Here is a 57471-nt window from a genome sequence, read left to right as displayed (position 1 = left end):
CCGAGTTGCCGCTCCAACTCGCGGATGCGCTCTTCCATCTGTCGGACAGCGCGGTTGCTGGTGACGTCGTCATCTCCGGACACGGCCACGGCTCCCCCATCCAACATCAGGCGCCGCCAACGATACAGCAGGTTTGCCGCTACGCCATTGCGGCGGGCGACCACCGAGATGCTGGCGCCATCTTCCAGCGTCTCCTCGACGATCCGAAGCTTCTCGGCCGAAGACCAGCGGCGTCTGCGGCCGCCATCGGTAATGATCTCGTAGTCAGACATAAGCATGTGCTTAGGCATATGCCTAAGCCTCCATCGTTATGCCTAAGTGTCCGGTCGAAACGGGGGCCAGTTCAGCCGCCTCACGGCTCATACGGTTCGACATGATCTGCGAGGCCAGTGGGATCAAGCACCGGCTGACCCAACCGCACTACCCCTAGACCAACGGACAAGTCGAGCGGATGAACCGGACGATCAAAGACGCCACGGTGAAGCGCTACCACTACGACGATCACGCGCAACTCGAACGCCACCTCGCCCTGTTTATCGACGCCTATATTACAGTCCGACGTCTGAAAACGCTCTAGGGGCTAACCCCGGCGCAATTCATCGGGCAAGAATGGCAGACTAACCCCGACCTATTCTACCAAGAGCCGTGCCACTTGATCTCGGGACCATACACTAGGCATTTCAGCAGCCCATCATCATGCAAGCCGAAGTTAGTGTCGACCGGTTCCTCTGACCCAGTTGGGAGCAGCCTGCCCTACCTCGTTTCGATAGCAGGACGCTTCAAACCGATCATCACCAGGTGTGTCGACCTGAAAATAAGTGAGTTTCTTTAAAAATCCACTCAGGTTCACGCCAAACGCGCACCAGGCCACTCGTGAGACGTGTCAGAACAGCAACAGCTTCGAATTTTCTTCAAGAAAAATTCGCCACTGAAATAAAGCCGAGGGACCAAGGATGCCGACAGCGCAAGGATCTCTGGCCCTCGAGGAGTAATGTGGGGTTTCAGAAACCGGTTTTTATGATTGCTTATGCTTCTGCACTCATGCAGTGATGTTGCCAACGCGGCAGAACTAGCGAGGCAATATGCAGTAATCGATGCCCTAGACGAGACGAGAGCCCAGACGGCGGCAACCATCTGAGCTCTCTCGTGTCCCAGGCTCTATGAAGAGAACCCTACATTCACCCTTTTCATAGCAGCGCCCCCAAACCCTCGGCAAGTCATTTTGACTGACCGAGCCTAAAAAAGTGCGCTCAAATGCAACTCGAACTCGACGCCTCACGCGGATATGCCGCGATCCCTGACGCTATTCACCACATCAAGATGAGTGATGGAGCATATCGGCTCCTGATCATCCTGTGTGCCCACGCTTCCCACGCTACAGGCCTCTGCGACCCTTCACACGCCTACCTTGCGCACCTCATGGGCAAAAGCAAAGCGAGCATCACCAACCACATGAAGGAATTGCGCGGGCTGGGTCTGATCGAGACGACCAGCAAGCCAGGGCGTGGTGGTGGAAATGGGAAGCTCGATATCCTCGTGACCTTCTGGGCGGCGTGGCGGAAGGCGGTTCGGGTCGCCGGCGAGGCCCGGCAGAAGGCAAAAGCGGGAAGCGCCCGCATTCAACAGAGTAAACGCGTAGGCGTTCAGCAGAATGAACGCGTATGTAAGAACCAAACAAATTATAACCATATACCCCCTGCCCCCATGACACATCACATCAAGGCGACACCTGCCGCGCAAGCTTCGCCGCAGGCGGAGTGTGTAATTAAAAAACTTGTTGAGGAGTGGATGGCGGCAAAGGGCAAGGAGCAATTTCCTCGCTTCGAGCGCGCTCCATCGCCTGATCTCGTCGCTGCTACGGAAGATCTGCTGAGACGCTATGAGGCACCGAGCACTGATACTGCAATGATACCGGCCGGTATCAAGGCTGAGATCAGCAGTCTCTGGACATCCCTCGGTGTCGCGGTCGATGCAAAGATGCTGGCTGTGCAGGAGAAGGCGATACAGTCGGCCCCTGCCCCAGCGAACTACCTTCGCCAATTCATCATCGTGGTGAAGTCTACGTGGAAAGATTACTGGCGGCAGCCCCCTACTGCACGGCACCTGTCTCAGATGCTGAATGACGCCGGACGCGCGATCCAGGCCACCCCCGATACCCTCGTGCGGCTCCTGCGGTCAGATATGAGTCGATACCGGAAATGCGCGGTCAAAGGGTTACTCCCGGCTTGAGCGATTACTGATACCGGCTGGTATCAAGTCGAGGCGCTGAACCGTGACCCACACACAACAACAATCACTCTGATACCGACCGGTATCACGCACCGAGATCGGCCAGAGTGGAAGAAACAGGATAAATGATGATGCAGGACATGCAGGACAACGCCGCCCTGATCGGTGCTGAGAAAGTAACAGGAGAGCGCCACGTGACACTCAAAGAATTCATCAACCGGCTGGCCAGCGGCATGGAAGTGGCAGAGAGCCGCCTCCAGCGCGAACTGACGCAGCGCAAACGGGTGGATCGGCGCTTCTCGCTTCGGGAAGTTGGTGAGCTATTCGGCGTCAGCGAGAAGTATATGGGCGCGGTCGCACAGATGCCTGAAACCGAGCGGACCTTCCCTGCCCCGGAGATCGTGAGCGGTTCTGGAGGTCGGACCTACGCCCTCCAAGATCTGCTGCTCATGCGCGCCCACCTGCAGACGCAGCAGTATCGGAAACGACCCTATCTCTACTGGCGGCAGCCCGGTGATCCGCTCCGGATCGTGACGTTCGGTGCGCAGAAAGGCGGTACGGGAAAGTCGCTCAGCGCCTCTCACTTCGCACAATACCTGACGCTGAACTATGGGCTGAGAGTGGGTGTGATCGACTGCGATCCGCAGGCCACCGCCACGCTCTATTTCGCTGATGCTGACAGTGAGATCCATACCGACGAAGCTTATACCGTCGCTCACTTCATGGGGGTGGATGACCCATCGAGCCTCGAGGATATCGAGCGCCCTGTCGAAGAAATGGACGCAATGTGGCAGAAGAGCCAGTGGCCGGGCCTCCGCTTCATTCCCGGTGGCGGCGACATTCCCTACGGGGATGTGAGCCTTTTCCTGTTGTCGAAGAAAGGCGTCGTAGTCCCCACGATCTTAAGAGATGCAATCCGTAGGTGGGACGAGGCATATGGGCCCCACACTACCTACGCTGACCTTCGGCGGGAGGATGGCAGCTTTGATACCGATCGGTATCAAGTGGCCCTTACCGAAACTGTCGACGTGATAATCATCGACCAGCAGCCTTCACTGTCTTTCATGCAGCTCAACGGTCTGGTGGCCGCGACATCGTTGATCGTGCCGCAAACGATGAAGTCCTTTGACTTAAGCACGCTCTCATCATACGCCGACAACATTCGCGAGTATCTCGATCTGATGCCCTTCGATGAGGAGAAGCCACTCGGCCGGCACGCGGTTCTCCCGACGATCGTTCAGGAAGCCAACGATCGTGACGTTCGCCAGATCGCGGATCTCTGGTCGCGGGAGCCGGACCTCTTCACCCAGGTCTGGTATAGCCGCTCGGACGCCGTGGCCAATGCAGCTGATGAGTTCAAATCGATCTATGAGTATGACGCACCCAGGGAGCGCCGAGCGTCTGCCCGCAGCTTCATGAAGACGGCCAACGCTGTGAACGATGCGCTCGTTGACTTGGCTTGGAATGGGGCGCTGCCGACCAAAGGACACGCGCAGAAATTCATCGAGGAGAAGTGGTAATGGGAAAGAGGTTCAACATGCCGGCGGCTCCCATGAGTGAGGAAGCTAAACTGGCAGAACTCGCTGAGATCGAGCGGCTGGGTATTAAGAAGAAAACGACCAAGGTCGGAGCTACCGCTCAGGAGATCCTCAAAGCCGAACTCGAAAGATCTAAAGCTGAAGTCGCCAAGCTTAGGGCTGAGCTCGACGCAGGGCAGGGGGATAGTGAGCAGAGCAGTCGTCTCAAAGATGCGGAGAAGCGCCTTAGCGATGCGACTTCAAGAGTCGAAGTCCATACACAAACGACAGCCAAGCGTATCATCTCTGGCATGATGTCGGTCGGTATCAATCCGGACCAAATCATCGATGAGGTCAACTCTGATCGACTGGATGGCTGGCTCGAAGACCCAGAGTTCGTAGCTCTTCGGGAGAACATCCGCCTGCGCGGCCAAACTCAACCCATTCGAGTACGCCCTGTCGACGCCCGCTGGCAACCCAGCCCGTCGTCTCCCGAAGCTATCGGCACAGACGACAAGTTCGTCGTCCAGTCAGGGCGACGACGCCTCGCTGTTTGCAAGGAGCTGGGTATTCCGGTGCTTGCTGTCATCGTGACTGATGCGGCGTCAGCGCTCGGTGGCGAAGGGATTGCCCTCAGCACCCGGGCTGCTGACCTTGAAGAGCGGTTCGCCGAGAATACGATGAGGCAGGATCTCTCTATGCTCGAGGAGCTTTTCTCGATCGGGGAGATCGCCAACCAGCTCCGTGAGGAGGGGATCGAACTCAGCCAGCGGGCGCTGGCCGAGCGACTCGGTGTCACCCAGCCGAAAGTCTCCCATGCGCACCGGTGCCTTGCGAACCGAGAGAGGATCCTCGCAGAACTCGGGCGGGATGCCACTTGGGATCAGGTGAGAGAATGGTGCGCCAATCAGCAGAAGGAGGCTGGTGTCGCGAAGGGTAGGGTACCCGAGAACGCGCAGGTGGCGGCTAAGCGCACCCCGATCAGATTCAACCTCCCGGGCGCTGGTCTTGTTGTGGTAGCCCACAAGGGGAAGAAGATGACTGTGGCCGCGAAGGGTGTCCACGTCCCGCCACACCGGGAGGCGGAATTCCAAGAGCGGCTTCAAGGCCTCCTCGTGGACTATATCGGCAACCCCGAAGTGGAGTGATATCGGCCGGTATCACCAAGGTGATATTTGACCGTCCAAGCTCAAGGTTGGCTTTCCAATGCTATCCTTGAGCTTCTTTTATCCAGCAATATTAGATGCTTGATTGTTAACTGCCGCCCACTCTGAACTTAAACTTACGATCCCGAGGACTCTATACTTAGGAACAAGGGAGAGCCAGCATGAGCAAGTTGATCGCAATCTACTAGAGAACGGGTTAGCAGACGCACGAACTGGTAGTCTTCGATCCTGCTGCCTACAAGCAAGCTAAGCGCATCGCCGATGAGAGCACAGCCGAGGCTCAGGCCGCCTAGGTCGTGACCGAGGGTGGCGCGCAGGTCGTTCGGGCCAGCTGGAGCGGGCGATTTTGGCGGCGATTTCGGACGTGTCCGGCATGCCACTGGGCGTAGCACGCTCATGTCCGATAAGATGGGTTATCGGATACGACCGGGAGCAGCTGCAAAAAGGGTGCGGAGCAGAACGGTGCAACTCCCCCGACTGATCTTGTCGCTGCGGAAGTCTCGGATTGCACCGGTTGCTGACGTTCAGAACGAAGAGCGGCCCGCGGCAGACATTCTGAGCAAATCGGCTAATTGTCTGTCTTGGCGCATTGCGTTGTGCAGGCCGCTGGCGTCTGTGCCGCTGCAGACAGATCATGTGGGGTGATTTGGATCGACCCAAAGCACTTCCTCGACGACTTCGGCCGGCTCGATGTCGAGGTTGACCACGACCGGTTCTTGGTCCGACCGCACGACAACGCACGCCAACGGCTCATCAGTCGAGGCATTGATCTCTTGGTGGGGGACGAAAGGTGGCACGTAGATGAAATCGCCCGGGTCTGCCTCAGCGACGAACTCCAACCGCTCTCCCCAGCGCATCCGAGCTTTTCCACGCACAACATAGATTACGCTTTCAAGATGCCCGTGATGATGTGCGCCAGTCTTCGCATTGGGCTCCACGTCGACTGTCCCGGCCCAAATCCTCTGCGCCCCGACGCGCGCGAAATTGACTGCGGCAGCACGATCCATCCCCGGAGTCTGTGGTGTATTGTGGTCCAAGCTATCTGCTTTGATCACGCGGACTCCAGATTGCTTCCAACCATCTTGCGGGGTGGCACCTGGCATCATCTGTCCTCCCAGGTCACAGCTGTTCTATGAGGCTATCACAGTTGACCAGAGCTATGCCCGAATTTGGGTGACGCGCTTTGATCAGGCGGCGCGGTTCTTGGCGTCGAGGACGCCGTCGGTGAATTTGACGCCCTCGATCACCATTGGCAACTGGTTGGCGCCCTTCAGGCGACGCCACCCCTTCGCGGCGGCTTGCACGAGCTTGTAGACCATCAGCCGAGCCGTCTTCTGGGATAGCGCACCTTTCGTGCGGACGGTGCGGTGCCTGACGGTGGCGAACACGCTTTCAATGGGGTTCGAGGTCCGCAGATGATCCCAGTGCGCGGCGGGAAAATCATAGAACGCCAACAGCGCCTCGCGGTCCTTGGTCAGGCAGGTTGCGGCCTTGTGGTATTTCGCGCCGTATTTCTCGACGAAGACGTCCAGCGCAGCCTCGGCGGCGACACGGGTCTCGGCCTGCCAGATCTCGCGCAGGTCGGCTTTGACGGCGGGCTGGAGGGACTTGGGGACCTTGTTCAGCACGTTCGACGTCTTGTGAACCCAGCAGCGTTGGTGCCTGGTGCTGGGGAATACCTCGTCGAGCGCCTTCCAGAACCCGAGCGCGCCGTCGCCGACAGCGATCTCGGGCGCGCAGGTCAGGCCACGCGCCTTGAGGTCGACTAGCAGCTCGCGCCAGCTCTGCGCGCTCTCGCGCATGCCGACCTGAAAGCCCACGAGCTCTTTCTTTCCTTCCGGCGTCGCGCCGATGAGAACCAGCATGCATTCGGCCTGCGGCTCCATTCGGGCCTGGAGATAGACGCCGTCGGCCCAGACATAGGCGTAACGACGCGCGGCGAGGTCGCGGCGCTGCCAGCGCCCATACTCCGTTTCCCATTCACCGGTCAGGCGCGCCAGCACGCCAGGCGACAGGTTCGGGGCGTTCTCGCCGAGCAGGGCCGCGAGCGCCTCCTGGAAGTCCCCGGTCGAGATGCCGCGGAGGTAGAGAACCGGCAACAGCGCGTCCAAGCTGCGCGAGCGCCGCGCCCACCTCGGCAGGATCGCGGATGTGAACCGGATCTTATCCGCTTCGTTCTCCGCTGACCGATCCCGGACCTTCGGCCGCCTGATTGCGAGCCCGCCGATCCCGGTCTGGATCTCACGCTCGGGGCCGTAGCCATGCCGAACCACGCGCTGGCGCCCATCTGGCAGGCGGGTTTCGGCAAGCTCTGCGACGAAGGCATCCGCCTCCGCCCGCAGGGCCGCAGCCAACATCCGGCGCGCCCCCTCACGGGCGATCTCGGTCAGGGGATCGTCCAGCGAATGGGGCTGACGAAGCGGGATGATGTCAGTATCGTTCTTCATGGCGTATCGCTCCTTCGGGAGGTTCTGGCAGGCTTCAGCACCCGCCACGATACGCCGCCTTCTCAGGCCGCATCACCCATTTTCAGCCATAGCTCCGTCTTCTGGCGCAGGTCGTTTAATAGGCAAGAATGCCATTCGAGAACATAAGGGGTATAAAATACCATGTGTAGTGTTGTTATGCGGGTGTTCTGTCTATATATTGATTGCAGGGCAAGTTGATTGGGGGAGGCAGTTGCACGAGCTCGTAGAGAAGGAGACCGATATGCCCCTTGATGACACTGCACCTGGCCTTGACGCTTTGCTACTCGGAACGGCACTTGAGCTCGAACTCAGCGATCGAGATCATCGAGTTGCCGAGAGACGCTATCGATTGATCCCTGAGCATCTGCAACGGCCCGCCAGCCCGCTGCGTCCCCACATGGACAATGCGCTGGTATACGCACAAGGCTCGCGAGCGATCGGCGCGACCATCATCGACGGGGCAACGGACGACCGTTTCGATCTCGATGCCATCTTGGAGTTCAGGCGGCCCGCAGGGTGGTCGATTTCGGATGTGCTGGACGAGTTGTTCACGGCGTTTCAGGGGTTCCCCGACGTTCAAGATATCGAGCGCTGCACGCGGTGCATTCAGCTCAAGTTCGCATTCATGCATCTGGATGTGACCCCGATGGACCCTCACAGAGAGCCTCGTCCGCTTCGCTCTGGCGTGATTTACCACAGCCCGGACGACGGCGACGATCTGCTCTTCCCGGCCAACCCCTATGGCTTTGCCGATTGGTTCCAGAAGCAGGTAGCCCTCCCGAGCCGCGCCTTCAGTGACCACGTGAAGGCAATGCGGGCGAATATGGGGATCAGAGATCGCTTAATCACCAGATCGATCATGGCTGATGCGGATATCGATGCCCTGCCGGCGCCTCGAAATCCTCTTCGAGACGCCCCCCAGGTGATCGCGCTCAAACTAATGAAGCGCTACCTGAACCTGCGCTACGCAAAGCGTAGACTGAAGCGCCCCATCTCGATCTACCTGTCCAAAATCGCGGCATTGGTTTCGCCGAACGAGAACGGCCTGTGCGCTCAGCTGGAGAGCTATGCGCTCGACCTCGAGCGCCGGGTCCACACGTCCTTGGTCACCGGCGTTCCGCTTGACGAGAAGAACCCGGCCCCGCCATACGAGGACTTCAACGATCGCTGGCCGGCCAGCAACGAAGATCTGCGTGTCTTTCGTGATGACCTCCAGCACCTCATCGCCGAGCTCGCGCGGGCCCGATCGTCGAGCTTCACCGAGGTCCGCAGAATTTTCGATGAACTCTTCGGGGAACGGGTCAGTGAGAAGGCTGTCCGCTCCTACCTCGATAGCCATCGCGGATTGTCCATCCCGAGCGCCTTCGAGCCCGCGAAGGGCTTCGTGGCCGCCCCCGCCCTGCTGACACCAGCCAGCCCGAAGGCGGCGCCGACGTCCAAAGCACCTGCGCATCACTTCCACTCCGGTTGCCTGCCGAAATGAAAACGACCAAGCGATCGAAATCGCGGGAGGCACAAGTCGAGCGTATGCGGAAGGTCTGGCCGGTGCTGAAGCCGTTGACCGTGTTCGCGGACGGTCAGGTAGCCTGGATCGGCCCGGTCCGTGGCTTCCAGATGAGCTACAAGGTGGTCGTCGTCTGGAACCCCGCCAAGACAATTTCTCCACTGGTGTTCGTCCGCCAGCCCACCATCGCGCCTCGGCCCGGAGCCGACTGGATCGATATACCGCACCTGCTCTACGACCCGGGATCGCCCAAGGACTCCGCGCTCTGTCTGTTCGACCCGGAGCAGAACGAGTGGCGCAGCTCGATGTGGATCTCCGACACGATCGTCCCTTGGGCTTCGGAATGGCTGCATCACTACGAGCTCTGGCATTTTGACGGAGTGTGGCGCGGAGCCAATGCTCCCGGGCCCATCTCGATCGGGGCCGGCATGAACCGTTCTGAGACCCGCTTATCCACGAGAAAAAGCAGCTAATAGACCAAGACTCTGATTTAGCTTAGCTTTTCCGCCATATCGCCGCATTTTGCGCGATTTTCCAGGTTTCTTCTTCGCCGAACACCCGCCGGGCCAACATTGCTCGGTTGGCGGAACGAGCGGAGAGCCCTGATGATCACCGAACTGAAGTCGATCCCTGACATCTGGAAGCGGATGCCGAGCGAGATGCACGCGCGACGCTTCCTGGAGGGTATCATATGGTCGACCGGCAGGCACTGTCCGCATTGCGGGTCGGCGACCTCGTCGGCGCTGCGCGGAAGGACCTGCCGACCGGGGCTCTACCAGTGCCGAGACTGCCGTCTCCAATTCACGGTCACCACGCTCACCCCGATGCACGGCACCAAGCTCGACTTGCGTATCTGGATCTGCGCGATGTTCCTGGTGCTCACATCGAGCAAGGGCATATCCTCGGTCGTGATGGCACGGCTGCTCGGCGTGAACCAGAAGACCGCGTGGAAGATGGGGCACGCCATCAGGGAAATGATGGACGACCGGAACGCCGAGCTGCTGCCGCTGGAGGACATCGTCGAGGTGGACGAGGCGTATGTCGGGGGAGCCCCTAAATCCCTGTCAGAGGCCTATAATCCACGCGGCAAGGGCACTGGGAAGCCGATGATCTTCGTGGCGGCCTCTCGCGATGGGCAGACACGCGCCAGGGTCGTTTCCGATGACAAAAGGGCGACGCTCGAGCCGGTTCTCCTGGAGTGGATCGACCCCGAGACGACGAACCTGATGACCGATGGAAGCAAGAGCTACCGGGGTCTGGGACAGACGATGGCCGACCACCAGTATGTGATCCACAGCCAGAAAGAGTATGCCAACCCGGAGACCGGCGCCCACGTGAACACGGCTGAGGCAGTGATCTCCCAGGTGCAGCGCGCTTTGGTCGGGGTCTACCACAACCTCGGTCGACAGCACCTCCAGCGATACCTCGACGAGATTGTCTGGCGGTGGAACCATCGCGACCCGGTCCGGGAAGTGGTCAAGCAATGGACTACGAAGGCCGGCATCGACCGGGAGAAATCGACGACAATCTGGAAGCCGATCCCTGTGGCCGACCAGATGCGCGTCTTGCTTCAGGGGGCGGTCGGAAAGCAGATCCGCCGCTCGAAGGAATACGGGCTATACTGGCCGTAGCCTGAAGTGCGCATCCCTCCACGGTCCGAACTCGTAGGCTCATCTCACCAGCAGGATCGGCACCTTACAGGTGCGGATCATCTCGAGGCTCGTCGAGCCCACGAAGAGCGACCGCAGACGGGAATGCCCCGAGGCCCCCATGACGAGATGATCGACCCCGGCCTCGTCGATGAGCTTGCCGAGGGCCTCCTCCGGCTGGCCGGGAAGGATGCCCGTCTCCGCCTCGAGCCCGGCGGCCAGGAGCAGAGCCTTCGCGTCCTCAATCCCTTTCTTCGTCGCCTCCGTTTCGGACCCGACCGTGACGATCCTGATCCCGAGCCCCGCATAGAGCGGAGAGCGCGCCACGTAATCGACCGCACGCATGGCGCTCGCGCTGCCGTCGTAGGCGATGAGCACCTTGCCGATCGGGCGGAATGCCCGGGACGCGATGAACAGAGGCTTCGACGCGGCACGGACCACGCGCTCCAGGTTCGAGCCGAGGTGCCCCTTTGCAAAGTCGGCGGCCTCGCCGCGTTTGCCGATCAGGATCATCTCGGCACCGCCTTCCTTCTCGGAGATCGCCTCGATCAGATCCCCGTGGCGCAGGTGCTCCGTCGCACGGACACTCGCGTCGTCGAGAAGCGCCTTTGCGTCCTCGAGGATGGCACGGCCGCGCGTAAGGGCCAGTTTCGCGCGCTGCTCATCGAGACTGGACAGCTCCTCCAGTAGGGCGCTGCGTGCGCCGAGGGAGATTGCGCCGGAGAGGTCCGATCCCGCGCCACTCTCGCGCCGACCGAGCACGTGCATCAGCTCGACCGCATAGTCGCCGCATCCGGCGATCCATGCGGCGTGGTCGCAGACGCTCCTCGAGTAGGCGGAGCCGTCTACCAGGGCGATAATCTTCTTGGTCATGACGTCTCCTCCCTCAATGCGCCATCAGCTTGTCCATCGCGCCGGGCTTGTCGTGCACGGCAAGCCTGTCGACGATGGTTTCGGACGCTTCATTCATGCCGACGATCTCGACTTCAGAGCCATCCCTGCGGAACTTGAGCACGGCCATGTCGAGGGCAGCAACTGAGGAGATGTCCCAGATATGCGCGCGGCTCACGTCGATCACCACGCGGTCAGCGGCCTCCTTGAAGTCGAAGGCGTCCATGAAATCCTCCGCCGAGGCGAAGAAGAGCTGCCCCTCGACATGGTAGGTCCGCACGCGCCCGTCCTCAGACAGGGACGAGGAGACCCGGAACAGCTGCGCAATCTTGCCCGCGAAGAACAGACCCGACAGCAGCACGCCGACGAGCACGCCGATGGCGAGGTTGTGGGTGTAGACCACGACCGCCACCGTCGCGAGCATGACGATGGACGAAGACCGAGGGTGCGTCTTCAGCTGTTTGATCGAGGACCAGGAGAAGGTGCCGATCGAGACCATAATCATGATTGCCACGAGCGCGGCCATCGGAATCTGCGCCACGAGTTCGCCAAGCGGGACCACCATCAAGAGCAAGAAGACACCGGCCGCGAAGCACGAGAGCCGTCCGCGGCCGCCGGATTTGATGTTGATCATCGACTGCCCGATCATCGCGCAGCCGGCCATGCCGCCGATAAAGCCCGTCGCCGTGTTGGCGAGGCCCTGGCCGATACACTCCTGGTTCCGGTCCGACCCCGTGTCCGTCAGATCGTCGACGATATTCTCGGTCATCATGCTCTCGAGCAGCCCGACGACGGCCACCGCCGCCGAATAGGGTAGTATGATCGCGAGCGTCTCGAGATTGAGCGGAATGTCTGGGATCAGGAAGACCGGCAGCGTGTCGGGCAGCGCGCCCATGTCGCCGACGGTGCGGACGTCCCAGCCCATGACCATCACCACTGCCGTCAGGAGGATGATCGTCACCAGCGGCGAGGGCACGGCCCGAGTGAGATAGGGAAAGAGGTAGATAATCCCGAGGCCGGCCGCGACCAGCGGATAAGTGAGCCAAGGCACCCCCGTCAGTTCCGGGATCTGCGCCATGAAGATCAGAATGGCGAGCGCGTTGACGAAACCCGTCATCACCGAGCGCGAGACAAAGCGCATCAGGTGCCCCAGCCGCGCGAAACCGGCAGCGATCTGGAGAAGGCCGGCGAGCACCGTGGTCGCCAAGAGGTATTCGAGGCCGTGGTCGGCGACGAGTGTCACCATCAGCACAGCCGTGGCGGCTGTCGCAGCCGAGATCATGCCCGGCCGGCCGCCGGCGATGGCAGTGACGACGGCAATGGAGAACGAGGCGTAGAGACCCACCTGGGGGTCCACGCCGGCAATGATCGAGAAGGCAATCGCTTCGGGAATGAGGGCGAGCGCGACGACGATGCCGGAGAGCAGATCGCCGCGCACGTTACCGAGCCATTGGCGTCGGTAGGCGTCGAGGTTCATGTTTAAGTGTTCCGTTCCTGTCCGGTTCGGCGGCTATGCCGCACCGGTCATCTTTGCAGATAATCTTGGTTGGCCCGGCGGATCGGCGGCCGGGAGAGCCACCCAGGGATCGCACCCCGGGTCCAGATGATTGGATCGCAGATAGCGGGTGGCCTCCCAGAGTGCAACCAGATCAACCCACTCGGGATCATACGGAGAAGAGGCCGACAAGGATCGCGGCTGCCTTCAAGGGCGCGCGCAAAGGCACGCACGGCAGCGCGAATGGTCTCCGTTTTCGAGAGGACTTATTCTGGATTTCACGGATTTGGTGATCTGCTTTCTTTGGTGGATAAGCGGGTTCTGAGAAGGAGCTGCGGAATGTCTCGGGGGCATAGCCCAAAGCCAGTGACGCGTATGGTTGTGTGGGGACGAGCCGCAGGTCGATGCTCCTACCCCAACTGCGGAAAGCAGCTCGATGGTGACTTGATTACCGGAGACCTGCGAAAGAACCATGCCCTTCTTGCGCACATTGTTGCCTCCGATCCGAAAGGGCCGAGGGGTGATCAGGTATTGTCACTTCAACTCTCGGACGACCCGGACAACCTCATGCTGATGTGTGCGGTTCATCACGACGAGATCGACGACAGAAACAAGTTGGACATCTATACCGTCGAGACGCTGCTGGACATGAAGCGGCGACACGAAGAAAGAATTGCCAGGGCCCTTGAATTCCCTCACGCGCCACGGGCACACATCCTTCGAATCTCGGCAGCAATTGGCGACAACGAGACAGCCATCCCTCGCCAAGATTGTGCACGAGCCATGATCCCACAGTTCGTTATCGCGGATCGAAATCCGATCGACATCTCGATCCGAGGGCTCGAGCACAAGGATTCCGACCGAAACTACTACGACACCGAGCTGACCAACCTCCACAGGGTCTACGACCGAGAGATCCGGGGTCGCTTCAGGGACGGCGAACTGGAGCATCTTGCCGTATTCGGTTTCGCGCCCATCCCCTTGCTCATGGAACTCGGCCGATTGCTATCCGACCTCAGCGACGTCACGGTTTTCGGTAGGCATCGCGGGCCTCATCCAAGCTGGGTTTGGCCGAACGACTCTCCGGATATCTCGTTTGAAAGACGGAAGGGCAATTCTGCGCACAAGCAGGTAGCGCTGAAGCTCGCCGTTTCGGCGGAGATTCCAGACAGCCGCGTGACGTCGGTGCTCGGCGAAGATGTCTCGATCTGGGAAATTCGCAGTTCTGAATTTGGCACAAGCGTGCTGCGCAGTCAGTCTGTGCTGAGTGACTACAGAAAGCTCGCTGGTCGGGTATTCGACGAAATCAAGACAGAGCATGGACCGGACGCTTGCGTGTCTGTCTTTCCGGCCGTGCCCACCACCTGCGCTATTGAATTCGGGCGTGTCTGGCAGCCGAAGGCCCATCCGCCTTTCAACGTTTACGATGAAACACCATCGGGCTTCATACGGCGGCATAGGATTGAATAACCCCGTGCCTTGTGAACGCCTTTTTCGCTAATTTTGAGGCAAGGAGGCCATGATGAGCAGCAGCAGGTTCGGCGACGAGTTCAAGCAGGACGTGGTCGCGCAGATCACCGAGCGAGGCTACCCGGTCAGGGAGGTGCCATAGCGGCTCGGGGTCAGCCCGTATTCGCTCTATGCCCGAAAGAAGAGGCTCGCGAAGGCGTCATCAGGCGAGGCGGAAAAGGCACCGAGATCCGGCGCCTGAAGAAGGAACTGGCGCGGGTTCCGTGTCCGTCGTCAGATGATCTGGGACACGGTGGCCTGATGTCGAATGGAGGGTCTGGCTCGTTCGGGTTTCGGTTCATGCCGCCGTCTGGCGATGCAGCGAACGGCGCTTTTCGATCGTCCTGGCTTTGATCTCCTTTCGTCGATTGAGGATGGTGTCGGCCCCGCCGAGATAGACGTCGACAGGGGCGAGATTGCGGAGGCTCTCGTGGTAGCGGTGATGGTTGTAGTGGTCGACGAAAGCCGCCACGGCTTCTTCGAGCGCCCCGGGCAGGTAGTAGTTCTCGAGCAGGATGCGGTTCTTCAGGGTCTGGTGCCAGCGCTCGATCTTGCCCTGGGTCTGGGGGTGGTTCGGGGCGCCGCGCACATGGTCCATGCCCTTGTCACCGAGCCAACCGGCCAGCTCCCCGGAGATGTAGCTGCTGCAATTGTCGCTGAGCAGCCGGGGCCGGTGGGCGACGGTGGACCGATCGCAGTCCGAGGCGACCAAGGCATCTTCCAGCGTCGCGGTCACATCCGCCGCCTTCATCGTTGTGCAGAGCCGCCAGGCGACGACGTAGCGGCTGTAGTCGTCGAGGATGGTCGAGAGGTAAAACCAGCCCCAGCCGATGACCTTCAGATAGGTGAAGTCGGTCTGCCAGAGCTGGTTGGGCCGGGTTGTCTTCTCGTGGAACTCGTTCGCTGCCTTGATCACCACGAAGGCGGGGCTGGCGATCAGGTCGTGGGCCTTCAGAACCCTGTAGACGCTGGCCTCGGACACGAAGTAACGCCGGGTGTCGGTGAAGCGGGCGGCGAGCTCCCGGGGTGACAGCTCGGGCTGCTCCAGGGCCAGATCGACGATCTGCTTGCGCACCTTGTCGGGAATCCGGTTCCAGACCCGGCTCGGTCGCGAGGGCCGGTCCTCGAGCCCGGCGGGGCCCGGCGACAGATAGCGGTCATACCAGCGGTAGAAGCTCGCGCGCGGCACGCCGATCATGTCGAGCGTCCGCTTCGCCGGCAGGTGTGACCGCTCCACCTGCCGGGTGATCTCGAGCTTCTCGGAAGCGGGATATCTCATGCCTCGTCTCCCCCATCCCCGAGCATGCTTTTTTTGAGCAGGCGGTTCTCCAGGGTGAGATCGGCCACTGCCTCCTTCAGTGCCGAGGCCTCGTGCCGCAGCTCCTTGACCTCGGGGCTGGTGGCCTGACGGGCCGTGTCGCCCGCGAGCCGCTTCTTGCCGGCCTCGAGGAACTCCTTCGACCAGCTGTAGTAGAGGCTCGTGGCGATTCCCTCGCGCCGGCAGAGTTCGGCATTCGCCATTGTCGCTTGGACCGATGGCGCGACATGGCTCACTGTCCTCGCCGCGCAGCCCATCCAGAACAATGCGGATCTTTTCCTCGGCCGAATGGTGCTTCCGGGTGCGCCGACGGATGTCCTTCACCAGCGACTGCGCTATCGATCGGCATGTGGGCGGCCTTCAGCCGATTTTCCAGATCCGGGCTTGACAGCAGATTTCCCGATTCCCACATGCGCCTCGGGGATGCCGGAGGCGGGTCCCCGGGTAGTGGACAGACGGAGGTTCGGCGCATCGCGGCCTTCCCGTCGACTGCCGATCTGGCGGCGGTGCCATGAGGCGCGCCGGCCGACAGCAGTGCTCCGCCCTGCAACCTGCCTTTCCGGGACATCCTCGCATCGATCGATCGTGCGCCGCCGCGGCGCGTGCTGCCGCGGCCCCGCGATCCGACAGATGGACGCCACAGGAAAGGAGGAGACCAATGCTTCAGACATCCTTTGCGCCCTTCGGCATGGCGGACCCCTTTGCCGACATGCGGCGGATGCAGCGCGACATGAACCGCATGTTCGATGGGCTCGGCACGGCACCGCGTGACGGCCACCCCGCGATCAACTTCTGGGCCGGGGAGGACAGCATCGTGCTGACCGCCGAGCTTCCGGGGCTGTCACAGGACGATATCGAACTCACCGTGAAGGACGGCATCGTCACGCTGTCGGGGCACTATCCCGAGCCGCAGACCGGGGAGGACGCGACATGGCATCGCCGCGAGCGCCCGCAGGGGCGTTTCTCCCGCAGCATCGAACTTCCGTTCCGCATCGCCCCCGACCGGGTCGAGGCCCGGTTCGCGAACGGGGTGCTGACGGTGGAGATGCAGCGCCCCGAGGAGGACAAGCCCAAGCGCATCGAGATCAAGTCGTCCTGACATCGCAGGAGAAAGGAGGAGAACATGGCACAGGAAGTTGCGCGTCAGGAAGGACGCGAGATGGCCGAAACCGGCAAGGACCGCATGGCGATGAGCTTCACCCCGGCGGTCGACATCTTCGAGACGAACGGCACCACCGTGATCATGGCCGACATGCCCGGCGTCGCGCCCGAGGATGTCGACGTGACGCTCGAGCGGCAGGTGCTGACGCTTCAAAGCAAGGTGCGGCCGCACGCCCCTGAGGGCTACCGGCGGCTGTCGACCGAGTACCGCGAGGGCGACTACGTCCGGGTCTTCACCCTGTCTGACGAGGTCGACCAGTCGAAGATCAAGGCCGATTTCAAGCACGGCGTGCTGCGGCTCGAATTGCCACGCGCGCCCGAGGCCAAGCCGAAGAAGATCAAGGTCAGGGCGAACTGACGTCCTGACCCGAACCTAGGAGGAAAAACGACATGCATATCAGCGATCTCATTCCCTGGGGTCGTGAGAAACCCAAGACCCCGGCCAATGGCGATGGCGGCACCACCAGCCCGCTCGCCATGCTGCAACGCGACATCAACCACGTGTTCGAGGAGTTCTGGCACAAGGTCGATAACGGTCGGAACGGCCAGCGCGGCCCGATCGGCCTGTTCGGTCCCAGCGCCGACGTCACCGAGACCGATAACGGCATCGAGGTGGCGGTCGAACTACCCGGCATGAATGTCGAGGATGTCGACATCTCTCTGTCCGGCGACGTGATGACGATCCGAGGCGAGAAGAAGGTCGAGTACGAGGAAAAGCGCAAGGGCGTCTATCTGTCCGAGCGCTCCTTTGGTGCCTTCGCGCGCACCATTCCGCTGCCGCCGGGGGTCGATGCCGACAAGGCCGAGGCGCGCTTCGAAAAAGGCGTGCTCAAGGTCAGCCTGCCGAAGACCGCCGAGGCGCAGGCGCGCGTCAAGCGCATCCCCGTCAAGGCCGCCTGAGCCCGTTCGGGCGGCCGGTGGCGACCGGGCGCCCAGCTCGCTTCATTAGTCAAGGAGGAGACGATGCCCGGTCCCGTGCCCAGCCCCTGGATCGCTCTGCGTCGCTGGCTGGCGGCGCTCTGCATGACGTTGCTGGCCGCCAACCCCATGGTGGCCCAGACGCCCGATCGCCCGCTGTTCCTGAATGATGACGGCCTGCCGACCCTCGCGCCGCTTCTGGCCGAGGTGACGCCCGCCGTGGTCAACATCTCGGTCGAGACGCGACAGGACGTGGAGAGCAACCCGCTCTTCGCCGATCCCTTCTTCCGGCGCTATTTCGACTTGCCGCCGATGCCCCAGCCCTCGCCACGCCAGCAGATGAGTGCGGGTTCGGGCGTCATCGTCGACGCCGAGGAAGGCTACGTGCTCACCAATCACCACGTCGTCGCGGAGGGCGACAGGATCGTGGTTACGCTGAAGGACCGCCGCCGCTTCGAGGCGGAGCTGGTCGGCAGCGATCCCGGTACCGACATCGCGCTTTTGCAGATCGAAGCTGAGGATATCGCCGAGCTGGAACTCGGCGACAGCGACCGTCTGGAGGTGGGGGACTACGTGCTCGCCATCGGCAACCCGTTCGGGCTGGGTCAGACCGTCACATCCGGCATCGTCAGCGCGTTGGGGCGCAGCGGCCTCAACGTCGACGGCTACGAGGACTTCATCCAGACCGATGCCTCGATCAATCCTGGCAACTCGGGCGGGGCACTAGTAACGCTCGACGGGCGGCTCGTCGGCATCAACACCGCGATCATCGCGCCCTCTGGCGGCAATGTCGGCATCGGATTCGCCGTTCCGGCCAATATGGCCCACGCCGTGATGGATCAGCTGGTCGAGTTCGGCGAGGTGCGGCGCGGCCAGCTCGGCGTGATGATTCAGGATTTCACACCGGACCTCGCCGAAGCGCTGGGGATCGAGGCTGGACTCGGTGCGGTGGTGACGCAGGTGGAACCCGGCAGCGCCGCCGAGGAGGCAGGGCTGGAGCCCGGCGACCTGATCGTCTCGGTCGATGGCCGCCCGGTCGCGGGCTCGGCCGACCTGCGCAGCCAGATCGGCCTGAAGCGGATCGGCAGCCCGGTCGAGCTGGAGGTGATCCGCGACGGTGATGCGGTGACGGTCGAGGCCGAGTTGCGCGAGGGCGGGCTGGTCGCCTCGCTCACGGATGATCGGGCGATGGATCGGCTGTCAGGCGCAGAGCTGCGTGACCTGGAGCCGGGTGATCCGATGTTCGGCGGCGAACCGGGTGTGCTGGTGGCGCGGGTCGATCCCGGCAGCCGCGCGGCGCGGTCGGGGTTGATGGCTGGCGACGTGATCCTTGCGGTGAACCGTGCCCCGGTCGGATCGCTGGTCGAGCTGCGCCGGCAATTGGCAGGGGTCGAAGGGGCGCTCGCATTGACGGTCCAGCGCGGCTCGGCCCGGATCTTTCTGGTGATGCGCTGAGCCCCAAGCAGGAAAGGAGGTCTGACATGGAAGAGCTCGAGATCAAAAAGGACGAAGCCAATACCGATACCCAGGAGCCGCAGATCGATGCAGCGGTGCAGCCTACCGAGGGCACCGGGGCGGACCACACCGCAACGGTGAACGAGAAGATCGCGGACCTGACCGATCGCTGGAAGCGCGCCATGGCCGAGGCCGAGAACGCTCGCAAGCGCGCCGAGATCGCCCGCGTCGAAGGGCGCGATCACGGCATCGCACTCGCCATAGAGGCCTTGGCGCCTGGCTTCGACGCCTTGGCGCTCGGGATCGAGGCCGCGCGGTCCGGACCGGATACCAAGGACGAGCGCGTGGCGCAGCACCTCGAAGGGCTGGAGCGCATCCGGGCCTGTTTCGAGACCGCGATGAAGGCCCTCGACGTGCGTATCATTGCGCCCGAGGACACGGGTTTCGACCCGGTCCATCACGAGGCCATCGATACCCGGGTCGAGGACGGCGTCGAGGCCGGGCGGGTGCTGGTGCTGCACCGGCCGGGCTACGCCATCGGCCGGCGGCTGATCCGCCCCGCCCGGGTGACGGTCAGCGCCGCGCCGGGACGGCAGGAGGGCTGAGCCATGCTGAGGCTGGCGTTGTTCCTTGGCACGAACCTCGCGGTGCTCCTCGTGCTGTCGCTGGCCTTCCGGGTGCTGGGGATCGAGGGGCTGCTCGCCGCGAACGGCGTCGATCTCGATCTCACGGCGCTGCTGGTATTCGCTGCGGTGATCGGCTTCGGCGGTTCGCTCGTCTCGCTGGTGCTGTCGAAGCCGATGGCCAAAGCGACGATGCGGGTGCGGGTGATCGAAGCCCCTCGCAATCCGACCGAGCGCTGGCTGTTGCAGACCGCACGGGATCAGGCGCTGCGCGCCGGGATCGCGATGCCCGAGGTCGGCATCTTCGATCACCCGTCGCCCAATGCCTTCGCCACCGGCTGGCGGCGCGACGCGGCGCTGATCGCGGTGAGCACCGGCCTGCTTGCCCATATGCGGCAGGAGGAGGTGGAGGCCGTGCTCGGCCATGAGGTCGCTCATGCCGCGAATGGCGACATGGTGACGCTGGCGCTGATCCAAGGGGTGGTGAACACTTTCGTGGTGTTCCTGTCGCGACTGGCTGGGTTCCTGGTCGACCGGCTCGTGCTACGGGTCGAGCGCGGCCATGGGCCGGGCTACTGGATCGTCTCGCTGGTGACCGAGATGGTGCTGGGCGTGCTGGCGACGGCGATCGTCATGTGGTTCTCGCGCTGGCGAGAGTTCCGCGCGGACGCCGGCGGGGCCGCGCTGGCCGGGCGCGACAACATGATCGCCGCGCTGGAGCGGTTGCGGCACTTACGGCACGCCCCACCGCTACCCGACGAGATGCGCGCCATGGCCTTCGACGCGGGCCGCGTGCAGGCGCTCTTCGCCAGTCACCCGCCGCTGGAGGCGCGGATCGCGGCGCTGCGGGCGCGCGCCCATGGCGCCTCCCTCCACCGCGGCGGCGGACGACGTGCGCGACTTTGACGAGGTGTTCGGTCTGTTCGACCGTTCGGAGTTCTGAGGCATGACACACGATCCCTATGAAACTCTCGGCGTCAAACGTGACGCCTCGCAGGCCGAGATCAAGAAGGCCTATCGCCGGCTCGCAAAGAAACTGCATCCGGACCTGTCGCGCAGCGACGCAACCACGCAGGACGAGTTCCAGCGCGTCGGCGCGGCCTATGACATCCTCGGTGACCCGGAAAAACGCCGCCGCTTCGACGCGGGCGAGATCGACGCCAACGGACAGGAACAGCCGCGCCCCCACCCCCGCTGGAGCTATGCCGGGGCCACGGCGGGTGCGTCTGGCCAGAACGACGCGCCTTTCGGCGCTTTCGAGGACGTCTCCGACATCTTCGCGGATCTGTTCGGCGCACGCGGTCGTCGCTCGACCCACTTTGGCGCGCCGGGCGCGGATCTGCGCTACAGCATCGAGGTCGATTTCCTCGATGCCGCCCGTGGCACGACCCGGGAGGTCACCCTTCCGGACGGGCGCGCGATCGACCTGCGGATACCGGCCGGCCTGCGTGACGGACAGGTCTTGCGCCTGAAGGGCAAGGGCGCGCCGGGCCTGCATGGTGGCCCGGCAGGCGATGCCTATGTGGAGGCGCGTGTCCGGTCGCACCCGCAGTTCTTCCGCGATGGCGACGATATCGAGATCGAACTGCCCATCACCTTCGACGAGGCGGTGCTCGGCACCCGGGTAGAGGTCCCGACGATCTGGGGACCGGTCTCGATGAAGCTGCCGGAAGGCGCCTCGTCGGGTCAACGCGTGCGGCTCAAGGGCAAGGGCATCCACCGCGCAAAGCGGCCGGCGGGTGACCATTATGTCCGGCTGTCGATCCGGTTGCCGAAGCAGATCGATGCCAAGATGAAGTCCTTGGCAGAACGGTGGAGAGAGCACGTCCCGCACGATCTTCGAAATGAGACCGGAAGGCTTTGAAATTCGCAACCTTGGGTGGCTCGGATCATCAGCGCTTTGCTGAACTGCATGATGCAAACTCATCAGCAGAAGCCGAGACCAGCTGAAAGTGTCAGATCCGCTTCAGGGACCGGGAGAAACCTCAGCTATCTGTCTTACGGCCCGAACCAGCCATTCGCCAACGCGTCGGCAAACGTCTGCTTTCCCCCTCATCTACAGAACATTGAAAGCGCAGCTTGACCGAAGGTTTCGTTTTGACAGCGCGCAGCGTTCGCCATCTCGCCATCTCGCCATCTCGCCAGTCTGCCCGACGGCCGTTTGCGCATCCTCCAAGCAATCGAGCGCATTAAACTGAACACCCGAATATTCAGCGATAAACCCCCCAGGGACCAAACCGGGGCGGCCCGGTTCGGACGCTTGATGGCAACCGTGTCGGCTCGGAGCCCCAAGGCACCGGTGGACGCTCTTGCAGGTCCCGTAGGCGCCGTATGCGTTCTTCCGTCGGGGGGTGGGTGCGCAAGAGGGACGGCTCGGGGATGCGCCTGCCCGGCAGGAACATGTCCTCCCAGAACCGGCCGACCCGCCGCTCCAGCTTCGATAGTGCCGAGGCCAGCCCGTCCGGATCACCGGTCAGGTCGACCGCCCCGCGGTCAGCGTCGAATTCCCGGGTCCGGGACAGGGCGAGTTGCAAGAGTGCCATAAGGGTTGGCGAGAACACGAGCATCAAAGGGATATGCCAAGGGACGTAGGCAGCGCCGCTCAGCAGGAGCGGAAGGTTCAGGATCAGGATCAATTGCCCGACCCAGGAGGCCAGCGAGACGACGCGGGACATGACGTCAGCCACGCTCATGATCCACAGGTCACGGTTTGCAACATGGGCAACTTCGTGCGCCAGGACACCGGCCAGCTCCCGGGCATCCAATAGCCGCAGTAGACCGTCGGTGATACATATGGCGCTGTCTCGGGGATCACCCATGGCGAAGGCGTTCGGCAACTCGCTCGGAATATAGTAGAGCGCGGGCACCCTCGGGAGATCGGCACGGCGGGCGAGCTCGGCGATCATTCCGACACCTTCGGGGAAGGTCCGGCCCGTCAGGCGTCTGGCGCGATAGGCCGAGAGGAGCACGGTCTTTGGAAGGGATGGTGCAAGGAGCAGGCCGATCACCGAACTCCCGACGGTTAGAAGCGTCAGCCCCGGACCCGCAATCGTTGCTACGACCGCCCAAGCTATCAGTCCCATGCCGCCAATCAGCAGCATGGATTGCACCAAGTTACGGGTTTGATGGAGCACGGAAGGCGACATGGCCCGAGTATCGGCCATTGCTTGGCTGAATTCATTACTTCCTCTCGTTCGGCCGAAAGATTTTTCACCCCTTGGCCTTGACAGCGACGCGCAAGCCCCCATCTCACGCACGCATATGATATGCATGCATTATTTATGTAAAGAGAATGGCTGTTAGCAGATGATCCGAAAGAAGGATGATGTGGTCGGCTCACTCCTCCATGACGCTGCGCACTTGTTGCGGCTTCGCATCGACGAAGCACTCCGGCCGTATGACCTGACGCGGGTGAGCTGGATGGCCATCGGCATCATCGAGCAGAACGAGATGCTGACACAGTCTGATCTTGCTGCGAGACTGGAACTGGGCACGGCAGCGACCGGCAAGTTGGTGGACCGCCTCCAGGAACGCGGTCTGGTCGAACGCCATGATGATCCCGAAGACCGCCGTGCGAACCTGTTGGCCGTCACGCCAGGTGCCCGCGATCTGCTCGAACGGCTGAAGTCGGTCGGGGAGGCACTGCGGGAGGAGGTTCTTCAAGACCTTGGCGAAGCAGAGCGCCGGCAGCTTCAGCGCTCTCTTCAGAAGATCAAGACGCGACTGACAGAAAGCCGTTCGCAAGCAGCCTGATCGTTATCGGAGGGAGGGTGAAGCGATGGAGAAGAAAACCGAGTTCAACATCTGGTATTGGGTTCTGGCCTTCATGGCCGTGATCTTTATCCAGAACATCATCGCGGGCACCCGCGATATCGCCCAGATCAGCTACAGCCAGTTCGAGACCTATCTCGAGGAGGGCCGGGTTCAGTCGGTTGCCGTCGGCAAGGACCACATCAGCGGTGTCTTCGACGCGCCCGTGGACGGCCGCAACCAGTTTGTCACAAACATCGTCGACCCCGCTCTTCTCGAACGGATCGACGCGGCCGATGTCGAAATCACCGGTGTGCCGGAAAACACTTGGCTCGGCGCAATACTTTCCTGGGTCGTTCCCGCCTTTGTCTTCTTTGCGCTCTGGATGCTGTTCTTTCGCAAGTTCGCCGAAAAGCAGGGTTTCGGTGGCTTCATGCAAGTCGGCAAGAGCCGCGCCAAGGTCTATATGGAAAAGGAGACCGGCGTCACCTTCGAAGACGTGGCCGGGGTCGACGAGGCCAAGCAGGAGCTCGAGGAAATCGTCGAGTTTCTGCGCAATCCCGAAGAATACGGCAAGCTCGGGGCCCGGGTGCCCAAGGGTATCCTGCTGGTAGGGCCGCCGGGGACGGGCAAGACGCTGCTGGCCCGCGCTGTGGCCGGGCAGGCTGGCGTGACCTTCCTGTCGATCTCGGGTTCGGAATTTGTCGAGATGTTCGTGGGGGTCGGTGCCGCGCGGGTGCGCGACCTGTTCGAGCAGGCCCGCAAGAGCGCTCCGGCGATCATCTTCATCGATGAGCTGGATGCGCTCGGCCGGGCCCGCAACGCCGGCCAGCACATCGGCGGCAACGACGAGCGCGAACAGACCTTGAACCAGCTTCTGACCGAGCTTGACGGTTTCGATCCCTCGACCGGCATCGTGCTTCTGGCCGCAACCAACCGGCCCGAGATCCTCGATCCTGCCCTGCTGCGCGCCGGCCGCTTCGACCGCCAGGTGCTGGTCGACAAGCCGGACAAGAAGGGCCGCGTCGCGATCCTGAACGTGCACATGAAAAAGGTGACGTTGGGCGGGGATGTCGATGCCGAGAAGGTCGCGGCGCTGACACCGGGGTTTTCGGGTGCCGACCTTGCCAACCTGGTGAACGAGGCGGCCCTTCTGGCCACTCGGCGCAAGGCCAACGCGGTGTCGATGGACGACTTCAACAATGCGGTGGAGCGGATCATCGCCGGGCTGGAAAAGAAGAACCGGGTGCTGAACCCGCGCGAGCGCGAGATCGTCGCGCATCACGAAATGGGGCACGCTCTGGTCGCCATGGCCCTGCCCGGGGTCGATCCGGTGCACAAGGTCTCGATCATCCCGCGCGGCATCGGGGCGCTTGGCTACACCATCCAGCGGCCGACCGAAGACCGGTTCCTGATGACCCGCGAGGAGCTCGAGAACAAGATCGCGGTGCTTCTTGGCGGGCGCGCTGCCGAGAAGATCATCTACGATCACCTGTCCACGGGCGCTGCGGATGATCTGGTGAAGGCGACCGACATCGCCCGCGCCATGGTGGCACGCTACGGCATGGACCCGGACCTCGGCCATGTCAGCTATGACACCGACCGTCCCGGCTTCCTCGGCACCGGGGATCAGTCGTCCTGGCTCAACCGGCGCTACAGCGAGGCGACGGCCGAGCGAATGGACGCGGCGGTCAAGGAAGTGATCGAGCGCATCTTCGACGAAACGGTCAGCTTGCTCGAGACCAACCGCACGCTGCTGGAAAGCACATCGAAGAGCTTGCTCGATCGAGAAACCCTGGATGAACCCGGCCTTCAGGCCATCGCGAAACAAGTGAAATCGCCCAAGGCGCCTAAGGCAGCTTGATCCAGAACAAGGAAACCGCGCCGCTCGACGGCAACATGAAGGATGAACAAAGGAGGAAAGCCAATGGCTCATGGCATCTGTGATGTTTGCAAAACCCGCCCGGCGGTGTTCCGCGCTCAAGTCGTGTCGAATGGCGAGCGCCGGACAATGGAGCTGTGCGACGAAGATTACCGCAAGCTTGCCAGACGGCAGGGGCGCACCGCCTCGCCGCTGGAATCCCTCTTCGGCGGACGCTCCCTCTTCGACGAGTTTTTCGGGGACCGCGGGTTTGGTAATGGCCTGCTTGGCGGCCCCGGAGAAACGAGCGGGGAAACCATCCCGATCCGCCCCGCCGGCCGCCGTGGCTCCGGTGGCGGCATCAATCTTGCCGATCGCCTGAGCGGACAGGCCAACAAGCTTCTCCAGGACGCCGCCCAGAAGGCCCACGAATTCGGGCGGAACGAAGTCGATACCGAGCATCTTCTGCTCGCGCTGACCGGGTCGGAGGTGGTGCGGACGCTCCTGAACCAGGTCAAGATCGACGGGGACGATCTGCGTCGGCAGATCGAGAAGGAGGCGAAGAAGGGCGACTCGAGCGATCCCGAGCGCGAGATCGGCGTCAGCCCCCGCGTCAAGGACGCACTGAACCGTGCCTTCGTCGCCTCGAACGAGCTCGGTCACTCCTATGTCGGACCCGAACACCTGCTGATCGGTCTGGCCGAGGAAGGCGAGGGTCTGGCCGCCGACATCCTGCGCCGGCTGGGCCTCACGCCGCAGGCGCTGCGCCAGCAGGTCACCAAGGTGGTCGGCAAGGGTGCCGAAGAAGGCCGCGTGGAGACACCATCCAACACCCCCGACCTGGACGAATTCAGCCGCGACCTGACCAAGCTCGCCCGCGAGGGCAAGCTCGATCCGGTCATTGGTCGGGCCCGCGAGATCGAGACCACGATCGAGGTTCTGGCTCGGCGCAAGAAGAACAACCCCGTGCTGATCGGTGAACCGGGCGTCGGCAAGACCGCGATCATCGAGGGTCTGGCGCAGCGCATCGTCGCCGGCGAGGTCCCCGAGGCGCTGCGCGACAAGCGGCTGGTGGAACTGAACATCAACTCGATGGTCGCCGGATCGAAATATCGCGGCGAGTTCGAGGAGCGTGTCCAGAAGATCCTCAAGGAGATCACCGAGGAGAAAGACAGCCTGATCCTGTTCATCGACGAGCTTCACACCATCGTCGGGGCCGGACAGGGCGGGGGCGAAGGCGGGCTCGACATCGCCAACACCTTCAAGCCGGCGCTGGCGCGAGGCGAGCTGAACCTGATCGGGGCGACGACCCTGAACGAATACCAAAAGCATATCGAGAAAGACGCCGCGCTCGAACGCCGCTTCCAGCCGGTCTATGTCGATGAGCCGACGGTTGCGCAGACCATCATGATCCTGCGCGGGCTGCGCGACACGCTCGAGTCGCACCACAAGGTGACCATCACCGACGAGGCGATCATCGCCGCGGCGGAGCTTGCGGACCGCTACATCACCGGCCGCTTCATGCCCGACAAGGCCATCGACCTGATCGACCAGGCCGCAGCGCGGGTGAAGATCTCCGCCACGGCCCGGCCCGTCGATGTGCAGGAGCTGTCGGCCGAGGTCGAGCAGATCAAGCGTGAGCAGGACTATGCCGCTGCGCGCAAGCAGTTCGACCGCGCGGGTGAGCTGAAACGCGAGCTCGAGGAAAAGCAGGCCGAGCTCGACGAACTCCTGGAGACGTGGAAACGCGACCGCGCTTCGGCCACCGCCGAGGTCCGGAGCGATCACGTGGCGCAGATCGTCAGCAAGATCACCGGCGTTCCGGTGAACGAGCTGACCACCGAGGAGCGCGAGAAACTGCTGAAACTCGAGGACCGGCTGCACGAGCGCGTCATCGGACAGGACGAGGCGATCAGCGCGGTCTCCGATGCCGTGCGGCTCGCCCGTGCTGGGCTGCGGGAGGGCTCCGCACCCACCGCGACCTTCCTGTTCCTCGGCCCCACCGGCGTCGGCAAGACCGAGCTTGCCAAGGCGTTGGCCGAGACGATCTATGGCGACGAGGACGCGATGATCCGCATCGACATGTCCGAATACGGCGAGCGGCACGCCGTTGCGCGGCTGGTGGGCGCCCCGCCGGGCTATGTCGGCTACGACGAGGGCGGCCAGTTGACCGAGCGCGTGCGGCGCCGGCCCTATTCGGTGATCCTGCTCGACGAGATCGAGAAGGCGCATCCGGACGTCTACAACATCCTGCTTCAGGTTTTCGATGATGGCCGCCTGACCGACGGCAAGGGCCGTGTGGTGGACTTCACCAACACTATCATTATCGCGACCTCGAACCTCGGCTCCGACATCATTCAGAAGAACCTGAAGAAGCGGGGCACGAAGGAATTCGACGAGACCAAGCAGAAAGCCGAGCTGATGGAGGTGCTCCGGCACCACTTCCGGCCGGAATTCATCAACCGGATCGACGAGATCATCGTGTTCCACTCGCTGAACCAGTCGGAGATCCGGCAGATCGTCGAGCTGCAACTCAAGCGCGTCGCCCGCACGGCGCTCACGCAGGGCGTGGAGGTGGAGCACGACGAAAGCGTCGTCGATCACTTCGCCGCCGTGGGCTTCCGGCCCGAATTCGGCGCCCGCGAATTGCGCCGTCTCATCCGGTCGGAACTCGAGACGGAACTGGCCCGCGAACTGCTGGGCGGCCGGATCGAGGATGGCGACCGTGTCCGCGTCTCCTGGTCGAGCGACGAACAGAAGATCGTCTTCGACAAACTGGAGCGTCAGGAACCCGAGGCGGATACTCAAGACACCGACGCGAAAGATGATGCGGCAGAGACTGACGCATCAAGTGCAAGTGGCGGCGCGCCCGAGGAGGCGCCCACAAAGTGATGGGAAAACTCCCGGCGGCCCGGGTGCCGCCGGGACCGAAAGGAGGAGAACGCCATGACCGACAAGGTTTTCGATGCAGACACGGTCTGCACTCTGTCGCGCAACTGGTGGGCCTTCGTTCTGCGAGGCATGGTTGCGCTCATCATCGCCGTTTTGGCCTGGCTGATGCCGGCCGAGGCGGTCTTTACCCTGACCCTCGTCTTCGGCGCCTTCGCCTTCGCAGATGGCGTTTTCGGCCTGATCTCGGCGGTGCGGAATATCCGCAAAGGTGAACGCTGGGGATGGCTTGCGGTCAGCGGCGTCCTGGGCATCCTGACCGGCCTCGTGGTGCTGGTGACGCCCTTTGTCGCGACGTTGGTGCTCGCCGTCTTCCTCTGGGCCAGCATCGCCTTCTGGTCGGTGTTCTCGGGCATACTCGAGATCACGACGGCGATCCGGCTGCGCAGGGAGATTGAAGGCGAGATCTGGCTGGGTCTCAGCGGAGCCCTCTCGGTGCTGCTGGGTGTCGTGGTCGTGTGGTTTCTGACCATCCGCCCGACGGAAAGCCTTCTGGCCCTCGGCTGGCTCCTCGGCGTCTATGCCGCAATCTTCGGCGTCGTGATGATCCTGCTGGGACTGAAGTTGCGCGGCCGCGGGCTCAAGGCAGACGCGGGTGCAACCGCGTAAGGGAAAGGAGAGAATGCAATGTTTCGGCTACAACGTCACAACCGCCCGCCATTCCGGCCGAAGATCCCCGGCACCGACCTTCGGTCCGCCGATGTCCCCATGGCGGTCATCTACCGACCGGCCCGATCGGTCAAGCAGCGCGGGCTGCGGCCCCGGCATTGGGTGCTCGAGTTCGAACCGAGCAGGCCGCCGCAGATCGAGCCGCTGATGGGCTGGACCGCAAGTGCGGACGCCTACCGCCCGATCCGCCTGACGTTCCCGGATCGGGACAGCGCCATCGCCCATGCCGAACGGAACGATTGGAAGTATGTCGTCCTCGAGGCACCTGCTATGGACCCCGGCATCGCTCCACAGCGCTATTGGTGGGAACAGGCTCCAGGCAAAAAAGGTCATGACACAGCGGCCACTCGCGGTGTCGAGACCAAGCGTCACCCGACGATTGCATCTGCTCCGGATGGCGGCGATGCATCGGTGGCTTGGAACAGCAACGCTGGCGAGCAGAACGATATTGAGGACCCCGTGCTCGAGGCCTGCCTCGAGTCTTTCCCTGCCTCGGACCCGCCCGCGTGGACCGGCACGACCATCGCTGCCGGCAAACGCGACCCCGCCGGCAGCGGATGAACAACGCCGCGATCATCGCCACGACTGGCCTGGTCGCGGCCATCCTCTTCCATCCGCGTCTTAGCGATTCGAAGGGGTGGCGCGCTACCGTGACACCCCTCGCTTCGATAATCGGCAGCGGGTTTCTCGTGATCGGTCCGATCCTCGATGCCAGCTTCGGGTATCTGGCTCCGATCGCAATGGCGGCGCTTTGCACAGTGGCAATTCTGTTCGGGGCGGCCATCCGCCGTAATATCGCTCGGATTGCGGAGGTCGGAGAGCGCTCCGTGGCGGAACGAGTTCTGGACCGCGCGGCCTCATGGGTTCTGGCGACGGCCTACGCAGTTTCAGTCGCCTACTACCTGAACCTGCTGGGTGCTTTTTCCGTCAGCCTTACGGCGCATGACGATCCGGCCACGGCCCGGATAGTTGCCACTGCCGCGTTGCTCTTCATCGCATTCATAGGTTGGACGCGGGGCTTTTCCGCGCTCGAGGGGCTGGAAAAGATTTCCGTGTCTCTCAAGCTCGCCATCATCGCCGGCCTCCTACTCGGCCTCGGCATCCATTTCGGTGATCGCTTCGCCGCGGGCGATTTAATCTTGAACCCGATCCAAACTACTGGCTGGAACGCGGTGTGGCTGATCTTCGGGCTACTGGTTACGGTCCAAGGCTTCGAAACGTCCCGCTACCTTGGCGAGGACTATGATCCACAGACCCGGATCGCCTCCATGAGCCGCGCGCAGTGGGTCTCCGCCGGCATCTATATGGTCTACATCCTTCTTCTGAGCTTTCTTTTCCCCGCGGGAACGATCCCGCAAAGGGAGACGGCCATCATCTCGCTCATGGAATTGGTTGCGCCAGTGCTTCCGGCACTTCTGGTAAGTGCCGCATTGGCCGCCCAGTTCAGTGCGGCAGTGGCCGACACGGCCGGCTCGGGCGGCCTTCTGCACGAACTCACGGGCGGCAAGATCGCCCCGCGAACCGGCTACGTTCTTCTGGCCGGCATCAGTCTCGTTCTGACATGGTCTGCGAATGTTTTCGAGATCATCACCATCGCCTCTCGGGCTTTCGCTGGATATTACGCGCTGCAAAGCGCGGTAGCGGCGGCCGGCTACTGGATTTCTGGCCGCGTCGCCGGCGCTACAGGCTTCGCAGCACTTGGTGTGCTTGGAGTTCTCATCGCCTTTCTTGGCATGCCATTCGCAGGCTGACAGTCCGTCAGTCAGTGGCAAACAGACATCGCTCCTCCACCGCATTCCGAATTTGGTCAGAGGCTTAGCGGCTTGGGCAAGGACAGCCTAAGCCGAGAACCCGGACCCTCCCGATTGCAGGCATACGCGCTCCTCCAAGATCACCTGCCTTCGATGCCCCCGGCACGTGATTGGACATTGCCTTCGAGGGGAAAAGCGTGCCATCCCTTTGCGGTGATGGTTCCCGTTGGCCCTTGAGGGCGACGCGGGATGAAAAGGGAATACGGTGAGGTGTAGCCAACAGGCGCCGAATCCGTGACTGCCCCCGCAACTGTGAGCGGCGAGCGTTTCCGAGAAGACCACTGGGTTCCACAGCCCGGGAAGGTTCGGAAAAGCGTAGACCCGCAAGTCAGGAGACCTGCCATCGCTGATGTCACTCAACCCGGGCGGGGTGTCCCGGACAGGAGGCCATGATGGCTCGTCGGCAACTGCCGCACCGAAATCGCCGGTCCCTCTGTGCGCAAGCCCCGCGAATGCGCGGAGGGCTGCATGGACCGGACCAGATCGAACACCACCTGCAAAGCGGGCGCGACCTCGCGAGCAAGCTGTTGCTGCGCCCATAGACTGTCGAGACAACTCGGGCGGGCCGTCGACCTCGCTGCCGTGGCCGCCGGTCCCGGCTTCGAGCTGACCGGAACGACGCGGCTCGACGGCTGCGGCCGGCGGGTCGTCTGGCGCGCACGGCGCGGCCGCGTGTCGCTCCGGATTGAACCCGAGGTGGTGTTCCCGCCCCGCGTGACCCACGCCGCTCTGCGGGTTCGGCAATGACCGCCGCGTCCATCTCCGCCAGCGATCTGAGCTGGGGGCCGCGTCATGGGCCGGCGATCCTCAAGGGCGTGAGCTTCGAGCTGGCCGCCGGTCGGACGCTGGGCATCGTCGGCGCCAACGGCGCCGGCAAGTCGACGCTGCTGCGGCTGCTCTACCGGTTTCATCGGCCCCATGGCGGAAAGGTTCATATCGGTGGCGAAGATCTGTGGCGCATGACGCCTCGGGCCGCTGCGCGCCGGGTCGCCGCTGTGCTCCAAGAGCAACCGACGGATTTCGCGCTGAGTGTGCGTGAGATCGCGGGACTGGGACGGGTGCCGCATCGCCGCGGCCTTTCGGGTCCCGGCACACGCGAGGCCGGAATCGTCGAAGCGGCGCTGCACCGGCTCGACCTTGCTGGGCTGGCCGAGCGCCGTCTCGGCACGCTGTCTGGCGGAGAAAAACAGCGCGCGATGGTAGCGCGCGCGCTGGTGCAGGAGCCGCAGGTGCTCATCCTCGACGAGCCCACCAACCATCTCGATATCCGCCACCAGCTTGAGGTGCTGGAGATGCTGCGTGGCCTCGATGTCACCATCGTCACCAGCCTGCACGACCTGAACCTCGCTTTCGATCTTTGCGATGAGGTGCTGGTGCTCTCGCGCGGTCAGATAATCGCGCATGGGACGCCGGATGTCGCACTCGATGCGGCGACCGTGGCCCACGCTTTTTCCGTTACCGCCCGCCGCGAACGCCTCGAACCCTCGGGGCGCACCCGCTTCACCTACTCGCTCGCCGCCTCTGAACGGACCTACTGACCCATGACTTTCCGAATCCTTCCTGTCGCCTTTCTCCTGGCCGCCCCTGCCGCGGCTCAGGCCTTCCCCGTGACCGTGCAGAGCTGCGACCGGGAGATCACCTTCGAAGCCGCGCCGGAGCGCGCGGTGTCGAATGATGTCAACCTGACCGAGATGATGCTGGCGCTCGGACTGCGCGATCACATGGTCGGCTACACCGGTGTCTCCGGATGGAAGACCCTCGACGAGCGGCTGCGCGCCGATGTCGAGACGCTGCCGGAACTATCGCCGCAATATCCTGGCCGCGAGGTGCTGCTGGGGGCAAATGCCGACTTCTACTTTGCCGGCTGGAACTACGGCATGAATGTCGGCGGCGAAGTGACGCCCGACACGCTCGCGCCTTTCGACATCGCGGTCTACGAACTCGCCGAGAGCTGCGCGCATGTGATGGAGAAGCCCAAGGCGAGCTTCGAGGATCTCTATACCGACATTCGCAACCTCGGGACGATTTTTGGCGTCGCGGAGCGGGCCGAGGGGCTGGTAGCCGACTGGCGCGAGGATCTCGCCCGGCAGAAGGACGCTGCCGGGAACGGCGCCAGGCCGCTTCGCGTCTTCGTCTATGACAGCGGCGAGGACACGCCGTTCACGGCCGGGCGCTACGCCATGCCCACCGCGCTCATCGAAGCGGCGGGCGGCGTCAACGTCGTGGACGATTTCGAGAAGAGCTGGGCGACGGTCGGTTGGGAGGAGGTGATCGCGCGCGATCCGGAGATGATCCTGATCGTCGATTACGGCGAGGTCACCGCCGCCCAGAAGCGCGAATTCCTGATATCGAACCCGGCCTTCGCGGGCATGACCGCCGTGCGTGAGGACAATTTCGTCACCCTCGACTATGTGGCTGCCACGCCGGGCCCGCGCAACATCGAGGCGGTGGGCGTGCTGGCCCGGGCCTTCGCCGAGGCGGGGGGATGACGGATATCTCCCTGTCGATCGCAGGCCGGGCTCCGGCCCGGCGGGCGCGTATGTTTCCGGCCGCGCTCGGGCTTGCGGTTCTGGCGCTCGGGCTCTCCTTCACTTTCGCCGTGGGTGTCGGCGCGGTGTCCGTTGGGGCCCGGACGGTCTGGGGTGTCATCGCGAACCAACTCATGCCGGGCCTGGTCCAGGTCACTTGGCCGGCTGGTCACGAGGCCATCGTCTGGGACTTGAGAATGCCGCGGGCGATCCTTGCCGGGCTTGTGGGTGCGGGGCTGGCGCTGGTGGGCGCGGTCTTGCAGGCCGTCACGCGAAACGCGCTGGCGGACCCGCATTTGCTCGGCATCTCCTCCGGCGGGGCCTTCGGCGCGATCACCGCGCTGCTGCACACCGGGATGATCCTCGGCCTTGCCACCGTGCCGATCTTCGCCTTCGCCGGCGCCCTCGGTGCGATGGCGTTGGTGCTCGGCGTGGCACGTCTCGCGGACGCGGCCTCGGCAGAACGGCTGGTGCTCGCCGGAGTGGCGGTGTCCTTCATCGTGATGGCCGGGGCCAACGCGATGATCTTCCTCGGCGATCCGCGCGCCTCGCACACCGCGCTGTTCTGGATGCTGGGCGGTCTTGGTCTGGCGCAATGGTCGCATCTGGCTTTCCCCGCCCTCGTGCTCGCGCTCTGCGGCCCGTGGCTTTGGCTCAGGGCGCAGGATCTCGACGCCATGACGATCGGGGACGAGACCGCCGCGACCCTGGGTATCGCGGTGTCGCGGTTCCGGCTCGAGGTGTTTGTCGCGGGCGCCCTGCTGACCGGGGTCATGGTGGCGTTCTCCGGGGTGATCGGCTTCGTCGGACTGATGATCCCGCATGTCGCCCGTATGGTCGTGGGCGGCAGCCAGGCCCGCGTCTTGCCGCTTTCGGCTCTGCTCGGCGCGGTGTTCCTGATCTGGTGCGACCTGTTCGCCAGAACGGTGATGGCGCCGCAGGACCTCCCGATCGGCGTGGTGACGGGCCTTGTCGGGGGGCTCTTTTTCGTATGGCTCCTTGCTCGGCGGTAGACACCCAGCGAGAGGAGAACCAGCGTCCGACAAACCACCCAGAGCCTCGGCGCCAGCGAGAGTGAGGTGCTCCCCGATTTCAGGGCACTGACGTAAGCTACGATCTGCTGTCTGCTGATCTTCACCGACGAGGAGATCAGAGATGTCGAAACGCAAGCAGCACGCGCCTGCTTTCAAGGCCAAGGTCGCGTTGGAAGCTTTGAAGGGCGAACAAACGGCCGCCGAGCTGGCGAGCCGGTTTGGGGTGCATCCCACGCTGATCCATCAGTGGAAGCGGGCTCTGCTCGAGGGCGCTTCAGGGGTCTTTGAGCGGGGCGGAAAGAAGACGCCCGAAGTCGACGAGTCGCAGGTGAAGGAGCTGCATGCCAAGATTGGTGAGCTGGCGGTCGCCAACGATTTTTTGTCCAGAAAGCTCAAGCCTTGGGGCGGGACGTGAGGCGCGGCATGATCGAGCGAGACCATCCGACCCTGTCCGTGGGGCGGCAGTGCCGGCTGCTGTCGCTCTCGCGGTCGTCGTTCTACTACCGGCCAGCCGGCGAGACCGAGCTGAACCTCGACCTCATGCGGCTGATCGACGAACAATTTCTCGAAACGCCGTTCTACGGCGTGCGGCAGATGGCCCGGCATCTGCGCAACGAGGACCACGCAGTGAACGACAAGCGGGTGCGGCGGCTGATGCGGCTCATGGGCCTCATGCCGATCTACCAGAAGCCTAATACCAGCAAGCCTGCCAAGGGGCACAAGCGATACCCCTACCTGCTGAGGGGAGTGCGCGTGGAGCGGCCCAACCAAGTCTGGTGCGCCGACATCACCTATCTCCCCATGCGGCGCGGCTTCCTTTATCTCGTGGCGATCATGGATTGGCACACCCGGAAAGTGCTAGCCTGGCGCCTGTCCAACACGATGGAGGCCGAGTTCTGCGTCGAGGCGCTGACCGAAGCGATCCAGCGGTTCGGCTTACCCGAGATCATGAATACCGATCAGGGCAGCCAGTTCACGTCCTTCGCCTGGACCGACGTGCTCAGACGCGCCGGCGTCCGCATCTCAATGGACGGAAAGGGACGCTACCTCGACAACATCTTCATCGAGCGGCTTTGGCGCACCCTGAAATACGAGTGCGTCTACCTGCACGCCTGGGAGACCGGCTCGGAGGCGCGGGCGGGGCTCAGGAACTGGATCGATTTCTACAATCGAAAGCGCCCGCATTCCGCCCATGGCGGCCAGCCGCCAGCAGTGGTCTACTGGCAGAGAAACCCCACCATACAACCCGATCAGCAGGAGCTAAGAGTAGCTTAGAAGGCGCCAGATCCTGTCCAAGGATCGGGGAGCACCTCAAGGCACCTCGCTCGGCCCTTTTCTTCGCGACATCGAAATAAAGGGTGGTAAGTTGTTGGGCTGCAAGGATCATGCCTTGGAACGTCTGGCCACCGTTGCGGGCGTCGACGTGGCTGATCTTCGGCGCAACTCGGCTCAAAGCCTTGGAAACCGTTGGTTCGATCTCCGCGGGAACCTACTCAGCGCAGAATTCTTCGCCAGCCCTTACACAGTCTTCTGTCCGGCATGTCTGCGCGAGGATGATAAACTCGGCGGCGATCCTGCCCTGGTCCGAAAAGGCCGACTTCTCTGGACGCTTCGACCTTTTCGAACCTGTCCGGTGCATGGCCTTGAGCTTGTTCGTCGAAAGAAGGTTGCGTGGGACGACTCGTTTCACCAGCTGGCCCTGCGGGTGCCGGAGCGCGCCGATGCCCTGGATGAGCTGGTAGACGGGGCTGCGCTGAGATCTCCGTCGCCATTGCAAAATTATGTCGTCGCGCGCCTTGAAGGAGCGCCGGGTCCGTCGTGGCTCGACAGTCAGACGCTCGAACAAGCTGTTCGCACCACCGAGAAACTCGGAGTGCTTCTCGAATTCGGACCAAAAGCAACGTCCGGTGATCTCGTCGAGAGCCAATGGGACGCGGCTGGCCGCGCCGGATACGAAGTCACTGCAAAAGGAGAAGAGGGCATACGGGAAGCGCTCCGCAACGTTCAGGCCGACTTTCTCCAACAAGGGGGTAAACCTGATCGTGGGAATGTCCTTGGAGCGCCCTACAGGTGGCTGGCGTCGCCAAAGAATACAAAAGATCCGGGCGACATCCGGCGCATCATGCGGGAGCATATCTTCGCGGAAATGGAGATCGCTGCTGGCACGACGATCCTGGGCGAAACGCTGAAGGAGCGTCGGCTTCACAGCGTGGAGTCGCTCAAAGCGGAGACAGGCCTCAATCCGCGGACGCTGCGAAACGTCCTTGCTGCCCACGGGCTCGTCCCGGCCGCAAAGAATGGCGCCCCCTATTGCGTATTTGATGCCGCTGCCGGACGGCGTGTCGCGTCTTCAATCCAGCGCTCGACAAAGATGAAATCGCTACCAACGGCGTTGAATTGCAGCCGCCCACAGGCCGGACAACTCGTCGACGAGGGTATGCTCGATCCGATCGCGGATGGCCGGTTCCAAGCCCCCGGGCGAACCCGGAAGGCCATCGCCAACCAAGATATCGACAGGTTCCTGACTGCCCTGCGCAGTTCCGCACGGCCCATGGACAAGGCACCGGAACAGATGGTCCCGATTTCGAAAGCTTCTGAGAAGGCAAAATTGACGTGCATAGAAATCGTGCATCTCGTGCTCGGTGGCTTCCTTCAGCACGTCATGCGACTTCAGGGTGAGGAAGGCTATGCCGCTATCCTCGTCGATCCGGCCGAAGTTCGAACGGCGAAGGCGGAGCATTTGCCCGGAATCTCTGCTTCAGATGCTTTCGCGCGTCTGAAACTTCCGAAGTCCACGGGATGGGATTTGGTGCATCGAGAGGAAAGCCCCCGACTTCAGCCCATCGTGATCAATGGCCAAAACGGACAGCACCGTTTCTACCGATTTAGCGAGGACCATGTCGCGGCCTTCGCGTCCGAATATACGACCGAGATCCGTGTCGCCAATGCGAACGGCATCGAGAAAAAAGACGTGGTGAAGCGGCTCAAAATGCGGGGGGTGCGACCAGTCCTCGGTCAGGTTGATATCGGCCTTGATATGTATCGGGCACAGGATATCCCGACGTTCGAACTGCCTTGATGCTTAATCGCGCGTCACAAAAAAGACGATTTGATGGGCCGCCCGATGGGCGGCCTTTCTCGTTTGCAGTGATCGAAACCGTGGCCTATGTTTTTAGAAAGTAGTGCAAGCATCTGGAATTTTCGACGTTGCCTTCGATGGTCACGAATTGGTGGTCAAAAGGACAAATCGGCGGATTTTGCCCACTTGGCCCCACCAGCAATCAATGACTTAGAGGTGGCTGATGGCCAAATTTTGGTGGTCGCTTCATTGCCTGCAAGAGCCACACAGCTGCCACGTAGAGCAACAAGACTGCTGCTGCGTTCAGCCCTATGCCTTCAGGTTGAACAAGAATGTTTCGTTTTCACGTGTCAGCCGGTGGCACAAGGCATCTAAAGCCATGGACGTCTGCCTATTGCGTCTACAGGGCCGCGGCGTCGCTGTCGTAGGCTTGAGCGCTATAGCACGCCCCACTCCAATTTGATCGGGCTACGGAATACGGTCGTTTGAAGACGCCTGCAATAGACGCGGGGCCGCGGCCGAGGCGGTAGGGGAGGGGAGGCGACACGCTTCGATACCTTTCCCTCTAAGGCGCGGAACGAAGCTAACGCTTCTGTTCCGGTGTAGTGCGTTCTCGGATTGGACATGATCGCTCCTCAAATGCCGCTTTGCCGAGAACTCATTCCGACATGTCTGATCGTCACTGAGACGATTGAAGATAGGGTCATTAATCCTCAAGTAAGGAAGGAATTGTGGGGCACAACAGGGGCGTAGCTGATGGACTTCGACAGCGCCGAAAAATCGAGAAGTGCCGTTACAACCTTCCTGCGAGCCGAAGTACTGGCTGCACGACTGGAAGCCATGACCCGGGCCGAACCCGCGGTTGGCAACCTCTGGCGCTCGGAGATTGCACTCGCCGAAGTCGTGGCAAGTGTGGGTCTGGAGGGCATCCGGATCTCGGAGGGCGACCTGCTCCCACGCATCGCTCTGAATGGAGGGCAGGACGCGGATCCGACAGGTGCGGAGTTGGCGCTGAGCCTGATCCGCGTGTTGAAGGCGCCTGGAGATCCTCTGGCGCGGCCCGTCCAGGCCGTGCGGCGTTTCGAGAGAGCGGCAGGCACCGGAAAGGGGTCCGGCTTTACCACGGGCGATGAGCCTGTAGGCCAACGGCTCGATGACGCTGAGATCGAAGGCCTCTTCGCAGAGGTGGGTGCCGGCGATATGCCGATCCTGGCTGCGGCTCGGGCGGCGGCCAGCTACGCGGCGCTGTCACAGCGTGCTAACCCGATCGTCGAGAGGCTGATCTTCATGGCGGTCGACAGCAGCCTGCGGGGCCGGGTTGGGCGTGGAACCGACCTCGAAGACGTCCTGCGGGGTCTGTCGGGTCGGGTAGATGCGCACTGGGTCTCGCCGCCAGCGCTCGCGTTGAGCCACCGGCAGTTCCTGGCTTGGTCGCCGGGGAGCGAAGCAGGGCTCATGGATCTAGGCACCGGTCTTGCCCAAGTCTTCGAAGCAGAACTCGGGCGTTTCGCGCTTTCGCGCGACTGGCTTCGTCACGGGCAGGACGCTTCACAGGGCAGGGGCGGACGCTCACGCCTGGCCGATGCGGTTCAGGCCTTCGCAACCGCACCGGTGCTAAACTCGGCGCGGCTTGCTGAAAGGATCGGCGTGTCAGTCCGCACCGCGCTGACGCTCTTGGACGAGATGACCGAACTAGGTCTCCTGAAGGAGATCACCGGCCGTCGAACGGCGCGGATCTGGGCAGTGCCAAGCTTGGGCGGGCGCCTCGCAGTGCGGCCGTTCAGACGGACTCGGCTGCAGGGGCACGCTGTCAGGCCATCGGCCGAGATGCGTGAAATGGCCAACCGCCATGGCCGGGATCAGCGAGAGGCTTCGGCGCGGGCGATGGAGCGCGTTTTCACTGATCTTGAGACCGCAATCGACAAGGCGAGCGCGCTGCTGGTCAGCGCGCAGCGCCAGCGATGACCATGCTGAGCATCCTGCTGAACCAAGCCGACGGTGGCGAGTTATGCGCGCAGTTTCATCATGGAGACTCCAATGATCAAGACTATTGCAAGCGCGGCCGCCTTCTCCGCCCTGATGGCAGGAGGCGCTCTGGCGCAGGATGACCAGATGATGATCGTGGTCACCGAAGATGCGATGATGCAGATGTCCATGTCGGATGGACAGACCACGGTGACATTCCCGCTCATCACCGCTCTGCAGGACGGCTACATCGTGGTCCATTCCGTTGCTGCCGATGGCACGGCCGGTGAGGCCTTGGGGCATGCCCCGGTGACGGCGGGCGAAAATGCCGATGTGGCTGTGATCATTCCGGAAGCGTTGTCTGCCGGAACTCAGTTGATGGCCATGTTGCATGTCGAGAGCAACGACAACGGCACCTTTGATTTCGGACCAGACATGACCGATGTCGATGCTCCGGTGATGCGTGACGGCGCGCCGGTGACCGTCATGTTTGCGGTGCCCGAGGGCGTGATAGACGGTGTAGTGGTCATCGAACCTATTCCCTCCCCTGAAGTGGAGGATCCCGAATCTCGCTCGGCATCGGACGACGATGAGGAGCGGGACACAGTCGACGAGGACGAACCGGCGATCGATCCGAATGATACGGAGACTGAAGGGGCAACTGAGGAGGGTGAGGATTCCGACGGGCAGGATGGTGAGGAAGAAGGCGAGGTGGTCGAAGATGATGCTGGCGACGAGCAGACCCAAGATGCCGATCTAGAGCAGGATATGGAGGCCGAAGGCCAAGAAGATGGCTCCGCCGATGCGGATGCCAATGCTGATGGCGAGGTGAATGCCCAGTAATCTCGTTCCGGTCTGAACTACTCTTGAAGGGCTGGCCAAGAAGGAATCGGCTAGCCCTTCTTTCCGCGGCACCGGCATGGAATCGAAAGAAATGCGCAGGAGACGGTCCGGCTGCACTGGGCATCGCACCTGTTTTCTTGGGGGATCGCTATCAAATCGGCGCTATTTCCAGAGATCAGCATTATCAGCGCCTTTGGCGAAATCCAGATGCGCATGATATCATAGCCGACCTGCGACCAGTCTTTCTTCTAGTTTAGCATAGCGTTAGTGGATAATTACTCTGAGACCCGACCTTGGACCACAGCAGCGAGGTGAGCGATCTTGCTCGCTGCAATCTGCTTCGAAGTCAGCGTTCAAGCAGGCTGTGTTTGTCCAAAAGGGTGGGATTTGGTGGCCTTAAGTTGAAGGCGGCCGTTCAAAGAGCCTGTTCCAGGCAGCTAACTTTGTGGTAGAGTTCTTGAACATGGAATGCTCTTTACCCAAGAGCAAGTGACTCAGGACGGCCCGGGCTTCCACCTCCCGGGCCGTTTTCCTGTAAAGCTTCTCTCTCGAGTAATGCCGCTGCGGATTGAAGTATTGGCTTGCCCGGCTTTAGTCCGGCGGTTTCAACCTCGGGGAGGTGAGCATGGACGCTTTTGCACATATCGGTGAAAGGGGATTCACCGAGCGCGCGCTGACGGTCAGCTCGAGGGCATGCAGAAGCATTCCCCGACCTGCTATCGTACGACGAATTGGTCCGACTACAACGCGGCGCTGCGCAAGCGCGACTCGCGGTCGGTCTGGTTCGATCCCGAGATGGTCTGGCACGCTGACAGGACCGGCAAGCGTGGGCGGCCCGAGACCTTCTCAGACGCTGCGATCCAGACATGCCTCACCCTGAAAGTGCTCTTCGGGCTTCCGCTCCGGCAGACGGTCGGGCTGATCGGGAGCCTGATCCAGATGGCGGGGCTGGATTGGCCGGTTCCGGACTATTCGACGCTGTGCCGCCGGCAGGCGCGGATCGCGGTGCAGGTCCCATATCGCGCGTCCGGGCAGTCGCTGAACCTGTTGATCGACAGCACCGGTATCACGTTCCGGGGTGATGGCGAATGGCGGGCCCGCAAGCATGGCCCGTCACGCCGGCGGCAATGGCGGAAGGTTCATATTGCCATGGACGCAGGCACCGGGGACGTGCGCGCGGTCGAGTTCACCTCGAGCCGCCAAGGCGACAGCCCCTTGCTGCCGGAGCTGCTGGCGCAGATCCCGCCAGAGGAGGCGATCGGCACGGTCACCGCAGACGGTGCTTGCGATACACGAGGATGCCATGGCGCCGTCATCGACCGAGGTGCCGACGCTGTCATACCGATCCGGCGCAATGGCCGGGCCTGGAAGGAAGACTGCTTCGCTGCCACCGCGCAAAGCAAGATCCTGCGGGCAACCCGGCATCTGGAGCGAGCGCCCTGGAAGAAGTGGGCAGGCTACCACGTCCGAAGTCGGCTCGAGGAAGATAAACCGCCTGAAGCTCTTCCGCGAGAGGATCATGTCACGAGATCCCGACCGCCAGACCGCCGAAATCCAGATCAGCATCGCCATCATGAACCGCTTCTCGGCCCTTGGCAGGGCCGAGATCGAAGCCGTCCGCTGAAGAATGGCGGTAAAGGGAGAAGTCATGCCCGGGGCTGCTTTGTGCAACATCGCAGGTAGACCAGCCTTGCATATTTTGCGCGGGTTTCACCTAAGGTGATGACATTCGCAGCCCGATCCATACTCTGCCGTCCGAAGGCAGCTGCGTTAGGGCTATGATCCAAGTCGCAGTTCGAGGAGAGGAACATGAGCCATCCCGTTGATGTCCACGTTGGTCATCGCATTCGTCACCGCCGGTGGACCAAAGGCATGACGCAGCAGCAGCTAGGCGACAAAGTTGGAGTGCAGTTCCAGCAGATTCAGAAATACGAGCTCGGAACGAACCGCGTGGCAGCTTCTCGCCTCTGGGACATCGCGAGAGCTCTCGATGTTCAGGTGACATATTTCTACGACGGTCTGGAATTATCCGACACTTCGCCGACACTCATGATCGATCGACAAGCTGCTCAACTGCTGGGCATGGTGATGACCCTGCCAGTAACTCAGCGACAAGCAATATCCGACTTGGCACGGAGCATCGCAAAGGAAACCAGAGTTTAACGGCCAAGTGCCACGGAGGTTGTCATGGAGACTTGGTTAGTCGGCCAGACAGCGACCGCGAACGCCTAGTCCTGCCTCTTTTGGCCTAATCCCCTTCAGCGCTTCAGTCTGGTCGTCTCGTCGAGCATCTCGTCGACGGTGGTCACGATCTTGGCGTTCGAGGAATAGGCCCGCTGGGTGCTGATCAGGTCGGTGAGTTCCTGAGCCACCTCGACGTTCGAGCTCTCGAGCGCGCCCGCCGTCAGCGTCCCGGCCGAACCCTCGCCCGCTTGGTTGAGGCTAAACTTGCCCGAGGATCGTGACAACAGGAAGGCGTTGCCGTCGGTCTTGAGCAGGCCGTCGGGGTTGGCCACCTCGGCCAGCGGGATGTTGTAGAGCGGCTTGCGGCTTCCATTGTCAAACACACCGTAGACGTCGCCTCGCTCGTCGATTTCGGTCCGCACCAGCACCCCGCTCTCGGCGCCGTCGGCGCTGATCTTGAGCGGCGAGTAGTCGCCCGCGAACTGGGTCATGCCGTCATAGGTCCCGGGCGTGTCAACGCCGCCTGAAGTTTCCCCAGAAGTGCCGAAGTAAAATTCCCCAGTTTCCGGGTGCGGTGATCAGCCGTGCAGTTGATCGATCCTCCCGTCTTTCGGGGGGCGCCCTCGGCGTTTTGGCTGCGGAGGCGGCGCGATGGCAGCGTGAGCGCGGGTATGTTCGGGCATGAGGTCGGCATGGGCCCGCAAGCGGTAGCTAGCGCCTTCGATCTGGACGACGATCGCATGGTGCAGGAGGCGGTCGAGCAGCGCGGTCGCAACGACCGGGTCGCCGAACACTTCGCCCCATTCGGCAAAGCCGCGGTTCGAAGTCAGGATCATAGCGCCCTTCTCGTAGCGGTGATTGACCAGCTGGAAGAACAAGTTCGCGCCACCAGGGGTGATGGGCAGGTAGCCGATCTCGTCGACGATGAGCAGGCTGTTGCGGCTGAAGAAGCGGAGCTTTTCCGGCAAGCGGCCGTCGCGCTCGGCCCGACTGAGCGCGTCGATGATCTCAGCCAGGCTGGCGCGGTAGACCCGCTTGCCGGCCCTGACGGCCTCGACGCCCAAGGCAGTTGCGAGATGGGATTTTCCGGTGCCCGGAGGGCCGAGCAGATGCACGACTTCCGCCCGCTCGATGAAGTGGAGTTGCGCCAGCGCCAGAATTCGCCCGCGATCGAGCGAAGGCTGGAAGGAGAAGTCGAAGCTCTCGAGCGTCTTGATCGGCATCAGTCGCGCGGTCTTCACCGCGACGGTCACTCTGCGCCCTTCACGCGTGACATGTTCCTCCGCCAACAGGCCGTCGATGGCTTCGATGGCGGTGATCTCGCCGCGCTCGAGCCGGCGGAGGGTATGGTCGAGCGCCTCGAGCGCCCGGGTCATGCGCAAGCCGACAAGGCTGGCACGAATGCGGTCGAGGATTTCGGTCATTTCCGCAGCCCCTCGCCTGAGGCCATCCGCTTGGCGACGGCATCGTAGAAGGCGAGCGGTCGACGCCCCACCTCTGTCACCCGTCCTGGCATGGCAGGCATCAAAAGCTCAGGCGGTCTCGGCGGCACGGGTTTGCGGTGACTGGGATCGGTCCGCCGCTGGTTCTTGCCCTCCAGCACCGGATGCACGGCGATCAGCACGCGGTCCTCGAAAATGCGGATCTCGCGCGGATGGTTCTGGACTTCGACCACGCGTTTGCGGGTGGCGTCCGGCACGCTGTAGAGATTGCCGCCCACCGAAACCATGCCCTCGTGGCTCACGCGCCGCTCCACGGTCAAGACGGCGCTGTAGGGGATGACCGGCAACGCGGTCAGATGTGGGTGCTCTTCGGCGAAATGCTCATTGACGATCCGCCGGGTCGTTGCGTGGAGGCGGGAGTTGGCGATGGTCGTGCGCCAGTCCTCGAACTGGGCATTCAGGTCGTCCATGTTGCGGAAGGTCCGGGCGAGGAAGAAGTCCTGCCGCACATAGCGATAGGGACGCTCGACCTTGCCCTTGGTCTTGGCCCGGTAAGGGCGGCACGCTCTTGGCAGCGCGCCGTAATGCGTGAGTAGCGCGACCAGCGAGCTGTTGTAGGTGATCACCCCTTCGGCGTCCTCGTCGATCACCGCCGTCTTCATTCGGTCGTAGAGCAGCTCCTGCGGTGCCCCGCCCATGGCGGTGAAGGCATCGATATGACAGCGCATCACCGTTTGCAGGTCCTGCGTGGCGCAGAAGCGTCCCCAGAGCCAGCGGCTGTGGCCAAGCACCATGGTGAACAGCCAGACGATCCGCACCACGCCGGGCTCATCGGTGAACTCGACCCGGAACTGGGCGAAGTCGACCTGACCCTGACGACCGGCCGGGGTTTCGAAGCGGCGTTCGAAGGGCTTTATCCGACCCGGACGCACTTCGCGAAGGTAGTCGGTGACGGCCGTGTAGCCCCCGTCATACCCCATTCCACGGATCTCCCTTAGCAGCCGCCGTCCCGACAGGTCGGGATAGGCAAGGATCCGTTCGTGCAGATAGGGCTCGAACCCCTCAAGGAGCCGCGGCCGCGGTGCGCGCGGACCGTAAACCGGTGCGGTCACGCCGACCTCCAGGTGCTTGCGCACTGTCTTGCGGTCGAGCCCGACCTTGCGGGCGATGGCAGAGATCGAAAGCCCCTGCCGTTTCAAGTCATGGATCATGACAACTTCCCCAAGTCTGATCACCCGTCGCCTCCATTCCGGTCGGCATGATCAGGTGATGCGATGTGGCCGCTGCCAAGCTGTGGGGGGCATGCCCCCCACAGCTTGGCGCTCAAACCCGGTAAGCTGGGGAATTTTCAAACGGCACTTTTGGGGAGAATACGTCCGGCACTAACAGGGCGCGCCAATGTTGATTGCCAAGTTCTGGGGCACTGCTCCGTTGTTGATGGTCAACACTGCCACCCCGGTTCCGGCATTGAACGCGAAGTTCGCCGGGGGATTGGCGGTGGTGGTTGCGTTCGAGTATTGTCGCGGCGCACCAGCCAGCGGGCCGCTGTCATGGAAATCGACCGTGACGTTGCCGTATTGGGTGCCGTCGGCGCCGTTGAAGCTGAGGGTCCATTGGTTGTCGACCGCGCCGGGCTGCCAGGAGAACTGCATCCGCTGCGCGGCACCCAACGGGCTATAATACTCCGCCGAGCTCAGGAAGGGCTCGCCCGGTGTCGCCAGGCCGGTCTGCTGGGCCGGGATGTTGCCGCTGATCGTCATCACGCCGGTGGGAGAGCCGGTCTGCGACAGGCTGCCGAGGTTGACGGTCTTGAGATCGCCAAACTGGTTGCGATCAATCATTCCGAGGCTCGCGGTTTGATCGTACGGGAAGCCCGCGAGGTAATAGCCCGCGGCGTTGCGCAGGTTGCCGTTCTCGTCGGGCAGGAAGGAGCCTGCCCGGGTCAGCATGAAGTTCGCCTCGTTGGTTTCGTTCGGCTGCTTGGAGACCACGAAAAAGCCCGGACCGCCGATTGCCAAGTCGGTTGCTTGGTCAGTGGCGCGCAGCGCGCCTTCGGTCGAGATCTCGGAGCCCTGCACCGCCCGTACGCCCGAAGGGGCGACCGTGCCGTTCTGGCTCAGCGTGCTGGTGGTGACCATTTGCACGAAGCTGCGCCGATAGCCGTCGGTGTTGGCGTTTGCGATGTTCTCCGAAATCCGGCCCACCGCCGTCGAATTCGCCCGCAGACCGCTCACGCCGGTCTGCATGGCGTAGGAAATGCTCATAGCCCTGTCACGCCCTGATATCCAAACGCCGACCCTGTTTGATCACTCGCCGAACAACGGGTTACGCGTCCTGCCTCATGCTTGTTATTCTTTCGTACAGGTCACACCCACATCCAATTGCGGCAACAAGATGGCGGACGCTAGAGTAAGATCCTATGAGTGCCATAGGTTTAGGTCACCTGGATGGGTAAGCTGGCTGCATCGCATTCTTCTCAGCTTTTTGGCTTGGCAAAGATGTTGGCTAAGGCACGGATCCACCGACCATGTCGGGGTCAACCTGCGATAGACAGGTTGTGTTTATTTGAAGATCTCTCTCGGCGAGAAGGCATTATCATGGGGCCGGCGCCCTTTGTTGATATATCGCGATAAAAGCTAATAATCTGCGCGAGCATTTTTGGGCAAAGCATGACCGTGACCTAGCCTCGATCGGGAATTTTGCCATCTTTGAAAAGTACCAACTCGCCGGCAAAGCGTATGGCAAGAGCTGGTCGTGTAAATGCTTTGCCCTGACTTGCCGAAGGTGACTATCTAATCGCCCGGCAATAGCCCGTTACAGGGGTGACCGAGCGAGACCAGTGCAAGGCCCAAGATGGCGACAAGGGCGGCATCTCGCTCGATCATACGAATACTGCACGAAACCTGGTAGAAATGGCAACGGGGCGGACGGAAGTATGCTAGCTATTTTCGGGCATTCCCGTGGTCGACCTCCCCCGATTGCTGCTACCCTTCAAGAAGGCGGACGACGGTGATACCGCTGGGAGAACCTTTCCGCTCCGCCTCTCTCTTCCGTTCGCAAAAGACAGGAGGGCAACCTGACGCTGCGGCATGACGTTCAACTATCAGATTGAAGGGTTGAAGGCCGACAACGCCTGGTCTGTCGCCGTCCGATCGGGCCAGGGCGACCGCGATGTCCGCATTGTCGAGAATGTACTGGCCATACTCCCGACGCCAGACGAAGCCCTTCTCCCGCAGCGCCAACAGGGCCGTCTGGACCGTCGTCACGGCGGGCATTCGACCGCGATGGGCATCCTTCAGGGCTTCGCGCGTTTCCTCCGAGAACGGCTGGAATGCCAGCCCCTTCCTCGCCATGATCCGCAAGATCCCCTGCTGAAGAGGGGTCATGGAGGCGATCTCGGAAAGCGTGTCGATCTCGGTCTGAACCTTGCGTTCGGATGCAATGCGTCTCAGTGCTTCCGGCCCGGCACCCTCCGGCGCGAAGATCAAGTCGCGCAGGCAGTCGGTCAGCAACTCCGGTCGCCGCCCGACGACCTCGAAAGCCGCTTCGAGATCTTCTGGAGCGAGCTTCGCGCTGTCGGCAAGGGACTCGTTCACGCGCGCGACCATGCTGGCAATGTAGGAGGATCCAAGCGGCGGAAAGGGTCTCACGATGCCGCCGAAGAACGGGGCCTGCCGGTTCTGTACGAGGGTCGACAGCTTGTCGCGGTGCGAACCGGTCATCAGAAGGTAAAGGTGCCGATCGCCCGGTGCTTGGTTGATTGCGTCCCGTGCGGCCTTCAATGCGAACATGGCGTTGAGCCCGGCATCGGTTTCGACCGCCTGCTGCGCCTCGTCGATGATGACGACCAGGTCCTTGTCCGTCGCTTTTATCAGATCTTCGAGGGCCTCGGCGATCGTGCCTGACCAAGGTCCACTCTCCTTCAGCCCGACAGAGAAGCCCAGCACGCCGACCCGGTTGACAGGGCTCTTTTTTCTCATGCGCGAGATCAGGCCGTCATGCTGCTCCAGCGCGATCTTGATCCGAGAGATGATGAGGTCGGCCGGATCGGCGGACCGATCGGACCACAGGTCGACATAGATGACGGCATAGCCCTTGCTATCGAGATGCGGGATGAGATCCGATCTCAAGAAGGTAGTCTTCCCCGTTCGCCGCGGCGCTGCGAGAAACAAGCCGGCCAGCGAGCCCGTAAGCGGATCAGGGGTCAGCAGTGAGGCAATGCGGGTGGCATCCTCGACGCGGGGCACATGTAGGAGAGATGTCATTACGCATGCCTATGTGAAAGGTACGTAACCTACGTAATACAGGAGTAAGGTGACGTAAAGTCTGTTAGGTTTGGGACTTGAGCAAACGATGTGGAGCATGCCGCGCATCCGCCCACTCCCTCGCCACCTTTCGGTAGTGAAGGCGGGGGCCCTGTATCTCTTTCTGGATCTGGGATGGGGCACGGGGCAGGAGCTGGGGCAGCATGGACCTCCCATTCGCTGCATTCTCCCGACAGCAGGGTGTCGCATCCGGAGCATTGTCCCCATCCAGCTCGTGCTATGATTTCCTTCTGATCGAAACCCGATGCAGGGTGGCCGTGCGTCATCCAGAAGGGCCGTTCAAGGAGTGACATCCATGGCCATGATGTTGGATCAGGACCAAGCCCTCGGCGCCTACTTCCTTGAGCCCGGTCGGGCCGAACTGCGGCACTCCGGCAGAACACGCACCCATTTCCTCGCCACAGGCGGCACGACGGGCGGCGCCTTTGCCTTGATCGACGAAACTGCGCGCTGCGGCGAGACTGTGCCGCTGCACCGGCATCCCGCCGACGTCGAGTCCCTCTATGTGATCGAGGGAGTGCTGTCTGTCTTCCTCGAACGTTCGCCTTGCCGGATGGCCGCTGCGGGGGCCTTCGTTCATTTCGCTCCTGGCGCGGTCCACGGCTTCCGGGTCGAAAGCGACACAGCGCACTACCTCCTCTTCACAACACCTCGGCATGGGGAATTCTACCGGGCCATCTCCACGGCACCTGATGACTCCAAGGATCCCGACGCACCAATCGATGACGACACGATCATGACCGCCTGTCGGGACTACGATGTCGAGTCCGTCGGTTCGTTCCCTGCCTCCCCTTCGTCCTGAGAGGTGGGCTCCGGCTTGCCCAACGATGTAGTGCTCCTGATAAATTCTTTGATCAAGATCAAAGGGAGACGGCGAAGCCCGTGCTACGGTCAGGAGGTACGAGTGGACATGGTTGCGAGTAGGGGTCGAACGTCGATCTGATGCGCCAGTCCGTTCGACAAGCGGCCGGCCAAGTGTCGAGAGATTTCCTTGGCCGGCCGTTACCGCCGGGGGCGTCCTAGCGGCAAGGAAACGGCGGCGCGCTGGCAGTAGTCTTCGCTCTGCTTCTCATGCTGACTGGAAAGAGATTTGTCGGGCCTGATCCGGGGGGGCGTGAGATTTGGTTGAAGTCGGCAACTCCACCACGACCTTTCATCTCGATGCCCATCCTATTCACACTGAGACTGAGCGTGGTTTTTCAACCATCACCTCGCACACTAAACCACAGTCAGTCCTGAGCCGCGAAGTAATACCCATCCCTATGGCCCGGCTTGGCGGTGAGACGTCTTGGAAGACGTGACGTGAATAGCCCCGTGTCTTGTGGACGCCTTCTTCGCTAATTTTGAGGCAAGGAGGCCATGATGAGCAGCAGCAAGTTCAGCGACGAGTTCAAGCGGGACGCGGTCGCACAAATCACCGAGCGAGGCTACCCGGTCAGGGAGGTGTCGCAGCGGCTCGGGGTCAGCCCGTATTCGCTCTACGCCTGGAAGAAGAAGTTCGCGAAGGCGTCATCCGGAGAGGCGGAGAAGGACACCGAGATCCGGCGCTTGAAGAAGGAGCTGGCACGGGTGTCGGAGGAGCGTGACATCCTAAAAAAGGCCACCGCGTATTTCGCCAGGGATGCAAAGTGAGATACGCGTTCGTGGCCGAGCATCGCGGGCAATTCTCCGTCCGGGCGATGTGCCGGTGCCTGCGCATCCAGCCGAGCGGCTTCTATGCGTGGCTGAAGGCGCCGCTGAGCAAACGCGCTCGGGAGGACGAGCGGCAGACCGAGCTTCTGAAGGCGGCGTGGGCCGAGAGCGGTAAGGTCTATGGGCAGCGGAAGCTGCATGATGACCTGGTCGAACAGGGCGAAAGCATTTGCCTGAACCGCGTCTCCCGCCTGACCAGGCTGGCCGGGATCAAGGCGCAGATCGGCTACAAGCGCCGCCCCGGCAAGTATGGCGGCAAGCCGTCGGTCGTCGTCGACAACACCCTGGATCGGCAGTTCGACGTGGAAGCTCCAGACCGGGTTTGGGTGACTGACATCACCTACATCCGGACGCAGGAAGGCTTCGCTTACCTCGCTGTGGTGATCGATCTGTTCTCTCGGCGCGTGGTCGGATGGTCTATGCAGTCGCGCCAGACGACCGACGTCGTTCTCCAGGCTCTGCTCATGGCCATATGGCGGAGGAAGCCGAAGGCTAAGGTGCTGATCCACTCCGATCAGGGAAGCCAGTTTACCAGCATGGACTGGGCCGCTTTCCTAGAAGCCCACAACTTGGAGCATTCCATGAGCCGCCGTGGCAACTGCCATGACAATGCCGTCGCAGAGAGCTTCTTCAACCTACTCAAGCGCGAGCGGATCAGGCGCCGGACTTACCGGACGCGTGAGGAAGCCCGGCGGGACGTGTTCGACTACATCGAAATGTTCTACAACCCGAAGCGCAAACACGCGCGGAACGGAATGCTGTCGCCCGTCGACTTCGAGCGGCAGCAGAAACTGAGGCACGAGGGCGTCTAAGAAACGCGGGGCTATTCAACGAGAGATCGATCCGGAACCGGCCAAGCGACCTGAGGGATATCGAGTACGTTAGCGGCTGCACGACCCCCATGGATTTCCAGCCTAAGCGTGATCGGTCATCTTCTTGCCGAGAGCAGGATTTGTCGCTGGCGTCTACTCAACAAAGACCAGTCTGGTTGGAGCCTCGTTATAGGGATCGACAGCGCGGACTGAGTTCCGGGGGGGAGCTATCCAAGGCTGGAAACGTTGATAGCTGCCCCCGTTGACATGGAGCCCCCCTCGCTAGGGACGCCCATGAGGTGCAAAACCTACAAGAGCAACATCATTCCGATGCCGATGCGGCCCTCTGTTCCCCGCTCTTGCGCCTGGATCTTCGGGGCACGGCGATGATGGTTTTCGCTGAAGTTCCCGGAATCATCATCGCCACGTCGCTGCTTTTATTCCTCTGGTGGCGTAATATCGAGCGGGATCAGGCTCAGCGCATCGGGTCATGCGAGCCGTGAAGCCCCTTCGCGTTCAGGACAAGGATCAACGGACCGCGCCTGCGCCCAGAAGAAGTATAAACCATTGAGGCAGTTGTGCTCGCCGCCTCGGAGGCGCAGGCGCCTATTCAGTCGAGCGAATTAACCACGAGAGGCGAGCCAGCTCATCCTGCTTCAGGACGCGCCCCTCATCGCATCAGCTTCTCGGCGTATTTCACTAGTCGCTGCGCTTGAAACGCCACGGATTTCTTGCCCGTTTCGTCCAGCAGGCCGGGCGTGCAGGAATAGCCGTAGGGGTTGCCGCCGTCTTCAAACTTGATTGGGTCCGAATAGCCTGGTGGCACGATCACAGCCCCCCAGTGCATGGCGGTGACGTAAATCGATTGGATCGTCGTCTCCTGCCCGCCATGTGGGTTCTGTGCGGATGTAGTCGCGGTCACGGCCTTGTTTGCCAGTGCGCCCGATTGCCAGAGTGGCCCCAGTGTGTCGACGAACGCCCGGAACTGGCTGGCGGGTACACCGAAGCGGGTTGGAACGGAGATGAAGTAGCCGTCCGCCCATTCCATGTCATCCAACGATACTTCGGGAATGTCTTTCATCCGCTCGAGTTGCTCGCGCCAAGCATCTTGGCCATTCACCACCTCGGCCGGGGCCGTCTCTCGGCAACGGCGCACGCGTACTTCGGCGCCAGCAGCTTCCGCTGCCCGAGCCGCTTCAAGCGCGACACCGTGGTTGGTGCCGTAGGTGGAATAGAACAAGACGGTAATCTTGGTGGGCATCTCGGTATCTCCGGTTGCAGGATCTCCTGCCGAACAGCTGGCAAGACAAAAGGATCCGGCTCCTGCATTGATCGGCCTCCGTGGGAGGGACGGCAAAGAGGCACCTCGTGCAAGCGACCGCAAGGGTCTACGCCGCATGAATCGCGCGGTGTGCCTTCTCGCCCGCCTTGCCAATCGCCATGCGTCGGGTAGGTTTCTTCCTGTTCCATGCCGGAACTGCCCCGGCCTCTCCTCTGATCCGCAAGGGGGGAGGCCGGCCCCCCTTGGCATTCGTGAGCAGTGCTGTCTGCGCGCTAGGGTTAGGTCGCGCCCCTGTTCCGTCCTGGGAGCGGCCCTCTTTGGGCGGCTTACCCCCCCGAGGATTGATAGTCTGAATGACACCCGCCTCACCGTTTTTGAGGCTGGCCGCCCAATACGGTCTTGGCAGGCACCGACACGCAAAACTTTCAAAGGCTCCCGTGACAACAGACGTTGTGTGCAGATCGCGCCATGCTCTTCGCGGGCGCAGCATGGTATCCCGTCTCACGATGGATCCCATTGGCTTCCGCAGGCGGGGCGGGGGAAACGGGGATACGGTGAGGTGTAACCAGCAGGCGCCGGCTCCGTCTCGTCTGGCTGCTGGGGCAGATAAGCGAGCGATCGTTGTTCACTAATTGTGGCTGGTGCTGAACGGCGATGACGGTCTTGTCCCCAGTGCCCGAGGTTGCAGAGCTGGGAAAGCCCCACGGCCTGCGCTAGTGCAGCCCGAGGACCCACGCGGCGGTTGAGGAGCACGCAGAAATGACCCCAAGCATCGCCCGGCTACCGGGGACCGCGCCGCTCTATGCCGCCCTGTGGATGATGGGGGCGGTCACGGCTTTCACCTCGATGGCAGTGGCGGGCCGGGCTGTGTCGATCGAGCTCGACACCTTCGAGATCATGACTTGGCGGTCACTGATCGGCATGGTGATCGTCGCCCTCGTCCTGAGCTTTGGGCGCCGCTGGCACGAGGTGACACCGCGCCGCCCCGGCCTCCATCTGGCGCGCAACATCGCCCATTTCAGCGCCCAGAACCTGTGGTTCTACGCGCTCGCTGCGCTGCCGTTGGCGCAGGTCTTCGCCTTCGAGTTCACCGCACCGCTCTGGGTGCTGGTGCTGTCACCGCTGATCCTGGGCGAAAGACTGACACGGCCGCGCGCCATCGCGGCAATCCTCGGCTTTATCGGGATCGTGATGGTCGCGCGTCCCGGTGCCGCACCGCTCAGCCCCGCGCTTTTGGCGGCAGCGGGCTGCGCCGTGGGCTTCGCCTTCACCTACATGCTGACCCGGCGCCTCACCGCGGAGGCCCCGGGGGCCTCAATCCTGTGGTGGATGACCGCGAGCCAGACCGTACTCGGCTTTGCCTGCGCCGGGTTCGACGGCGATATCGCCGCCCCCTCGCAGGCGGCCCTGCCCTGGATCGGCGTGATCGCCGCGGCCGGGCTGGGCGCGCATTTCTGCATCGCCAACGCGCTGCGTCTTGCGCCCGCAACCTTGGTGATGCCGTTCGACTTCCTTCGCCTGCCGGTCATCGCGGTGGTCGGGCTGGTGCTCTACGGCGAACCCATCGGGCCGCTGATGCTGATCGGCGCCACGCTGATCCTCGGCGGCAACTACCTGAACATCCGGGCTGAGGCGCGGCAGCTTGAGGCGGCCTGAGCTTATGGGCCTCCTCCGTTTGCCATGGAAGACAACCGTCAAGCAGCGAACACGCCGCTGTCGCGTAGCCCTTAATTGTGAGATGGGAAATCCAACGAAATCAACGGCTGAGCTTTGCCCTTAAATATGAGATTTTGCCTTTAATTCTGATATTTTTGCCCTTAAACCTGAGACAGGGTTCACAGACATTTGCGGCAAATATCGATGAATGATGATGGCGAAGACTCCGTTGCCGTTGGTGCTGAAGAGGCGCGCAGGGCCGCGGTGCTGCGCCCTCTTGTTCAGGCATATCTCAATGGGACTGGCAGCCTGGAACGTGGCATCAATGACGCCGTTTGGGAGCTTGGTGTCAGCAGGGCGACGGTCTGGCGTTGGATGAAACGGTTGGCGGAAGAGGGTGGGCGCACCAGCGCTCTGGCTCCGCGGAAACGGGGCCGCCCGACCGGGACGATGTTAATATCCAGCAAAGTCGAAGCGGTAATCGAGGAGCACCTTCGCCGCTATTTCTTGCGCCGGGAGCGTTCGAGCTTGTCGCGCGTCGTGACAGAAATCCGCAACGCTTGCTGGCAGGAGGGCTTGCAACCGCCGACACGGCGAACGGTTCAGCGTCGTCTGGATGCGATGGGTGCCCGCGAAGTTGCGAAGGCACGAGAGGGCGCAAAGGCGGCCCGCCAGAAATTTGCGCCGGTCACAGGTGAGAACAAGGCCAGTATGCCACTGGAGATCGTCCAAATTGATCATACACCGGCGGACATCATTCTTGTCGACGGCTTTGAACGCAAACCAATTGGGCGGCCTTGGGTCACGCTGGCGATCGACGTCGCAACGCGGATGGTGACCGGATATTACACCTCTCTCGAGGCACCTTCGCGTCTGTCAGTGGCGCTTTGCCTGACACAGGCGGTGGCCCTCAAGGAGGAACTTCTTGCGGAATTGGCGTGCGATGTTCCTTGGCCGGCACAGGGCAAACCGCACAGCATCCACGTCGATAACGGTCGCGATTTCCGGTCGCGCGCCTTTCGGTCGGCCTGTGCGGATTGGGGGATCGATCTGGTCTATCGACCGCCAGCAAGTCCTCACTTCGGTGGTCACATCGAACGGTTGATCGGCACCATGATGGGGGCCGTTCACCTGTTGCCGGGAACAACGCAATCCTCGATCGCGGCAAAGGGCGACTATGACGCCGAAAGCAAGGCCACGATGACGTTGAGCGAATTCGATCGCTGGTTTGCTCTGGAAATCTGCCGTTACAACAACAGCATTCATTCAAGTCTTGGCTGCACGCCCGTTGCCAAATGGGAGGCGCTCTCAGAGCAAATGACAGGCGACATCCCCTTCGAGATGGAAGCCTTTCAGGTGAGCTTCCTGCCGAGTGAACTGCGCAAGATCAGGCGTGACGGCATCCATCTGTTCCAGATAAGGTACTGGTCCGATGCCCTTGCAGGCCACATTGGGCGCGGGGATGGAAAGGTGGTCGTTCGCTACGATCCTCGCGATATCTCAATGATCTGGGTCGAACTGGACGATGGCCGGTATGTTGAGGCGCGGTACAGAAACCTGGAAATTCCGCCCGTCTCGCTCTGGGAATATCGCGAAGCGATGAGGAAGGCCCGTGCCCTTGGCAAGTCCGGGTCTAATGAGCTGGTGCTGGCTGAGCTGATCCGACAGCAACGCCAGATCGAAGCTGAAAGCCGGGGCCTGACGAAGGCCGAACGCAGAACCCGTGAAAGAAAAGGGACATTGAAGGGCACGAACTCGGCCGTCTCGACAACCGAAGGGCTGCGCCCGATCGATACGGGTGATACATCGCGCCCATTGTTCAAGGTGGAGAGATGGTGAATTGAGGGCAGGGACAACTGAAGAAGACGGCCGGATCGCCCTCATTCAATCGGATATCTGGATCGGCTTTCCTCGGGCGGAACAGGTGTTGGACCGCTTGCAGGGCATGATCGAAGCGCCACGACAAACCCGTATGCCTGGGCTTCTTGTGCATGGCGCCTCCGGGATCGGAAAGACGATGATTGCCCGAAACCTGTCGCGCAAGTACGCACCAGAATACGATCCGGCGTCGGGCATCACCCGCACACCGCTTCTGCTGTTGCAAGCGCCGCCCGCACCTGATGAACGGCGGTTTTACCTGCACATCCTGGCCGCCGTCGGCGCCCCGGCGACGGCTCTTAGCGCCCGCGCTCAAAATGTGGCTTCCCTCGAAGTCCGTGTCATCGCGCTCTTACGCGACCTTGGCCTGCGGATGATCATGATCGACGAGGTCCACAATCTCTTGGCCGGGACCCACCGCGAACAGCGCCGATTTCTCAATGTCCTGCGGTATCTCAGCAATGAACTCGAGGTGTCACTGGTCTGCCTTGGGGTCAGCGAGGCCGTCGATGCTATTCGCGGTGATATCCAGCTTGCCCGACGGCTGGACGAACATCATCTGCCAAACTGGCGCGACGATGCCGAGTTCTCGGACATGATCCAGACCCTTATTGCTGCCATGCCACTGGAAAAGAAGTCCAACCTGAAGGTCAAATCTCTCAAGCAGGTCTTGGCACTGACCGGTGGGGTGACCTCGCGCATCTTCGCTCTGGTCAAGGATCTTTCCATCGACGCCATTATCACAGGCGAGGAATGCATCACCGATGACGCAATCGCAAAATGGACGCCGGTTTGGTCGCGCCATGCGAACCCCCATCGGCGGCTCCAGAAGTCCCGGGTGTGAAGCCGCACCCGCTGCCCAAGACTGTCGCGCCGCTGCCAGACGAGTTGTTGTCAGGTTGGTTGTCTCGGCTGGCGGCGGCCAACTACTGTGATGATGCGGAACTACTGGCTCATCTCAGAATCGATACCGCGCATGGCACCGCCTTGGACTTCAACGTCGACGCGGCTGCGGCGGCGAAGATTGCCAACGCCGCACGGATTAACCCAGATGTTGTTCGATCTTTGACCTTTCCGGCAATGACGCCACGAGAAGCCTCGCTGACGGCTCAGATGCCATTCCAGCATTGCATGCAATGCGCCAGAGAGGGTCTTTCGCTCAGGCATTGGAGGCGGGCCTGGGCATTTGACTGCCAAGTTTGCGGGACGAGACTTGTGCAGACCCTTGGCAAACTCCGTGAGGAACAAATATCTGGAAAACTGATATACCGAGCGCGCCGCGGGGCAGAGATGCTTGAGTGCGCCGCGCGCTCGCGCGGCCCCAAGCAACTTCGGCGCGCAATGCGCGCAGTCACCTTTGCCATGTCACTCAAAACCTTCCGCGGGGATCCGTCGTTCGCTGTCCAGAACCCCAGATCGGAAGTTAGGCTGTTCTGCCTCGCCGCAATCGCCGCCGCTCGATCTCATCCCTTGGCTAAGGCAGCCATCGTCAGCAAAAGCATCGACGACTATGCAAGGGTTGCTCTCTTGCGCGCCTTCGAGAAGGAGCCTCGATTGCTTGCCGCGGTTGATCACATAGCGCAAAGGTGCGCGAGAAACAGGGGCCCCATGACAGCCGTATCTCACAATTAAGGGCAAAAATTGTCGCCGAACGCGTCGCGTCTCAGATTAAAGGGCAACGCGACAGCTTTCCATTGAGGGCCTGATGAAACACGTCTGCTATTCACCGAGACAATTGAAAATGGGGCCATCCATCCTCATCTAAACTGAGAATTTTTCCTCATAACATGGGTTTGTCTGATGGCCCT

The 57471-nt window shown here is 62.2% G+C and carries 47 protein-coding genes, 5 pseudogenes, 1 riboswitch and 1 other annotated feature (2 of these 54 running past the window's edge); of the genes and pseudogenes, 39 read left to right on the top strand and 13 right to left on the bottom strand.

Annotated elements, in window-relative coordinates; translation table 11 throughout:
* Positions 1-290: pseudogene (locus T8T21_RS19940) on the bottom strand (IS3 family transposase); it reaches 935 nt to the left of the window's first position.
* A gap of 77 nt (positions 291-367) precedes the next feature.
* Between T8T21_RS19940 and T8T21_RS19935 the strand changes: the two are divergent.
* The 4 genes and pseudogenes from T8T21_RS19935 to T8T21_RS19920 form a co-directional block, all read left to right on the top strand.
* Positions 368-670: pseudogene (locus tag T8T21_RS19935) on the top strand (integrase core domain-containing protein); the annotation flags it as partial.
* 584 nt (positions 671-1254) lie between these two features.
* The gene (locus tag T8T21_RS19930; protein ID WP_322338205.1) at positions 1255-2229 is read left to right on the top strand and encodes a helix-turn-helix domain-containing protein; all 975 of its coding nucleotides are present in this window, start codon (positions 1255-1257) and stop codon (positions 2227-2229) included.
* 125 nt (positions 2230-2354) lie between these two features.
* Entirely contained in the window at positions 2355-3749 is a 1395-nt protein-coding gene (locus T8T21_RS19925) for a ParA family protein (RefSeq protein WP_322338204.1), read from the top strand.
* Positions 3749-4894: a ParB N-terminal domain-containing protein gene (locus tag T8T21_RS19920; protein ID WP_322338203.1), complete on the top strand. Its 1146-nt coding sequence runs from the start codon at positions 3749-3751 to the stop codon at positions 4892-4894. The genes T8T21_RS19925 and T8T21_RS19920 overlap by 1 nt, the downstream gene beginning before the upstream one ends.
* A gap of 650 nt (positions 4895-5544) precedes the next feature.
* Here the strand turns inward: T8T21_RS19920 and T8T21_RS19915 are convergent.
* Complete coding sequence (locus tag T8T21_RS19915) at positions 5545-6015, bottom strand: cupin domain-containing protein (RefSeq protein WP_322338202.1); 471 nt, start codon at positions 6013-6015, stop codon at positions 5545-5547.
* 84 nt (positions 6016-6099) lie between these two features.
* Positions 6100-7359, bottom strand: coding sequence for an IS256 family transposase (locus T8T21_RS19910; RefSeq protein ID WP_322337585.1), 1260 nt, complete (start codon positions 7357-7359; stop codon positions 6100-6102).
* 262 nt (positions 7360-7621) lie between these two features.
* Here T8T21_RS19910 and T8T21_RS19905 point away from each other — a divergent pair, with 262 nt between their 5' ends.
* The 3 genes from T8T21_RS19905 to T8T21_RS19895 all read left to right on the top strand — a co-directional run bounded on the left by T8T21_RS19905 (position 7622) and on the right by T8T21_RS19895 (position 10515).
* The gene (locus tag T8T21_RS19905) at positions 7622-8863 is read left to right on the top strand and encodes a nucleotidyltransferase domain-containing protein (RefSeq protein WP_322338201.1); all 1242 of its coding nucleotides are present in this window, start codon (positions 7622-7624) and stop codon (positions 8861-8863) included.
* The gene (locus tag T8T21_RS19900) at positions 8860-9357 is read left to right on the top strand and encodes a hypothetical protein (RefSeq protein ID WP_322338200.1); all 498 of its coding nucleotides are present in this window, start codon (positions 8860-8862) and stop codon (positions 9355-9357) included. Before T8T21_RS19905 ends, T8T21_RS19900 begins: the two co-directional genes overlap by 4 nt.
* A gap of 132 nt (positions 9358-9489) precedes the next feature.
* Positions 9490-10515 (top strand): IS1595 family transposase, encoded by a 1026-nt coding sequence (locus T8T21_RS19895; RefSeq protein WP_322336323.1) that lies wholly within the window; start codon positions 9490-9492, stop codon positions 10513-10515.
* A 39-nt stretch (positions 10516-10554) separates the two neighbouring features.
* Here T8T21_RS19895 and T8T21_RS19890 read toward each other — a convergent pair whose 3' ends face one another.
* Both T8T21_RS19890 and T8T21_RS19885 read right to left on the bottom strand, forming a co-directional pair.
* The gene (locus tag T8T21_RS19890; RefSeq protein WP_322336322.1) at positions 10555-11406 is read right to left on the bottom strand and encodes a universal stress protein; all 852 of its coding nucleotides are present in this window, start codon (positions 11404-11406) and stop codon (positions 10555-10557) included.
* A 13-nt stretch (positions 11407-11419) separates the two neighbouring features.
* Positions 11420-12901, bottom strand: coding sequence for a SulP family inorganic anion transporter (locus tag T8T21_RS19885; RefSeq protein ID WP_322336321.1), 1482 nt, complete (start codon positions 12899-12901; stop codon positions 11420-11422).
* A gap of 68 nt (positions 12902-12969) precedes the next feature.
* Positions 12970-13028, bottom strand: a sequence feature (sul1 is cis-regulatory element that is thought to sense ions involved in sulfur or methionine metabolism; They are found in Alphaproteobacteria).
* Between the two features lie 335 nt (positions 13029-13363).
* Here T8T21_RS19885 and T8T21_RS19880 point away from each other — a divergent pair.
* Positions 13364-14389, top strand: coding sequence for an SAVED domain-containing protein (locus T8T21_RS19880; RefSeq protein WP_322338199.1), 1026 nt, complete (start codon positions 13364-13366; stop codon positions 14387-14389).
* A 49-nt stretch (positions 14390-14438) separates the two neighbouring features.
* Positions 14439-14650, top strand: a pseudogene (locus T8T21_RS19875) (transposase); the annotation flags it as partial.
* 76 nt (positions 14651-14726) lie between these two features.
* Here the strand turns inward: T8T21_RS19875 and T8T21_RS19870 are convergent.
* A pseudogene (locus tag T8T21_RS19870) lies at positions 14727-16085 on the bottom strand (IS3 family transposase).
* Positions 16086-16404: 319 nt separating this feature from the next.
* Here T8T21_RS19870 and T8T21_RS19865 point away from each other — a divergent pair.
* The 7 genes from T8T21_RS19865 (at position 16405) to T8T21_RS19835 (ending at position 21767) form a co-directional block, all read left to right on the top strand.
* The gene (locus T8T21_RS19865; RefSeq protein WP_322338198.1) at positions 16405-16845 is read left to right on the top strand and encodes an Hsp20/alpha crystallin family protein; all 441 of its coding nucleotides are present in this window, start codon (positions 16405-16407) and stop codon (positions 16843-16845) included.
* 24 nt (positions 16846-16869) lie between these two features.
* Positions 16870-17265, top strand: a complete 396-nt coding sequence (locus T8T21_RS19860; RefSeq protein ID WP_322338197.1) for an Hsp20/alpha crystallin family protein — start codon at positions 16870-16872, stop codon at positions 17263-17265.
* 32 nt (positions 17266-17297) lie between these two features.
* Positions 17298-17807 carry an Hsp20/alpha crystallin family protein gene (locus T8T21_RS19855; RefSeq protein ID WP_322338196.1) on the top strand — a complete coding sequence of 170 codons (510 nt, stop codon included), beginning with the start codon at positions 17298-17300 and terminating at the stop codon, positions 17805-17807.
* A 63-nt stretch (positions 17808-17870) separates the two neighbouring features.
* A complete protein-coding gene (locus tag T8T21_RS19850) occupies positions 17871-19280 on the top strand; it encodes a DegQ family serine endoprotease (RefSeq protein WP_407660156.1) in 1410 nt (469 codons plus the stop codon).
* A gap of 26 nt (positions 19281-19306) precedes the next feature.
* Positions 19307-19885: a nucleotide exchange factor GrpE gene (locus T8T21_RS19845; RefSeq protein ID WP_322338195.1), complete on the top strand. Its 579-nt coding sequence runs from the start codon at positions 19307-19309 to the stop codon at positions 19883-19885.
* A 3-nt stretch (positions 19886-19888) separates the two neighbouring features.
* Positions 19889-20809 carry a protease HtpX gene (gene htpX / locus T8T21_RS19840; protein WP_322338194.1) on the top strand — a complete coding sequence of 307 codons (921 nt, stop codon included), beginning with the start codon at positions 19889-19891 and terminating at the stop codon, positions 20807-20809.
* 40 nt (positions 20810-20849) lie between these two features.
* Positions 20850-21767 carry a DnaJ C-terminal domain-containing protein gene (locus T8T21_RS19835; RefSeq protein ID WP_322338193.1) on the top strand — a complete coding sequence of 306 codons (918 nt, stop codon included), beginning with the start codon at positions 20850-20852 and terminating at the stop codon, positions 21765-21767.
* A gap of 346 nt (positions 21768-22113) precedes the next feature.
* Here T8T21_RS19835 and T8T21_RS19830 read toward each other — a convergent pair whose 3' ends face one another.
* Positions 22114-23004: a zinc metalloprotease HtpX gene (locus tag T8T21_RS19830; protein WP_322338192.1), complete on the bottom strand. Its 891-nt coding sequence runs from the start codon at positions 23002-23004 to the stop codon at positions 22114-22116.
* Between the two features lie 205 nt (positions 23005-23209).
* Between T8T21_RS19830 and T8T21_RS19825 the strand changes: the two genes are divergently transcribed.
* The 16 genes and pseudogenes from T8T21_RS19825 (at position 23210) to T8T21_RS19750 (ending at position 42555) form a co-directional block, all read left to right on the top strand.
* Positions 23210-23656 (top strand): MarR family winged helix-turn-helix transcriptional regulator, encoded by a 447-nt coding sequence (locus T8T21_RS19825; RefSeq protein WP_322338191.1) that lies wholly within the window; start codon positions 23210-23212, stop codon positions 23654-23656.
* Between the two features lie 25 nt (positions 23657-23681).
* A complete protein-coding gene (ftsH, locus tag T8T21_RS19820) occupies positions 23682-25517 on the top strand; it encodes an ATP-dependent zinc metalloprotease FtsH (protein ID WP_322338190.1) in 1836 nt (611 codons plus the stop codon).
* A 63-nt stretch (positions 25518-25580) separates the two neighbouring features.
* Complete coding sequence (locus T8T21_RS19815) at positions 25581-28406, top strand: ATP-dependent Clp protease ATP-binding subunit (RefSeq protein ID WP_322338189.1); 2826 nt, start codon at positions 25581-25583, stop codon at positions 28404-28406.
* A gap of 54 nt (positions 28407-28460) precedes the next feature.
* The gene (locus T8T21_RS19810; RefSeq protein ID WP_322338188.1) at positions 28461-29072 is read left to right on the top strand and encodes an HdeD family acid-resistance protein; all 612 of its coding nucleotides are present in this window, start codon (positions 28461-28463) and stop codon (positions 29070-29072) included.
* A gap of 18 nt (positions 29073-29090) precedes the next feature.
* Entirely contained in the window at positions 29091-29693 is a 603-nt protein-coding gene (locus tag T8T21_RS19805) for an NADH dehydrogenase ubiquinone Fe-S protein 4 (protein ID WP_322338187.1), read from the top strand.
* Entirely contained in the window at positions 29690-30883 is a 1194-nt protein-coding gene (locus tag T8T21_RS19800; RefSeq protein ID WP_322338186.1) for a hypothetical protein, read from the top strand. The genes T8T21_RS19805 and T8T21_RS19800 overlap by 4 nt, the downstream gene beginning before the upstream one ends.
* 200 nt (positions 30884-31083) lie before the next feature.
* Positions 31084-31302: riboswitch (cobalamin riboswitch) on the top strand.
* Positions 31303-31411: 109 nt separating this feature from the next.
* Positions 31412-31690: a hypothetical protein gene (locus T8T21_RS19795; protein ID WP_322338185.1), complete on the top strand. Its 279-nt coding sequence runs from the start codon at positions 31412-31414 to the stop codon at positions 31688-31690.
* Positions 31687-32481 carry an ABC transporter ATP-binding protein gene (locus T8T21_RS19790; RefSeq protein WP_322338184.1) on the top strand — a complete coding sequence of 265 codons (795 nt, stop codon included), beginning with the start codon at positions 31687-31689 and terminating at the stop codon, positions 32479-32481. The genes T8T21_RS19795 and T8T21_RS19790 overlap by 4 nt, the downstream gene beginning before the upstream one ends.
* A 3-nt stretch (positions 32482-32484) precedes the next feature.
* The gene (locus T8T21_RS19785; protein WP_322338183.1) at positions 32485-33432 is read left to right on the top strand and encodes an ABC transporter substrate-binding protein; all 948 of its coding nucleotides are present in this window, start codon (positions 32485-32487) and stop codon (positions 33430-33432) included.
* A 50-nt stretch (positions 33433-33482) separates the two neighbouring features.
* Complete coding sequence (locus T8T21_RS19780; protein WP_322338284.1) at positions 33483-34484, top strand: FecCD family ABC transporter permease; 1002 nt, start codon at positions 33483-33485, stop codon at positions 34482-34484.
* Positions 34485-34626: 142 nt separating this feature from the next.
* A protein-coding gene (locus T8T21_RS19775) for an IS3 family transposase (protein ID WP_322338182.1) occupies positions 34627-35780 on the top strand; the annotation gives its coding sequence in 2 pieces (ribosomal slippage) (positions 34627-34900 and positions 34900-35780; 1155 coding nt in all).
* 115 nt (positions 35781-35895) lie between these two features.
* Positions 35896-37584: a TniQ family protein gene (locus tag T8T21_RS19770; RefSeq protein WP_407660155.1), complete on the top strand. Its 1689-nt coding sequence runs from the start codon at positions 35896-35898 to the stop codon at positions 37582-37584.
* 756 nt (positions 37585-38340) lie between these two features.
* A complete protein-coding gene (locus T8T21_RS19765; RefSeq protein WP_322337859.1) occupies positions 38341-39549 on the top strand; it encodes a hypothetical protein in 1209 nt (402 codons plus the stop codon).
* A gap of 72 nt (positions 39550-39621) precedes the next feature.
* On the top strand, positions 39622-40392 hold the full coding sequence (locus tag T8T21_RS19760; RefSeq protein ID WP_322338180.1) for a DUF7282 domain-containing protein: 771 nt from the start codon (positions 39622-39624) through the stop codon (positions 40390-40392).
* A gap of 693 nt (positions 40393-41085) precedes the next feature.
* Positions 41086-42016 (top strand): annotated as a pseudogene (locus T8T21_RS19755) (IS5 family transposase).
* Between the two features lie 185 nt (positions 42017-42201).
* The gene (locus tag T8T21_RS19750; protein WP_322338179.1) at positions 42202-42555 is read left to right on the top strand and encodes a helix-turn-helix domain-containing protein; all 354 of its coding nucleotides are present in this window, start codon (positions 42202-42204) and stop codon (positions 42553-42555) included.
* A 95-nt stretch (positions 42556-42650) separates the two neighbouring features.
* Here the strand turns inward: T8T21_RS19750 and T8T21_RS19745 are convergent, their stop codons facing one another.
* The 5 genes from T8T21_RS19745 to T8T21_RS19725 all read right to left on the bottom strand — a co-directional run bounded on the left by T8T21_RS19745 (position 42651) and on the right by T8T21_RS19725 (position 48265).
* The gene (locus T8T21_RS19745) at positions 42651-43067 is read right to left on the bottom strand and encodes a flagellar hook-basal body complex protein (RefSeq protein ID WP_322338178.1); all 417 of its coding nucleotides are present in this window, start codon (positions 43065-43067) and stop codon (positions 42651-42653) included.
* 87 nt (positions 43068-43154) lie between these two features.
* Positions 43155-44000 carry an IS21-like element helper ATPase IstB gene (gene istB, locus T8T21_RS19740; protein ID WP_322336894.1) on the bottom strand — a complete coding sequence of 282 codons (846 nt, stop codon included), beginning with the start codon at positions 43998-44000 and terminating at the stop codon, positions 43155-43157.
* Positions 43997-45253: an IS21 family transposase gene (istA, locus tag T8T21_RS19735; protein WP_322336893.1), complete on the bottom strand. Its 1257-nt coding sequence runs from the start codon at positions 45251-45253 to the stop codon at positions 43997-43999. The genes istB and istA overlap by 4 nt, the downstream gene beginning before the upstream one ends.
* A 147-nt stretch (positions 45254-45400) precedes the next feature.
* A complete protein-coding gene (locus T8T21_RS19730; RefSeq protein WP_322338281.1) occupies positions 45401-46282 on the bottom strand; it encodes a flagellar hook-basal body complex protein in 882 nt (293 codons plus the stop codon).
* Positions 46283-47002: 720 nt separating this feature from the next.
* On the bottom strand, positions 47003-48265 hold the full coding sequence (locus T8T21_RS19725; protein ID WP_322338280.1) for an ATP-binding protein: 1263 nt from the start codon (positions 48263-48265) through the stop codon (positions 47003-47005).
* 373 nt (positions 48266-48638) lie between these two features.
* Here T8T21_RS19725 and T8T21_RS19720 point away from each other — a divergent pair, with 373 nt between their 5' ends.
* Positions 48639-49145, top strand: coding sequence for a cupin domain-containing protein (locus tag T8T21_RS19720; protein WP_322338279.1), 507 nt, complete (start codon positions 48639-48641; stop codon positions 49143-49145).
* Positions 49146-49705: 560 nt separating this feature from the next.
* Positions 49706-50847 (top strand): IS3 family transposase gene (locus T8T21_RS19715; RefSeq protein WP_322338224.1). Its coding sequence is split into 2 segments (ribosomal slippage): positions 49706-49946 and positions 49946-50847, totalling 1143 coding nucleotides; the frame shifts between segments, so codons are not numbered across the junction.
* A gap of 670 nt (positions 50848-51517) precedes the next feature.
* On the opposite strand, the gene T8T21_RS19710 is transcribed toward T8T21_RS19715, so the two are convergent.
* Positions 51518-52108 (bottom strand): NAD(P)H-dependent oxidoreductase, encoded by a 591-nt coding sequence (locus tag T8T21_RS19710; protein WP_322338278.1) that lies wholly within the window; start codon positions 52106-52108, stop codon positions 51518-51520.
* 780 nt (positions 52109-52888) lie between these two features.
* Between T8T21_RS19710 and T8T21_RS19705 the strand changes: the two genes are divergently transcribed.
* The 5 genes from T8T21_RS19705 to T8T21_RS19685 all read left to right on the top strand — a co-directional run.
* On the top strand, positions 52889-53785 hold the full coding sequence (locus T8T21_RS19705) for a DMT family transporter (protein WP_322338277.1): 897 nt from the start codon (positions 52889-52891) through the stop codon (positions 53783-53785).
* Positions 53786-53989: 204 nt separating this feature from the next.
* Positions 53990-55624, top strand: a complete 1635-nt coding sequence (locus T8T21_RS19700) for a Mu transposase C-terminal domain-containing protein (RefSeq protein WP_150122431.1) — start codon at positions 53990-53992, stop codon at positions 55622-55624.
* A 1-nt stretch (position 55625) separates the two neighbouring features.
* Entirely contained in the window at positions 55626-56507 is an 882-nt protein-coding gene (locus tag T8T21_RS19695) for a TniB family NTP-binding protein (protein ID WP_038147410.1), read from the top strand.
* On the top strand, positions 56444-57295 hold the full coding sequence (locus T8T21_RS19690; RefSeq protein WP_322337995.1) for a TniQ family protein: 852 nt from the start codon (positions 56444-56446) through the stop codon (positions 57293-57295). Before T8T21_RS19695 ends, T8T21_RS19690 begins: the two co-directional genes overlap by 64 nt.
* Before the next feature lie 168 nt (positions 57296-57463).
* Positions 57464-57471 carry the start of a hypothetical protein gene (locus tag T8T21_RS19685; protein WP_322338276.1) on the top strand. 1201 nt of this gene lie beyond the right edge of the window, so 8 of the gene's 1209 nt are visible here — the first part of the coding sequence; the start codon lies at positions 57464-57466; the stop codon falls past the right edge of the window.

Source organism: Limimaricola variabilis (assembly GCF_034371605.1).
GTDB classification, from domain to species: Bacteria; Pseudomonadota; Alphaproteobacteria; order Rhodobacterales; family Rhodobacteraceae; genus Limimaricola; species Limimaricola variabilis.
This window is presented reverse-complemented; position numbering and strand designations above follow the sequence as displayed.

Bases quoted from the DNA above. Each gene is read 5' to 3' on its own strand.
- T8T21_RS19930 (WP_322338205.1), top strand. From the start codon at position 1,255: ATGCAACTCGAACTCGACGCCTCACGCGGATATGCCGCGATCCCTGAC.
- T8T21_RS19925 (WP_322338204.1), top strand. From the start codon at position 2,355: ATGATGATGCAGGACATGCAGGACAACGCCGCCCTGATCGGTGCTGAG.
- T8T21_RS19920 (WP_322338203.1), top strand. From the start codon at position 3,749: ATGGGAAAGAGGTTCAACATGCCGGCGGCTCCCATGAGTGAGGAAGCT.
- T8T21_RS19915 (WP_322338202.1), bottom strand. From the start codon at position 6,015: ATGCCAGGTGCCACCCCGCAAGATGGTTGGAAGCAATCTGGAGTCCGC.
- T8T21_RS19910 (WP_322337585.1), bottom strand. From the start codon at position 7,359: ATGAAGAACGATACTGACATCATCCCGCTTCGTCAGCCCCATTCGCTG.
- T8T21_RS19905 (WP_322338201.1), top strand. From the start codon at position 7,622: ATGCCCCTTGATGACACTGCACCTGGCCTTGACGCTTTGCTACTCGGA.
- T8T21_RS19900 (WP_322338200.1), top strand. From the start codon at position 8,860: ATGAAAACGACCAAGCGATCGAAATCGCGGGAGGCACAAGTCGAGCGT.
- T8T21_RS19895 (WP_322336323.1), top strand. From the start codon at position 9,490: ATGATCACCGAACTGAAGTCGATCCCTGACATCTGGAAGCGGATGCCG.
- T8T21_RS19890 (WP_322336322.1), bottom strand. From the start codon at position 11,406: ATGACCAAGAAGATTATCGCCCTGGTAGACGGCTCCGCCTACTCGAGG.
- T8T21_RS19885 (WP_322336321.1), bottom strand. From the start codon at position 12,901: ATGAACCTCGACGCCTACCGACGCCAATGGCTCGGTAACGTGCGCGGC.
- T8T21_RS19865 (WP_322338198.1), top strand. From the start codon at position 16,405: ATGCTTCAGACATCCTTTGCGCCCTTCGGCATGGCGGACCCCTTTGCC.
- T8T21_RS19860 (WP_322338197.1), top strand. From the start codon at position 16,870: ATGGCACAGGAAGTTGCGCGTCAGGAAGGACGCGAGATGGCCGAAACC.
- T8T21_RS19855 (WP_322338196.1), top strand. From the start codon at position 17,298: ATGCATATCAGCGATCTCATTCCCTGGGGTCGTGAGAAACCCAAGACC.
- T8T21_RS19850 (WP_407660156.1), top strand. From the start codon at position 17,871: ATGCCCGGTCCCGTGCCCAGCCCCTGGATCGCTCTGCGTCGCTGGCTG.
- T8T21_RS19845 (WP_322338195.1), top strand. From the start codon at position 19,307: ATGGAAGAGCTCGAGATCAAAAAGGACGAAGCCAATACCGATACCCAG.
- htpX (WP_322338194.1), top strand. From the start codon at position 19,889: ATGCTGAGGCTGGCGTTGTTCCTTGGCACGAACCTCGCGGTGCTCCTC.
- T8T21_RS19835 (WP_322338193.1), top strand. From the start codon at position 20,850: ATGACACACGATCCCTATGAAACTCTCGGCGTCAAACGTGACGCCTCG.
- T8T21_RS19830 (WP_322338192.1), bottom strand. From the start codon at position 23,004: ATGCTGCTGATTGGCGGCATGGGACTGATAGCTTGGGCGGTCGTAGCA.
- T8T21_RS19825 (WP_322338191.1), top strand. From the start codon at position 23,210: ATGATCCGAAAGAAGGATGATGTGGTCGGCTCACTCCTCCATGACGCT.
- ftsH (WP_322338190.1), top strand. From the start codon at position 23,682: ATGGAGAAGAAAACCGAGTTCAACATCTGGTATTGGGTTCTGGCCTTC.
- T8T21_RS19815 (WP_322338189.1), top strand. From the start codon at position 25,581: ATGGCTCATGGCATCTGTGATGTTTGCAAAACCCGCCCGGCGGTGTTC.
- T8T21_RS19810 (WP_322338188.1), top strand. From the start codon at position 28,461: ATGACCGACAAGGTTTTCGATGCAGACACGGTCTGCACTCTGTCGCGC.
- T8T21_RS19805 (WP_322338187.1), top strand. From the start codon at position 29,091: ATGTTTCGGCTACAACGTCACAACCGCCCGCCATTCCGGCCGAAGATC.
- T8T21_RS19800 (WP_322338186.1), top strand. From the start codon at position 29,690: ATGAACAACGCCGCGATCATCGCCACGACTGGCCTGGTCGCGGCCATC.
- T8T21_RS19795 (WP_322338185.1), top strand. From the start codon at position 31,412: ATGGACCGGACCAGATCGAACACCACCTGCAAAGCGGGCGCGACCTCG.
- T8T21_RS19790 (WP_322338184.1), top strand. From the start codon at position 31,687: ATGACCGCCGCGTCCATCTCCGCCAGCGATCTGAGCTGGGGGCCGCGT.
- T8T21_RS19785 (WP_322338183.1), top strand. From the start codon at position 32,485: ATGACTTTCCGAATCCTTCCTGTCGCCTTTCTCCTGGCCGCCCCTGCC.
- T8T21_RS19780 (WP_322338284.1), top strand. From the start codon at position 33,483: ATGTTTCCGGCCGCGCTCGGGCTTGCGGTTCTGGCGCTCGGGCTCTCC.
- T8T21_RS19765 (WP_322337859.1), top strand. From the start codon at position 38,341: ATGGACTTCGACAGCGCCGAAAAATCGAGAAGTGCCGTTACAACCTTC.
- T8T21_RS19760 (WP_322338180.1), top strand. From the start codon at position 39,622: ATGATCAAGACTATTGCAAGCGCGGCCGCCTTCTCCGCCCTGATGGCA.
- T8T21_RS19750 (WP_322338179.1), top strand. From the start codon at position 42,202: ATGAGCCATCCCGTTGATGTCCACGTTGGTCATCGCATTCGTCACCGC.
- T8T21_RS19745 (WP_322338178.1), bottom strand. From the start codon at position 43,067: ATGACCCAGTTCGCGGGCGACTACTCGCCGCTCAAGATCAGCGCCGAC.
- istB (WP_322336894.1), bottom strand. From the start codon at position 44,000: ATGACCGAAATCCTCGACCGCATTCGTGCCAGCCTTGTCGGCTTGCGC.
- T8T21_RS19730 (WP_322338281.1), bottom strand. From the start codon at position 46,282: ATGAGCATTTCCTACGCCATGCAGACCGGCGTGAGCGGTCTGCGGGCG.
- T8T21_RS19720 (WP_322338279.1), top strand. From the start codon at position 48,639: ATGGCCATGATGTTGGATCAGGACCAAGCCCTCGGCGCCTACTTCCTT.
- T8T21_RS19710 (WP_322338278.1), bottom strand. From the start codon at position 52,108: ATGCCCACCAAGATTACCGTCTTGTTCTATTCCACCTACGGCACCAAC.
- T8T21_RS19705 (WP_322338277.1), top strand. From the start codon at position 52,889: ATGACCCCAAGCATCGCCCGGCTACCGGGGACCGCGCCGCTCTATGCC.
- T8T21_RS19700 (WP_150122431.1), top strand. From the start codon at position 53,990: ATGAATGATGATGGCGAAGACTCCGTTGCCGTTGGTGCTGAAGAGGCG.
- T8T21_RS19690 (WP_322337995.1), top strand. From the start codon at position 56,444: ATGGACGCCGGTTTGGTCGCGCCATGCGAACCCCCATCGGCGGCTCCA.